We start from the raw sequence: 57,671 nt of genomic DNA, 5'->3' as shown, positions 1-57,671 counted from the left end.
GTTTGTAATAAACCAATCAAAAACTGGTAAGCCGCACCTTGAAAATCGGGTCTTAAATAAGCTAAATCTGAAATGGTTTCATCAACCAGTTGGCTGGGTTGAATTTTACTAAGGTGACCATCGAAATGAACAACCGGTATCCATTTTTCGTCTAATAAAGATAAAGTAGACAAATTTTTTACTCCTTAATTTCATATAAAATCGATGTTATGATCTGACACCGATTATCTATTTATTAATAAACCATTAATTCATCACAAGTTTGATTCATTAATATAAATTGATTATGTATATTTGCTATCAATCTATTTAACAATTTTAAATCTTATTTAACCAAAAGATTACATTTTTTACGATAAATTAATGATAAAAATGTGATCCACTACAAATTTTTTAAAAATTTACATATAACAGCTTGTATTATTGCTTATTTTAATTTTTTCACATAGCTTTCTAATAATTAAAATCATGCACATTATGTGCAACCTTAGAACGGTAAAATCTTTAACATTACTTATATTAAACTAGCGACATCAAGCCGGTTTGCCACTATAATTGCTTGTTAAAAGCTATTATGAAACTGATATAAAATGTAAAAGCTGGTAGATAAATCAAATGTTGAGAGAGTTATGAATCCTAAAAATAACACTAAATTTCCAATAAATAATCATCAAAATCCCCTAGACAATCCTCATCAGCTTGACAATGGGCAGGTAAAAACCAAGATATCCTTGATTTTTTCGATCATTAGCAAAATAACGCCGTTTTCAATGTTATGGATCAGTTTTGTTTTAACTTATGGGGTAGTTTGTATGTACACGAATGCGATTGGACAAGATGAGTTTTACCACTTTATCTTCTTTTTACAAAAACCCGTTGTGGTTGCACTTAATTGTGTAGCACTCTTGTCGGCACTGTTACATAGCATAATTTGGTTTATAAAAGTCCCTAAAGCATTATCATTAACGACTGATAATAAGCAAACTCAAGCTTGGTTACTCATCGCCTGTTTATGGATAATCACAATTGCCGTATCAGTGTTATTAATTAAATTGATATTAAGATGAGTGGTGTTTAAATCATGAAAATTCAAGAATCAGAAACTAAACGTTCGAATAATACTGTTATCAAAGGATTATATGCCTTAGGCGGTACGTGGGCAGCTGTTTTTGTTCCGGTTGTGATGATTATCATTGGATTGATTATTCCTTTTGGCGATGCTCAAACTCGTTCCTATATTTTAAAATTAGTTAGTAGCGAACCAGGTAAAATCTTTTTGCTGTTGATGATATGCTTACCCATTTGGTGCGCATTACAACAAATTTTAACGATTTTGCACCAGTTTAATATTCATCCTAAACGTGAAAAACTGTTAACTTTTGGTTTGGCGCTGGCATGGACGATTCACGCTCTTTTTATTTTGTTTGTCAGAACATAATAATTGAAATTGCAATTAGCGTTATTAGATGATAACGCTAATGGTTTCAAGATTAATAATAAGTGATTTGTCTAACGATGTTCACTTGCTTATCTGGTTGAAGTTTATTTACTCTATTTGCCGAAAGCCAATCTTTTTTATCATTGACGGTGAGTAATTGAGTTAAATAGTTAGCTGACTCCTTACCGTCTGTAAAATTAGTAGATTGAATTGACGTTAAGCGATTATTTTCATATTGATAAGAAAAATCACTTTCATTGCTTAAACCATTACTAAATTGAGTCACTACTTTTGCGAGTTTTTGATCTTGATATTCATACGTAAATAATGAAACACCATTCAAATCATTACCGGTATAGTTACCCTGCTCATCCGTTTCTTTAAGTTGCCAGTGCACATTTTTATTAACCAAACAATGATTGGTATCATATTGATAACTATCATTTTGAATAAAAATAAAATCAACCGCTTTTTTCACTTGATGAGACTGAATAATTTTACCGTCTTTATCAGTCGTAAACTGAGTTATACTGTTAGTTTTATCTTCAAAATCTTCGATAATATTTTCCCAACCAGTATTTATTTTTTGGAGATGTTCAGAATATAATCGTTTGTTTTGAGCAGAATACAGCTCATAATGACTTAACGTAATTAGTCCGTTTGGATCATATTCTAATGAATGATTGGCATTCGTTTCATTCTCCTGCATACCTATTTTTTGGGTCGTTGTCGTTCTGATTTCTTGCTTTATTCCCGTTGCTGGTGTATCAAGATAATCATAAAGTTGGAAGATATAATTATTGGCTTCAACTTGATTTTGAGTAATATCATCACGACAATTCAGTGCTATGACATTAGTTGAAAACAATATGGATAATGGTGCGATAAAAAAAGGTAGTCTTCGTTTTTGCATAATTTATTGATAAAGTTAATTTAAGATAATTTTTAAAAATGCGTGTTAATGCGTTAATTTTTATTATTACTCTTTTCGCATCAACAACGCGTCTGCCCAATTGACTTGATTTTTTAGTTTTTTATTTTCTTTTTCTTCTTGCTCATTGATTTTATCTGAATAAATCAGTGTTTTATTTTTTACTTTTAGCTTCATTGGTTTATCGAAAAAAGATAACAAGGTTTTTGTATATTCATTTTCAGGTTCAGAAAAGACTTTTTCACACAATCCTTGTTCGACAATTTTTCCTTCTTTCATAACAACAACATGATGACACATAGTATAAATTACGCTTAAATCATGGCTGATAAAAAGATAACTCAGTTGATACTTTTGTTGCAATGATTTAAGTAAATAAATAATTTGTTGCTGAATTGTATGATCTAAAGATGAGGTTGGCTCATCTAAGATGAGTAATTCTGGTCGCAAAATCAATGCTCTGGCAATAGCAATGCGCTGACGTTGCCCTCCTGAAAACTCTGTTGGATAGCGAAAACGCATTTTTGGGTCAAGACCAACTTCAAGCATGATATCAATCACAGCCTGTTCTCGTTCAGATTTACTTAGTTTTTTATGGGTTAACAATCCTTCACTAATAATCTGCTCAACATTAAAACGAGGATTTAGCGATGAAAAAGGATCTTGAAACACCACTTGAATACGACTACGGAACGGGAGTAATTTTTTAGCGGTTAAATGATCAATATGGTGACCATCAAATAAAATATCGCCGTCAGATTTTATTAACCGAAGTATCGCCATTGCCGTTGTGCTTTTACCTGAGCCTGATTCACCAACCAGCCCCACGGTTTCCCCTTGATGAATGACAAAACCGACATTATCAACAATTTTTTTCTTTTTACTGCTAAATAAGCGTTTTTGCGTTGTCACCTCAACATTTAGATGATTAACACTAAGCAGTATCCCCGGTGTTTCAGGTAAAACGATAGGTTCACCACTTGGTTCAGAGTTTAATAATGTTTGAGTATATGGATGTTGCGGACGTAAAAAGATACGTTGTTTATTATTATATTCAACGATTTGACCTTGTTGCATTACTGCCACTTTATCCGCTAATTTTTTTACAATACTTAGATTATGCGAAATAAATAGCATACTCATATTCAGTTCGGTTTTTAATTCTTTTAGTAACTGAATAATTTGCGCCTGTACAGAAACGTCTAAAGCCGTCGTTGGTTCATCAGCAATTAATAGTTTAGGATGTGTTAATATTGCCATAGCAATCATAACTCGTTGCCTTTCTCCTCCTGATAATTGATGAGGATAAGCTGACAATTTATTTTTAGGCTCTTTGATTCCAACCCGATCAAGATATTGCAATATTTCGCTTCTGGCTTCGTTACGTCGCATGCCTCGATGCAATGATAAAACTTCATAAAGCTGCTTTTCAACAGTATGTAATGGATTAAGTGATACCATTGGTTCTTGAAAGATCATACTGATTTGATTACCTCGTACTTTACGAAGTGATTTTTCGCTGGCATGCAGTAATGAATTTCCTTCAAACAAAATATTCCCAGTTGGGTAAATCACTTGTTCGTTACGCAATAAGCGTAGAATTGACAGTGCTGTCACACTTTTACCCGATCCTGATTCCCCAACTAATGCAAGTGTCTCTTGTTCATGAATATCAAAACTGATATGACTGACCACTTGCGAAGTGAGATGAGCTTGTCTTTTGAATGCAATACTTAAATCTTGTACAGATAATAAAGGTAAACTCATTGATACACTCCTTTGTTTGGATCGAATGCATCCCTTACGGCTTCACCAATAAAAATCAGAAGGGAAAGCAACGTTGCAATAATTAGAAAAGCGCTAATGCCAAGCCATGGTGCTTGCAAATTATTTTTGCCTTGTAGTAATAAACGGCCTAACGATGGTGAATCAATCGGTAAACCAAAGCCTAAAAAATCAAGCGATGTTAATGTGGTAATTGAGCCACAAAGAATAAACGGTAAATAGGTTAAAGTTGCCACCATGGCATTAGGTAAAATATGACGAAACATAATTTTATAATTTCTAACGCCCATTGCTTTTGCTGCACGGATATAATCAAAATTACGTGTACGTAAAAATTCTGTTCTTACTATGCCAGCTAATGCCATCCAACCGAACAAAACAGTAATACCTAGTAACCACCAAAAATTAAGCGGTAAAATGCTTGCGAGAAGAATAATGACAAATAGGACAGGTAATCCGCTCCAAATTTCGATGAAACGTTGCCCAATCATATCGACTTTACCACCATAATACCCCTGTATAGCCCCAATGATGATGCCGATAATCGAGGTAAAAAGTGTTAAAAGAATGGCAAAAAACATCGATATGCGAAAACCATATAAAATATTAGCTAAAACATCAAAACCTGCATCTGTTGTCCCTAGCCAATGCAATGCAGAAGGTGGCGTCGGAAAGGTACTATTAGTATCGTAAATTAATGTATTATAGGTATAACGAAAAGGTGGCCATAACATCCAACCGTTTTGTTCTATTTTTTCTTGTATTTGAGGATCTAAAAAGTTAGTTTGCGTTTCAAACTGTCCACCAAATTCAGTTTCCGGATAAAAATGAAAAATAGGTGAATAATAGTTATTCTGGTATTTGATAAAAATTGGTCTGTCATTAACGATAAAATCTGAAAATAAACTAATAACAAAAAAAATCAAAAATAGCCAAAGCGAATAATAACCACGACGATTATGTTTAAATCGTTGCCAACGTTGTTGATTAATAGAGTAGTGAGTGGTCATTAATTACGAGCCTCAAAGTCAATACGTGGATCAATCACCATGTAAGATAGATCACATAACAATTTAGTGATGAGTCCAATTAAGGTAAATATATAAAGTGAACCAAAAATTACCGGATAATCACGTTGTATAATCGCTTCGTAGCCTAATAATCCTAGACCATTAAGCGAAAAGATAATCTCTATTAACAACGAACCGGTAAATAAAATGCCAACAAATGCAGCAGGAAAGCCTGAAACAATCAATAATGTCGCATTACGAAAAACATGCTTATATAAAATTTGTCTTTCGCTTAAGCCTTTAGCACGCGCAGTAATAACATACTGTTTTCGAATTTCATCTAAAAATAGATTTTTTGTTAACATCGTCAACGAAGCAAAACCGCTAATCACCATAGCAATGGTTGGTAAGCAGATATGCCAAGCATAATCCTTTACTTTTCCCCAAAAATCGAGTTGGTCAAAATTATTTGAAATCAATCCTCGAAGCGGAAAAATATCCCAATAACTGCCACCGGCGAACAATACAATTAATAAAACAGCTAGTAAAAAAACGGGTATTGCATAACCAATGATAATTAACATACTTGACCAAAAATCGAATGCAGAACCATCTTTAACCGCTTTACGAATACCTAAAGGGATAGAAATCATATAAACGATTAACGTACTCCAAAGCCCTAAAGAAATCGAAACAGGCAAGCTTTTAGCAATCAATCCTAAAACCGATTCACTTTTAAAAAAACTATTTCCAAAGTCAAAGGAAAGATAATTTTTGAGCGTATCAATGTAACGTTCAAAAAGGGGTTTATCAAAGCCAAATTGTTTTTCTATCATCGCCACAACTTGGGGATCAAGTCCTCGAGCACCACGATAATTTGACTCATTTTTTTGATGCAGCGAAGATGATGCAGTGCTTTCACCACCCGGTAACAAACTTTGTCCACCATTGGCATCATTTTCTATCATAGCTAAGGCTTGATCAACTGGGCCACCTGGAGCTACTTGTACAATAAAAAAATTGATCGTTAAAATAACAAACAGTGTTGGAATAATGAATATCAATCGACGAATTAGATAATTGAGCATATCAATGTTCCTTATTCTTAGATAAATTAGCTGCTTTATCAGCATCATACCACCAACTATCCACGCCTATTGCATAAGTGGGTTGGATGTCTGGTTGCCCAAATTTATTCCAGTAAGCATAAAATGTTTGGCTATTATACCACATGGGGATCATGGGGTATTCTTGAGTAAGAATACGATCAAGCGCTCGTCCTAGTGGGATTAATGCTTCTTGATTATCGACATTCTTGGTGATTTCGGCGATGATACCGTCAATGGCTTGATTATGTAAACCTGAACCATTCCATGACGAATTAAGATATTCACTCCCCCAAAGAATCATCAGATCTGACGTTGGATAATTCACTGCCCCATAATTACGAGCCATCATATCATAATCACGTTCACGCATACGGCGTAAGTGTTGAGCCGAATCTAACAACGTAATTTTCATATTAATACCTAATTTTGATAAGCTTTGCTGAAATGGAATAGCATATTTAATATCTTCACCAAGGTAAGCAATAAGTTCAAATTCAAAAGGTTGCTTAGTTTTTGCATTGACAAGCACGCCATTTTCAATTTTCCAGCCAGCTTGATTGAGTAATTGGGCGGCTTTTAATAAATTTTCACGATTAAAACCCTGACCATCACTTTTAGGCAATGAATAAGCATCACCAAAAGCACGTTCAGGGATAATATCTTTATAGATATTCAGCCATTTTAGCTCCTGTTCGGTAGGGGTTCCTTTTGCAGCATAAATTGTATTTTCAAAAAAACTGGTCGGTCTTTTATAACTGTTATAGTAATAAGCACGATTTAACCATTCAAAATCGAATGCTAACGTAATCGCTTCACGAACTTTAATATCTTTAAACAGATCTTTTTGTAAATTAAAGGCTAACCATCTGGTGTCGGTTGCAGTTTTTATCGGCTTTTCCTGCTTGATGATATCGTTTGTGTCAAAATAATGACCTTGATATTGCGTAAACCAATTTTTAGGTTGGGACTCACCCCGAAAATCATATTCACCGGCCTTAAAGGCTTCTAATGCAATACTGCTATCCATATAATATTCTATGCGTTTTTCATCAAAATTATCTAAACCTCGATTAACGGGTAAATCTTTCGCCCAATAATGAGGATTACGGCGATAAATCACGTATTGCCCCATTTTATAATCACTAATAAAATAAGGCCCACTACCAACCGGTGGGGTCGTTAAGGGTTCTGAAAAATTATGATGTTGCCAAAAATGTTTTGGAATAACGCGCATATTGCCGACAAACGAAAGTAATTTTTCACGATCGGATTTTGGCAATTCAATACGAACTCGATAAGTATCTAAAGCCTTAACCGTCACGCCTTGATTATAGACTTTATATTGAGGCACACCTTCAGTCATAAATTTATTAAAGGTAAATTCCACATCTTCAGCGGTTATTGGCTGATCATCTTGAAAACGCGCATTAGGATTAATTAAAACTTCAGCCCAGCGGTAACTATCAGAATAAGTAATCGACGTTGCTATTAATGGATAAAAGCTGGTGATATCGTCTGCGGTATTCGTAAAAAGGGTATCATATAATGCACCTGAATTTTTTTCGGGCGCACCACGACTGGCATAGCGATTGAAATTATCAAACGAACCAATCTCAGCTAGTTTAATAATTCCACCTTTCGGCGCATTTGGATTCACATACTCTAAATGTTCAAAATTGTCAGGATATTTAGGTTCGCCTAATAACGAAAAAATAGTTTTATGATAAATCTGTTCGTTCGTTTGAACTATGTCACGCATTGCCATTTGCTGACGACTATCCGAAGACTGCTCTACAGCTTGTGACGTTTGTTGCGTTGTTTTGTCTTCTGTTTGATTGGCATTAACAGATTGAGGAATAATGACAAATCCACTCATACAACAAGCAATGAGTACTGATTTTATTTTGGGTTTGATTTGACGAATCATCCTAATTTAATTCCTGTTTTAATCAATTTTAAATTTATTTGTTAGCGCAAAATTTTATTGTCATCGATAATGACTAAAATTATTTACCCTCAACAGTTAAAATATTCTATTTTGCCAAACTTCAATTAAGTGAGCAAAATCTAAATATTAGCACTAAATTCACCCAGTACAACCACCATTATAATCTGACTAATTAATTAATCATCAAAAAAGTTTAACATTTACTTTATGTTTCAGTATAAAAGATTTTGTTTCATTTTTATACTAAACAGTATTATATTAACAAACTAAATTTTTCGAAATTTAATGAAAATTATTAAGTTAAATAAGCATAAATAATAAAACGGACAAAACAGTAGCAAAACAATCAAGGAATACATTTAGTGACTCAGCCATTTTATCAATATTGGGGCAAATGCCATCAAAGTTCTGACAACAGTAGTTATCACTTACTTGCTTATCATAATTTAGATGTCGCTGCATGTGGTTATCAAATAGTTAAACAAAATTTATTTAACTCTTCGCAATTATTTGAACAAATTGGTTTTTCTGCAAAAGATGTCGATCAAGCAGCGCTTTGGTTTGCTTATTTTTTGGCTTGGCATGATATTGGTAAATTTGCGAATGGATTCCAAGCATTATTTAAACACAATCATCCGCAGCTTGTCAGCGTCGATCCATCTAAAAGCTATAATTCTAGACATGATTCGCTTGGTTTTTGGTTATGGAATAACTCACTTAAACACCAACCAAACGTTAAGCTTGAACAACATAGTGAAGATATTGATGAATTATATGACACATGGCTACTTATTATGACGGGACATCATGGCAAACCACCAGAACGAGAAGCTTATGGTAATTTATCATTTAATGAACAAGATAAACAATCGGCTTTAGACTATATTATCGCACTGAATCAATTGTTTATAGTCGATAACAATCTAGCACACCATGCTTGCCATTTTTTTGATAAAAATTATTATAAAAAATTAAAACAAATAAGTTGGTTAATTGCGGGTTTAACCGTAATCAGTGATTGGCTTGGTTCAAATGAACAATTTTTTCCGTTTTGTTCACAGCCCATGCCACTTGATGAATATTGGCATAATCATGCGATGTTGAAAGCAGAAAAAGCCATTGCCACTTTACCAACAGCATCGCCAATCACTCCTTTTAGTGATATTAAAAATTTGTTTCCTTTCATTGAAAAACCAACACCACTACAGCAACAAGCGTTAACCTGTCAACTTTCTGATAATGGTGCAGAACTTTTTATTATGGAGGATGTGACGGGTGCAGGAAAAACGGAAGCGTCAATGATTTTAGCACATCGGCTTATGACAGCTAAAAAAGCACAGGGTATCTATATCGGCTTACCAACACAAGCAACAGCTAATGCTATTTATCAGCGTACCGCTCAAGTATACGAACAATTATATCAAGCTGATAGCCATCCTTCGCTGGTACTGGCTCATGGCTCTAGCTATATGAATCCGCATTTTACTCAAACAATTTTAAATCACGATGAAATTAGCCAGCAAAAATACCCCAAGGGTGAACAATCAGTGAGTGGAGAATGTAATGAATGGTTTGTTGATACTCGAAAAAAATCGTTATTAGCTGAAGTAGGAGTTGGCACGTTAGATCAAGCGTTAATGGCAATTATGCCTTTCAAACATCAATCGTTACGTTTATTAGGATTACGCCATAAATTACTGATATTAGACGAAGTTCATGCTTATGACAGTTACATGGTAAAACTACTCGAAAACTTATTACATTACCATGCGTTACAAGGTGGCAGTGTTATTATTTTGACAGCAACATTACCTTTTTTTCTGCGTCAAAAACTGCTCACAGCCTTTTATAAAGGCTTAAATGGCAACAAACAAGCTTTAAAATTAGAACAGTCATTACCTTTTCCACTCATGACACAGCTTAATCATAACGGCTTAGTTGAACAAGCGATTGAAACCCGACAAGAAGTTAAACGCCAAGTAAATATCGAATGGATTAACAATATTGAAGCAGGAATAGACAAAATCAGCAAAGCAATACAACAAGGTAAAATTATTTGCTGGATCAAAAACAGTGTACAAGATGCAATTAGTCTATATCAACAAGTTCAACTCAATTTACAACTGGATCATACACAAATCCTACTTTTTCATAGCCGTTTTGCGTATTGTGACCGTTTGGAAATTGAAGAAAAAACATTACAATGGGCTGGAAAAACATCGAATCATCAAATTCGTGCAGGAAAAGTCATTATAGCAACACAAGTGATTGAACAATCCTTGGATCTTGATTTTGATGAAATGATCAGCGATATTGCCCCGATAGATTTATTGATACAACGAGCTGGCCGTTTACAACGGCATGTTCGCGATAAACAGGGCAATATCAAGCCATATGATGAAAAAAATCAATCGTTTGATGAACGCCATCCCCCTACCCTAACCGTGCTTGCCCCAGATTGGCAAGCTGAACCTAACGCGAATTGGCTTGACGAACCAGCCTTTCGAAATACCAGTTATGTTTACGCTAATCCGGCTCATTTATGGTATACCCAAAAGATACTATCCGAGCAAGGTTGCATTAAAATGCCGGATGATGCAAGGCAATTAATTGAATCCGTTTATGAACAAGATCTTGAACCACCAGCAGGATTACAAAAAGGTTATCATGGTGCTCAAGGGGCTAATTTAAGTAAATCGTCTATCGCCAATCAAAACGTATTAAATTTGAATGAAGGTTATAAGCGTGATTCAAAAATGGGATGGGATAACGAAGTCGAAGTGGCGACTCGTTTATCAGAAGATAGTGTTGATATCTATTTAGCTTATCAACAAAATGAAAAAATTATTCCTTACTCTAGTCATAGTGAATATGCCTGGGAGCAAAGTCGAATTTCGCTAAGACGTGCAAAATGGGAAAAAATCAAAAATCAGATCCCTCAACTTGATCAAACGAGTTTAGAAAAACTCAGACAACAAATACATAGACCAACAGCGATAATTGTCTTACTCAATGAAAAATCAGACTTTTATTCTAGAAAATTGGGGTTTATCTAGGATAAATTTTTATTCGATAACGGTACTTATTCATTATTTACGTATTTTTTGATAATTATCTGTTTACTGCTCAAAATAGGTAAAAAGGAAGAATGTATTAATTGTTTAATTTTTTTAGCGATAGGATTCGTAGGATATTTTAGGATTATGGTTTTAAAATTTATTTTATGTAAACCTTTTCATAATAGCTTTTAAACTACCCATTGCTGGTCATGAGTGTTTTTATGTATATAAGAAGCGACTAAAATCAGTTACGATATTGTTTGATGCAATAGATGATATTTTGTGTGTAAAAAAGATTGTGAGTTGAATATTTGATACAATTAATCATAAATTTCACTGTTATTTTAACCAACAAAGTTAATCCTTAGTGTTAAGGATTAACTTTTTAGTTTTCGTTAACAGTCATTATCAATTTTTGATTGTTTAAATTGATAGTTTGCTGTTTATATTTTCATGTCAGAAATCATTTAAAATTTAGCTTAATTTTCATCTTTCCAACATTTTTTGGTAATTGGGTAATGTTTAAAATAACCATAACCAAAATTTATTTTTTCCATATGCCCTTTATTTCCTTGACTCTTCCATGCATCATATTCTTTTTTCGGATTTTTTCCTCTAATTATTATCGCACTGTAACCTCGTCGCCAATCTTTGTTTGAATAATAGGTTCCATCACAATGATAGGTAGGTAGTTTGATATCAGAATAGGCATGGTTGGCTAATGCTTCACAGTAATCTGGTAATTTTGCAATGGTTCTTATACTATCCCCTTTTTTATCTTGCAAGTTGTTTAATTCGTCAGCTGTACAATCTGTTTTTTGGTTTGGAATAATATCGTTGACTAGGTTATTTAAATTTTGGTCATCATTATCAACCGGACACATTGCTAAAAAAGATTTTCTTGCTGTTAACGTTTTTGTCCAATTGAAAATCCCTCTGGTAATTACTTTTATTGAGAAGAATTTTTTAAGATAAGATGTACATTCACTCGGCCTTGTTACTGAAGATAAACATAAAATAACACCACAAGCTATTGCTTGATCATTAGAAAGATCTTTTTGGTTTATATTAAATCGATTTTTTTTGTCATTAGTAAAATGAGTCAGGTTATCTGATATTCCCACGTTTTCGCGATAGTCTATATCGTTTGTGTTAGCAGGACTTGAGCTTGTAACTATTTTTGATTCTTTAGTTTCGGCAAGCCTATCGATTATACTTCTGTCATCTTCTTTTAAAGATGGGTTGTTTTTTTCAATGAGTTGTATTTTCTCTTTTAGATCGCTAGCTTTGAGCTGATCTGTTGGCGATATATGTTCTTTTGACATAATTGTTTTATATTCAAACCGGTATCTATCTAAGTCTTCTTTTTCATCAGCAAAACTGTTTAATGAAAAAAAAGCAGTCAATATGATAATTGTCTTGAAATAGTTTATTTTTTTCATAATATTACCTGCTTTTATAGTAATTGAATGTTATCAATTTTGTTTTTTGATATACATTTGTGTTTCATTGTTTTGTTCATTGAATAACATCTTTTAATACGCTTATTATTCGTTATTTTTAGATGTTATCGCTGGTTTTATTTAGTTTTATTATTTTATTGTTTTCCTATTCCCATGTTATTTTTTAATAACATATGTTTTACATTTTATTTTGATTTTACAATCTTATCCCCCTGTTTTCCTGAAAATATAAATGTGACAAATTCATTTTTATCAACCATTTCTTCTGTTACAAATTGGCATTTAATCCCTATTTTTCTGAAATAATTTTCATAGAGATAAATATTTTTTTTGTTGCCAATTATTTTTATTGAATCGGCATGAGTTGCTAAAAAAATGACAGTTATTTTGTCTGACTCTTTAATTGGCGCGCCTACTACAGTATAAATCACTGATTTATCTTTAAAGTCTTTGATAATTTGTTCATTAGGTGATAGTCGACTTGTCGGATATCGAAATAGTTGATCTTGATATACAGATTTATAGTTGTCACTATTCAATTTAGGTGGTTTAGGTGGAGTTGAACAACCTGTTAGGTATCCTATTAATATAATTAATAACCCTTTAATTAAATAACTTTTCATAATCGACATCCTTAAAATAGACTTCTGTAATTTTTCTTGAACCAGAAAAAGCTGACATTTGAATGACTACATCAATTGATAACCCTATCATTTTAGCAACAGTTTTATCACTTAATCCTACGGCTTTAGGATTTTCCATTACATTAGTCACCATTTTTTGAAAAGTCATTTCAACTGTAGGTGAATGATAAGAACATAGTGTTCCATTGTGGCCACTACCAATTACTTTGATGAGATCTAAGGCGACTTGATCTCGTATTTCAGCCAGTAGAATTCTGGTTGGTTTTAATCGTAAACATGCTTTTAATAATTTTGATGGCGTTACCGGATCTTCTTCTTTGTATTGGCTATCATAGAAAAGTTGGGCATAGTTACCATGATTAAAAAAGGCTAACTCTTCTGTATCTTCGATAGATATTAACCGTGCATTTAATGGTATAAACTCCATTAAGCTTTTCATAAAGGTCGTTTTTCCCGATCCTGTTTCACCACAAAAAATGATGTTTTTACCTACAGCTACGGCTTTTTTTATAAAATCGACGAAATTTCTGCTAAGATAAAGTTCTTTTAACTCTTCATCATCTCTACTTTTATCACCAAATGCTTTGATATCATTAAATAAACCTTGTTCAACATACTTTTGATACGGTACATTGGTTTTATGATTTTTTCGGATATCTACAATTAAGTTTTTAGATGCGGGTGCATAAACTAATTGTATTCTTTCACCACTGATTAATGTCCCACTTAAAAAGGGGTTAGTTTCACCTAATTTTGTATTATTGTAATTTGCCGCGGTCGTCGCAAAAGATTGTAAAAGTGAACCTGGTTTTTTTATATCGTTTTCAATCGATTCTTTTTTTATCCATTCATCGTCGGTTGTTTCAACCCACAATGCACCATCAGGATTGACACAAATTTCTTTTATTTTCGGATCTGATAGGTATTTTCCAAATAAAACTTCTGTATTTTCCCAAAAAATAGTATTCATCATTTTCTGTACTCTAATTTATAAACATCACTAAAATCAATATCTTGGTTAGTGTAAATACCAACACTATCACCATGATTACGATATATTGTTGGTGGAATATCAACATTTTTCTCAATTATCGATTTAGCAACATCCGTTCCACCTTGAGTGGTATTATTTAAATCAGTAAAAGTGTGTTCTTTTTGTAATCGTGATGCAGCAGCACTTGACAGATCACTCATCAAAGAAACTAACACAGCATTACCAAAACGAGTCCAAAAATGATTATCAACCCAACCACTAATACCTTGGCCACCTAATACATCACTCGCCCCTGAATCAATTCTTATTATTAAATTATTGGGTGTTCGGATCTCTTCCCATAAAACAAACACTCTATCGTCACCTTGATTAACACTGGCTCGTCTGAAGGCTCCATTAACTATTGAACCTTTTTCTATGAGTAAGGTCGTGCCATTTGCCGAATAAACATCATCACTGATAATGCATCCAACATCACCACTAATTTGGCTAATCAATGCTGTCCTTAATGAGCATTTAATAAATGTTCCCCTGTAAATTGATAAATTAGGGTTAAGTTTTAATACTTCCGCCTTAACAATCTTGGTACCTTGTTTGTTTTTTTCGTTATCGACAGAACTTTGTTGTTGAGGTATTGGTTGAACTATTGGTTGAGTTTCTTGTTGTTTTACATCTTTATCATCACCTTTAGCTAATCCAAAACGCCCTTTTATAATTACGGGTTTTGACTCTACTTCAACTTCATTTGGGATTGGATTTTCTGGATCAACACCATTTTCTGGATCATTCGGGGGTAAAAGATTATCAGGATTTCTAGTATTTCTTGTAATATTAAATGATCTATTATCAACAGTAACAACTTCGGGTTCTCCTTCATGTCTATCTGCTGTTAATGATGTTTTGAGCGATAAGATTCCCTTTGCTAACATAAATAACACAATAGCGATAACAATCATCAACATGAAAATTGTTTTAAATGATATTCCTTTTGATTTTTTCTCATTTTTCAATTCATCAGCGATATTCGATTTCAAATTTTCTTCATTTGACTCCATATTATTTTGATTGACACTCATTTTCTATCCTTACTGGTTGATCACTCTGATTACATTATCGCTTATTGTTGTTTTATATTCTGGTTTATAGGTTCCGTAAGACTGATTAAAAATCCCAACAACCTTGTTACCATTTCTTAAAATTAATTTTTCTGCCACTTTATGAACCACTAACGTTCGGTAATTATTTAATACATCGGCTCGCATATTGTAGGTGAGCATTTCTTCTGATTTATTTTTATTCACCAAAAATACACTTGGGATCTCTTTTTCATTGGAAAACCCTAAAAAGGTTAGTATGCCATCATCATAAACAAAATCCGGTACAATACTTTCACTTCCTTTATTAACAGATTTGTAATAATTCCAGTTCACAGGTGTACTTAACTTTCCTAATGATTTTGTTATAAGTTGTTTATTTTTCTCTTCTTGATATATTTTTGCTTTTCTTATATTTTCATTTTTTATGGCTAAGGCTCTATCTTTCGGATAATTAAAGCGTACAATGAATGAATTATTATCTTGTTTTTCATCTATCATTAATTGGAATGAGTATTCCCTTTTATCGGTAATCACAATTAAATTGGTATTCCAATCTGGTGATGATGGTTTATAAAATGTCCCTTCCCCATTGTCGATAGGTTTGGGCATTATGATTAAATAATTATTTTGTATTTTATGTTGCCAACCCTCTTCAAAACCGGTGGTTACATATTGTATGTATTCATTATCTGAAAATTTTATGGTTGTGGTGTAACCATCTACCGCAATGATTTTAGTTACATCATCATTATTATAGTCAAGCTCTCGAACACGATAATCAAAATTAGATTTTGGGGGATCGGTTTCGGAATATGCATTAAACGTGATTAATACTATTAAAAATGTAATCAGCTTTTTCATTAAAATTACCTATTTTCTGTATCGACGGTGTAAGATAATATTTGAAATCCTAACGGATTGGACGTTCTATGATTTAACGCTAGTGATAAATTTGGTTTATAGTCATATGCTATGGTAGCAAAAATTCTTTTGCTCACTCTTTCATTGTTAGCAAGGTTTACCCTTGTCAATTCTGCCCGTGCAATTGCAGTCTTCGTGTTAGTCTCTCCTTCACTTACCCCTAAATTTATAGACAAAATTTTTACTTCGATAGCATAACCATCCCCATACAATTTGTAGGGTGCATTATCTGCGTTAAATAAGCCGATGTACTGCCGATTAACATTTGCTGATCCATATAATTGCACTCTTTCATAATCTTGTTGAAGAGTTTCATAAACATATTTTTCACGTAATTCAATATAATGAGCTATCCAAAATCGATCGAGTGCTTCATCCGGCGTAAAGGATTGATCCGTTAAGGATGGAATAATATCAGTATAGCCTGTATTGCTATCGACTCGAATAACATAGGGTTGAGTCTCTTTCAATGGTAATAAAAATGCAAATGACCCCGTTAACACTAGCGAATATAAGATAAAAATACTTGCTACTATCCATGCTAATTTTTTGGATTTTTCCTGATTCTGGATAATATTTTTTTCGAAAGTTAGACTTTCTTTTGTAAGTTCATCTATAACATGTATACTTTTTTTGTCTGACATTTACTTCGCCTTTATATTTTCTATTAGTTGATAAGTAATAATGTCACTATTTACTGCTTGTAATTGGTTATTTTCAAGAGGAACAGTATTTTTTCTTTTAACACAGCCTACTACTAACGTTAACAACAATAGAGAAATTATAATTATTTTCATTTTTTTACCATGTTTAATTAATTTTTGAATCATAATGCGGCTACCTTGGCTGCAGTGTTAGCTGTGTTAACAACTCCATTCCATGCATTCAGAATTGAACCACATGTAAACCCAGTTAATGCTTGAGCTAACTTTTTTACTTCTGACATAACATAATAAAAGAAAATGGCAAAGAATAAACATGCAGCACAAATTACTCGGTATGATAGGGGATACTTACCTATGGAATCGCAAAGTGTTTTTAAAAATCCTGACATTAATGACATCATCAATCCAGATAATACCATTGTAATTATAGCCCCGACTACTGCAGTCAGCCATCCTTCAAACACTTTTTTGGTATTTTCAAATGATAACGACAAAATTGCCAGTGGAGTAAAGAGCAAAGCAAACGCCAAAATAATTTCAGATGTTAATAATGCAAAAAGACAACTTCCAGACATAATAAAGAAACATGCCCATAAAGATAATGCAACAAAGGGACGATCAAATATAAATGCTTTTTTAATGATCGGTTCAATGGTTTTGTTAAACTTATCTGTTTGACTATCTAGTTGTGCAATTGCTCCTCCCTTTTCAACTAATGCACCTTTAACTTCTTTTACTATATCTATAACTGTTTTTATCCACCCATCAGCATCAAAAGCAATACTCGTTACAATAGAGATTATTAATATTTTATGAATGTGTTCTCCAAGCCTAAAAGGCCTACTCCCCAGCGCAATTTCAATACTTTTATAGGTTACCCATAACAACATGATACTTCCGAATATTTCACTGATTGCACTCACAAAATCCGTAATTTTGGGGGCGGTAACTGCTGCGAGCGACTTATCAACAAACTTCTGAAGTGTAGTAAATACTCCTGCCATTTTAAATTTTCTCCAACCCTATAAGACTATTTTATAATGTAATATTAGCCTATTAGGCATTCCCCAAAAATCTTAAAATATTATCAATATATGTATTGTTAACAATGCAAATAAGCTAAATAATTGAAGAAGACCTAATTATTTTTTTAAACCTTTTTAAAAACCATCAAAACTAACAGTATTACGATTGTTTCTATCTAACTCATCCTGAAAGAACTGAAATGTTGGTGTTGTCGGTCGTAATTCTATTTCATCGATAATTTGCTCTCTTTGCTTATTTATCAATTCTTGATTAGATTCATATTGTTTTTGTGTAAGTGATAGTTTTCGTTCCAATAATGCTAATTGATTGTTAAATACTGTGATTTCATTATTGATATCTGTACTGTTTTTAATATCATCAGATTTTGCGACTTCATCGGCTAGTTTTCCTATTTTTTCTGAAATGACATTTATTTGTTCATTGACTTTTTCCATCGCAATATAGTTAGCCGCTAAGTTCAGATTTTCCGATTTACAAAGATTAATCAGCTCTTTAATATTATTTACACATCGACCATTAATATCTAATTTTGCTGCTAATGCATTAGATTCTTGTGAAAAGTTTCCGCTAATTATTGCATTATAGTCAGGCATAATTTTATCAATGGCATTAATATCCTTAAGTAAGCTTTTAACATTAAAATTTCGAACTTGATCTCTAATACCTCTTAAAGTACCCAGTTGTTCCTGACCTAAAGTAAGATTACTATTATGAAAGCTGTTTGTTGATTGCCATTGTTGTAGTTTTTCTTGCCACTCATTGAGTGCTCTTATACTGGCTGCGCCATCAAATACAGGAACACCTGCAGATAATGCGTTATAAGATATAAAGCATAAACTTAACATTAATAATTTTGTTTTTTTCATTGTTTTCTCTCCCTTTATTGATTTATATTTTCAGCTTGTAATAAATGACCTAATTTTTTAATCCAGATTTGAGGGTCATCTGTTTCTGCTATTAGTTTATCGGCGACTGCTCGTTCTGATGAACCAATGCTCAATATACGTAAATTCTCACCTAGGCAACCTAAATTTAATCGACAAACGATACTTTCAGGTTTTCCGGTATCGACACTGGTTTTTTTTACTAAAAATTCTCTATCTGCTTTTTTCAAAGTCTTTAGTAATTGAAACTCTTTTTCAGTAAATTTTAGACGTTCAATAAAATAATCTTCCCGATATACTTTTTCTGGCATAACTATTTTAGTTTCTGTCTGTGTTAGTAGTACTTTGTATGTTTTGGTATGTTCAATCGAAGTCAAATCTTGCGTTGCACCGCCAATAAATCCTTGTAATTTACGGATAACCCTAAACAGATCGTCGATCATGTTGTCAACCGTAGGACATTCTGCATATTTTTGTATTTCGTCGATAAAAACACCAATCCGTTGACCATTCAATAACAATTTTATTTTGTGGAGAATGTAAAACATTAACGGATCTAAAATTTCCTTATCATCTAAAAACTCTGTGCCATCAATGCCAAAAGTATTGTATTTTTCGATATCAAGATCATCTATTTCATTATCAAATACCCAACCTAAAAAACCATTTCGGCTCCATTTTTGCAGTCTTTCATGAATCGATTTTTCTCGTTTATCCTCAGCCTGTTCTATGTCCAATGTTTGAAGTAATAATGAAATACCAAAACTTCTTTTGCTTCTTTCTCGGGACATGACTTGATTAACGGCTCTATATATCTCTTTATCTTGTAATACAGATACAGGACCACCGTCTAATGAGCAAAGTAGTTTAATAAATGAAACTAAAAAATTAATGTTTTCTTGCGTGCTTTCAAGCGCAAAAGGATTTAGATTGGTATTGAATCCTTTTCTGAGACTAATGTATTTTCCACCTAAGGCTAACATATGCATCTGAACAGCCCTATCTTTATCAAAATAGATAAATCTAAATTTTTTGGTTTGTTCTAATACATTGGTTTTAAACGATGTTGGACTATTAAATTTTAAACTTTGTTCCAATATCCAGGATGCAAGAACCGTTTTACCGGCGCCTGTTCCACCAATGATCATGAAATTCCCGACTAGATCTTTACCTAAATCATTAGTAAATGCGTTTTCTTCATGAATATTGAAATAATAGGGTTGCCCGCCTCTAGTTTGTAATACCGTTAACGCATCTCCCCAACAATTGCCGATTCGTTTGCCAGCTAAAAAATTGTGTAATCCCGTTGTTCCTGCAAAATTTTTACTGGTAATTTCAACGACGCGTGTTCGATATTTAAAATTTGAAGGCAACTGCGCAAAGAAATTAGGTTTTAATGATATTGTGCTATCTTGTGCAATAAACCCTTTATTATTTAGCGATTGTATAATTTCTTTTGATTGGTTTTGGACTTGCTCAAACGTATTGGCACGAATAAATACGTTAAAATGGTATTCTCCAATCGAAATATTGCCACTTGCTAAATCATCAATAAATAAATTAAGAGTCATAACTTGAGACACACCATCATCGTTTGATGATTCAAATTGATTTTTCTTCCTTTTTATTAAATCCACTCCTTTTTTGGCTGATAAAATAGAAAAGGATTGCGTTATACAAATATCTATCGGTAAAGCGAGAAGAAAATCAAAGATACCTTGATTGGTTTCGTTGGAATAAGTTTTTATTTCAACGCATTTTATGTATTTAGTTTGATTATTTGACTTTGCGATAACTGTCTGTTCACCAAAATAATAATCAGACGTGGCTAATAGGTTGGATAACCTTGTCGGTTCGATTATTATCGGTCGATCAATACCACTTAATATTAAGTTATATAATTCAATCAATTCTGAATAAACATAGTCATTTTTGTTATATAACCCTAGTCGCCTTGAGCCAAATTCAGATAATCCTTTATCAAATCTGAAACAAAGATCTTTCATTTGTAATAAGTTATTATCAATGAAATCTTGTTTTTCTTTGATATTAATCGATTTTTTGCCTATCAATTTTGTAATTATACTGGTAATGAAGCTATCTGCTTTATCTTGTAAATCCGCGCCTTTCATCACCAAAGAAACATAAATAAATGTCTCTTTATTCTGCTGACTTTTTAGGTAATCGAGATATCGATTATTATTTTGTTCAGCAAACCAAAACCCCGTAAAATCACCGCCTATTTTGATATCTGTATTTTTTTTGATGACATTTACATATATTGCTATGTTTTCATTTGAAAATGAGCGAATAAAATTATCAAGTTCATTTTTTCTGATATCAAGTTCATCATCACCTTTTGTTTCAAAGGAAATACCTTTTACTTCCCATGTCGCCACTAAATCACCATTTTTGTTAATAATAATGTGATTATCGATATGACTTGAGTAAGGTATGTTTTTTTCGATAGTTGAAAAATGTTTTAAATTAATATTATTATCCACTTTTATTGCCCGATAAGACGATGATGTTACATAATCTATATTATTGCCATATAGCTTTTTACTTTGTGACAAACTGGTCGTTCCGCTTGAAACCAATAATTTCTTTCCCAATATAGAAAAAAACATTTCATCCTTTTTATTTAAAGCAACACAGGTAATAAAAAGGAAAATACCTAAACCGACAAAAAAGTATGAAATAAACATACATAGCATTACAGTTATCCAAGCGATAAATATGATTAACTGTAACGGTAATCCCAACACTAGTGCGGGTCTGGTTAATGCCTTGTATAAAATATCTTTTTCCATTTATTTGACACTTTTATTTTTAAAAGAAAATACCAATTAATTCTGCCGCTCCTCCTGCAAATGCAACCCCAATAACCCATTTAGAGCACTCTTCCCATGTTTTTGTGCCCCGCCAAACTATAACACCAACAAGTAGACCAGTTATAAGAAATACGACCCCAACAATGGCATGTATCGAAGTTTGCAAATCTTTCATACCACCGGTGGTTTTGGATAGTCCTGCTGCAAAACTTGGGTTAGTAATCAAAATCCCGATTGACAACCAAAATAAATTTTTAATTAATTTCATTTTTTATCTCCATTAGTTCATATTGATCGTTTTTTTCAAAAACGATTCTTTTTTCTTGTGATTAGAAAAATTTTTTACTTGATTAGTATTTTTAACATGTGATGATCTGGCAACTTGTGTTGATGGTTGATTTTGATGATAATTTTCAACTTGATTTTTGAGTTGATAAAATTGGTCATAATCAAAATTGATAACAACATTTTCTTGCTTGTTAGCATAAGATGTTAAAAATCGTTCAACATAACTATTATTAAAATCACGTTTGAAACCGGTTTTATCATTGCCACTGTAATAACAGCTCAATGCTTTCCCTATATCTTGATAATTTGAGTAACAATCTTTTAATATGACACTTGATAATTTGATGTTGTTACAAGGCTCTACTGCGTCAAGAACAGGAATATTAAATCGATGAAGATTTTTGATGTTGATTTGAGCAAGACCTACCGAATAATTTTTGTTTCTTTTTTCTAAATCATTAATAGTGTGCCAAAAATCATTTAAAGAAGTAGGTTGAGGAACAGAAGCGCCCACAACACCTATAGCATAAGGGTTATAACCGCTTTCTAATTGAATTAATGGTTCTAATAAATCAGAACTTACATTTAAAGCACAAGCTGTTAAAAGCGTAACTAACTCCACTTCCTCATTTCCTTCTATTCCTAATATAATGATATACGATTACAAATTATTGTAATTTTTTATTATTTTATTTTTTGTTTATAGTTATTTGATTTTTATTAATTTATTTTCAAAATCGCACAAATCGCTAATTGAAACGAATTTGTAAAGATGGGTCGTACTATAATAGCTATTTTCGATATTTTCAGTTCTAATTTAGTAAATTTTGTAATTATAATTGTTGTTTGTTAATTATTATCTTTACGAAATATAACGATTTTTTTTGGAAAAAGATAACCAAAAACTAGACAGAATAAGCTTTTCTCTATAGTTATTGAAACGTAAAAATTTTTTAGTACGTACGTTACCCTTATGTTTTTTTTGAAATCGTTATCACAAATTGTTAATCTTTAATCACTTCATGATTTATAATCGTTGGTTGAGCGGTAGGATTACTTTCGATGTCAATCATTATTTCATCAGACAGGTTTTTATCTTTTTTAAGTTTGGATGCTAAAAAATCTTCTAATCCTGTAGTTTGATTAAGTAATTCTTTATCCACAGTGGTCTCATTTTTTTTCTGTTTTTTGACTGGTTGTTTTTCAACCTTGTTTTTTGGTGTTGTTTTTTTGTAGGTAAGTTCCAATCTAGGTGCTATCTGTAATACTTTATCTAATTTAGATACGATTATTGGGCTACTGTAAGCTAACTTAGGCAAGCCTTCTAATCCGATAATTAAGCCGCAGCGTTTCGGCAAATTCTGTATAACACTCGTTTCAATATAATTGGCTTTTTGTTTAAAGATGGTTGTTTCTTTGCTTGCCATTTCTACGTTTGCATCATTTAAGCTTAAAGTTCTTCTTTCTACATCTTTTAGCGTTTCTGAAGTTAAATTACTTGCCCATTCCGCACTATCTTTTATATCAAGTTTATATATCCATCTTAGTCCAACATTGTCGAGCATGATATTTTTGGTCGATGCAGGATCAAGATCTTGGCTTGCCCCAACTAAATCACCTAACGATTGGTGAGTATAGATAATATTTGCTTTTTTATCTCGTATTGTTCCCATCATTTCTAACGTGTTTTTAGATAAAATATATCGAACTTCATCAAGCATGATATTAATGTGTGTTAAATCTTGTTTTCTGTCCCTTTTTTCGATGATCTGCGTTATTCTTAACAGCAACATTTTTTGTAACATAACAACATTTTCATCTCTTAACGATCCTGTTATATATAACATGCCGGGTTTATTGCCAGATATAATGTCTTTTAAGTTAATTCCTTTATCAGTTTGAATACACTTTAATTCAGATAATTCTTCAAGCTGACCGAAAAAACTTGAACCTTGCTGTTTTAGTTCATTAGGTAGTTTATTCCATTTTTCCATAATCGTGTTGATGTTGATATTATCTGGTTCATCCTCAAACTGATTAGCCAATTCACGACATACTTTTCTATCACCAATTTTATAAAAGTCAGCATTTGTTCCTGTTCTGCCAAGTCCAAAACCGGCTACAAATAATTCATTAAGTTCTGTGACGGTAATATCTTGGAATATATTAAATTGAGGCTCTGCATCTCGATTAAGATCTATATAAAAGAACTGATCTTTCTTTGATTTATTCTTGAAAACACTATAAGCCCATTCGTCGTTTTTAGGGTCGAACCATACGTTGAAATCATTATAGTTTTCATAACATTGGATAAATACAGATGTTGCTAATACACCTTTACCACTTCCCATTTTTCCGATTATTTGTACGTTAGTTTCATTCCATATACTTTTTTTATAAAATATGGGTGTCGATTCATCATCAATACCAAGAAATAACGAATCTTTTTGTTTCGCTTCTTGATAATAATCTGATGGATCATAAATATCGACTTCATTAAATTTTAAATCTTTAACATCCAATAAACTACCGCTTCTTAAATCAGATTTCTTAATATTTGAAATCATTGATTCATTAACTTTCTTATCTAATTCTGAAAAAAACTGTTTTGTATATTTATGATAGATAATCAGATAACAAGTTACCGATACAACAAATGCAACAAATATCCATGCAATGCCATAAATATTATATTCACTAAAAAGATAGTATTTATAGTACTTTAAATTAATCATTTTACCTAAACCCAAAAAATAAAAAACAATATTTATTAATAAGTTAGATAGAATGATAAAACAAAAAACAATTGATAAATAGTTTAAAATAACGCCAAATAGCCTGATAAAAAAGATATTGCTGACAGGGTTATCATAATTGATATATTTGAACGCAAACTTTTTTCTTTTTTTTCCATCGACTGAAAGTTCAAACTTCCCTTCATCTCTTGTCGTAGAAATCATGCCTAATTGATATATATTTTGAGTGATTTTTAATGAAAAAAATATGAATGAAAATAGGAAGAACCAGATTAAAAATAGCATTTCTGCACTATGATAAAAGAAATTCGTTGAAAAAAAGTTCAGAAAATTGGCTAGTTTTATACTGTAAAAAGATTTCATACTTTTACCCATTAAAGATTTAAAACAACTTCAATACTGCTGTTTAATGATTTTGTTAGAACGGTTATAAACAATTGTTCATTTCACTTTCAATTTATTATTTTTTTTATAAATTATTACCAAATTGGTTAGCTAATCTATTGACGTAAGTCGGTTATTTTTTCGAAAAATAGGATAGGCATCAAGCTGTTTTTGGATAAGATTTGTGATGAAGTGAGTGATAAAGTAAATTTTAATGCAGTGAAATTTACTTATATTAACCTTTTGTTTTTCATACAATAGACTTAATTTCTTATTGTCATTGATAAAATTACGATATGATTATTTTGCTAGATTATTAACGTATTTCAATGCTTCCTCAATAAAATGTTGTACAAGATTAGCGTTTAAATGTTTGATGATTTCATCATTCAATCCGAATTCATTAGCTTGTTGTTCTCGTTTTTCAAGCATACACTCAAAACCTCCACTTGCGTAAATATCAGAAGTCTTCTTTTTAAATTACTGGCTTGTTTGACCTGTTCAAATCGATATGCCAAGAATTTAATGATAGTGTTATCAATATTGTTGATTTCTTTTATAAAATCATGAATTTTTTAATAATTATTAAATTAATGATAAAGGGAACATTCAATTGTCATGAATAAGATTCTAAGGTTTATATTACTTTCATCGTACAAAAACCAATAACTTTGCTGTTGTAATTAAAAAAATGATTTGTTCAACTGATCGCTCATTAAATTTCAATTAGGGGGAATATTTGGTTACGACATATATAAAAAAAGCTTATCCAATAAGGATAAGCTTATAAAGTTAGTTTGTTAGGATTTTATTGTTATTAAAAGTTGTATCGGTAACCCAAGTTGATCTGCTTTTTGTTAAACTTATTCCCTTTAGCAAAATCGACTTCACTGTAGATATGATGATTATTTTGTATGGTTGCGTTTATACCAAGTGCATTTTCAAACCAATGTCCACGATATTGATTAGATTCCTTGATATGATTTAATCGGTAAGAAGTATCACCATCAAACTCTTTAACATACCCTGTTTTTAAGTAAATATTGGTTTGATTTTTGATATTCGGTATCGCATATCCCATTATGACACTTGTACGTCCTATCAATGAGTTATAGCGATCATATTTAACTTTGAGTGCATTGCTCGCTTTTGTTGAATCAGCGCCATTACGAGTATAAACAACTTGTAGCTGAGGTTCTGCATATAACCCTTGTTTTTCATCAGAAAGGTAAAAACGTTTCCCTGCTTCTAACGATAGACTTAGCGCATGGGTATTCCCTTTACCCGAAATATTTTTACCTTGGCTATCTCTAACATCAAATTGATTTTTTAATTTGGATAATTTGAAAATGCCGTCTAAGTAAAAATCGTTATTGGTGATATAAGTAGAATAGAGACCAACATTATAGTTTTTTCCTGAACCACTTCCTTGTTTAAAATCTTGATCTACATCATAGTAGCCAATCATACCACCTAAATAGAAACGACCATTTTCAGATTCATAAACCAGTTTATCAATACCACTTTGTAGCCCCCGATAATTCATTTTATAATCATTATAATCAACTGATGCAAATGAGTTTAATTGACCAACGACGCCTCTAATCCAAAAATCGCCTTGATGATCCGATATATTCCGTAAATCACCTATTCGTTGTAATAAAGTTTGGATATCAATATAAACAAGCAGATAGTTAGTATTTGCAAAGCTTAGCGTTGCTTGAGCCGTTGAAGTTTTTGATGGTTTTGAAGGTTTCTGTTTTGAACCTGTACTATATAACTCCCAACCACCAAGATCGTCTGAATCAGGATCAGTAATTTGTCTGAGATCATATTCATAACCACCTAATTCAACTTTATTGATTAATTTGAAATCGGCATGATTTCCATTAGTTTCAATGATGTCAATTTTTTCTGTTCCTGTCGTACTTTGCGATCCATCATTTTTTACAATGACATAATGTTGCCCATTCGTCCCATCTTTATCGGTTATTATTAATTTATCTGTTTTTTGGTTAACAATATCAGTTTGGAAATAAAAGCGACTATTATTACCCGTTAGTTTATTTGTCTCTAAGACGGTATAATTTGAAGGTTGGTTAGCATTTTCAAGTAATTTACCTTGCTCATCTTTCCAATTGTCATAGCGATTGAGATAAATTTCACTATCTTGGACATTTAAATTAGTCACATTTGAATCACGTTGAATGTACCATGTAGATTGATTATTCAAGCTTATGTTGGATTGACTTGTCTGATTGTCTTTGTCTAAGGTTTTATCCGTAAAGATACTCCCTTTTAAGATCGATGCATTAGACGTCAAATTAAAACTACTTGAAACCTTATCAGTCACTTTAGCCGTTCCACCACCATAAGTAACATTTAATAGATCGGTATTTTCAGCAGCTGTTGCCGAACTATTTTTTAATAACAGCACACCATTTTTTACTGAATCAGCCACAGTCATAGCTAAATTATTATCGTTGATATGCGATAACATACCGACATCAAGGCTGTGATCCCCGACCTGAATTAAATTACCGCTAGCATAGGTATTATTTCCATTTTTGTCACAACCACCAAGTTTACAGATAAAACTGTTATTATCACTGGTATTAATCAATTCGAACTTGCCTGATTTTCCATCACTGGTAATGTCTACATTTTCGAGCATCATATTTTGGGCAAGATCTTTTGCCGAAGAACCATCTTCATTCAGACTGTAACCATTGCCAAAATTAAAACGTATTGCTGTGGTCGCTGAATGAATCGTACTACGACCTTGTCCATCCAACGCATGCATTTTTATGCTTGCTCCATCACCAATAAGTCGAAGACCATAAGAATTTTCTGAATCTGTTTTTATATGAGTTTCACCATAAGTTTCAATGCTTGAAGACGCGAGTTCCGATCCTATTTCACCGCCATGCTTAAAGATTTTTCCATCCTTATGCATTGTCCCTAATCGACCAGCGTTAATACCATCAGAAATGCTTCCTGTAGTATGAATTTGCGTGACAAAATTACTGTGTTTGTCGTTATTTAAAATGACAGATGAACCACCCGTTGCTCGAATACCCCGTGAATCCGTTCCATTAGTCTGTATAATTAAAGATCCTTTATCATAACCTTTGGCAATAACCTGTGACTGTTCCAATGTTCGAATTGCTGAACCGGCCCGACTAGCAAGGCTACCAATTTCACCTCCAGCAAATGTGACGGTTGACCCTTTATTTTTGGTATAAACTCCCATGACATAATCTTGAGAAGAATCAGTATTAATTTTAACAAGATCAAGATCTATCGTTCCTTTGCCTTCTGCCCATATGCCGGCACTTGATCCACCAGTGTTAGAAATTGTCGCAATTGACAATCCATTATTACCTTGGATTTTTATACTACCGTTGTTGACACCAATTGTTCCATAAGGTGTTGTGGCATTTTCAACTGATAAATCTAATTTATCAGCAAAAATAGTTAATTGACCGCCAGAGCCTGCCCATAATGCATTGTTTGCATTCCAATCGTTGGTATATTTATCCTTTGATTTGATTGTCACGTTATTTGCTTTAACGGTTGCTGTGGCACCTTTTTCAACAGAAATACCTCGACCTCTTTGATTTTTATTGTCGCCGATATCGATTGTTATATCTTTTGTTGTATCGGAAGCGTTTAATAAATAATTCGCATTACTACCAGTTACATTAATTCCGTTACTATTTGACTCAATCCCAGGATTATTGATAATTAAGCTACTAGCGGTATCATGGTTAACTGTCGCCCCTGCGTTAACATTAATATTGGTAAGATTATTCTCATTCGTCTCGCAAGAGTTAGTGGCATTAATTTGACCATTTGCGATACTACATGGTAAAGCATTAACATAAGTCGCGCTGGAAAGCGTTATTAATGCTATAGTTTGATATACAACAGAAAACTTATGATTTTTCATATAAATTAATAGCCTATAAAATATTTAACCTAAAATTAAATCAAAAAAAACATGATGTAATTTTCATTACATCATGTCGTTCTATTTTTTATTTTTCATAAAAACAGAATGTCAGTTTTAAAACATATTGATCTATTCATCGTTTAAAATAGATGTTTTGTCAGGGAGATTCACAAAATCAACCTTACATAATTATTATAAATTAAATATTATTTACTTACTATATACATTTCTTTACCATTCTTTAACTTTATATGATTTTCTTGCGAATTTTGGCATAGTAACGGTATATATAATCTTTTAGGATTATTAATAAAGCCTTATGCAATCAAGATAGTTAAATTTTCGTTTTAGCTTTTGCCTATTTTAATTATAGATGTATTCAGATATTTACTTGTAGGTATATGCCTTTAGGAGAATGAGTAACGCGATAACAGGAATGATAATGAAGTAGGATTTAATATCTTTAGTGTCATCGTTTGTGTTTGATTAACATTGACACATGAATTTAAAAAGTGGTGGAGCCAAGGGGGATCGAACCCCTGACCTCAACGCTGCCAGCGTTGCGCTCTCCCAGCTGAGCTATGGCCCCAAGTAGAAAGGGATAAAACTGTGGCTAATAATATTCAACTCGATAATAGGTGTCAATCTATTTAATATCATTTGTTTAAATAACAATCTGATATAACTCTGCTGGGCATCCAGCAGAGTGTAAAAGTTAGCGCATAATTGAAGGTTGATCAGCACCCTCAGCTTCACTTTTTTGCGGCATAAAGTGTTCTCGTTTAACGCCTAATTTTAGTGACATGTAAGCTGCTACATAAATTGACGAAATAGTGCCTAAAACAATACCAACGCCCAATGTTTCTGAAAAACCTTTTAGCATTGAACCACCGAAAATATAGAGAATAATGACTACTGCCAAGGTTGTACCTGATGTCATTAAAGTTCGGTGTAAGGTTTGAGTCAATGAGATATTAATCACATCATAAGGCGATGCTCGACGAATTTTCCTGAAGTTTTCACGAATTCTGTCAAATACTACAATGGTATCATTAAGTGAATAACCGATAATTGAAAGCATGGCAGCAATTATGGTGAGATCCAACTCCCGATCAAACAGTGATAAATAGCCTGCAGTGATGATGACATCATGCGCAAGCGCAACAACCGCACCTGTTCCAAATCGCCATTCAAAACGAAATGCAATGTAAATTAATATGCAAACCAATGCAGCGCAGATAGCTAATATCCCATCTTGAGCAAGCTCAGAACCAACGGTTGGTCCAACAAATTCAATTCGTTTTATTTCTGCATTTGCATCAATATCTTTATGAATTAAATTTGAAATGTTGACTCCTAACGCATTATCAATAACTGAAGATACGCTACCGTCATCCTTTTTTTCTGAAGCAAGTCGAATGATAATATCTTTACTGCTTCCATAATATTGAACAACGGGCTCATGATAGCCAGCATTGCGTAAACTGTCACGGATGTCGTCAAGATTTACTGGTTTGGTCACCGTAATTTCGACTGTTGTACCACCTGTAAAATCTTGTCCCAAATTAAATCCTTTGGTCAAAATTACATAAATTGATCCAACAACAAGTAACATTGATATTGCAAAAGCAATAAAACCAAACTTTAAGAAGTCGAGGACTCTGCGACCATGATTTAGTTCTTTAACATCATGATTTTTTATATCATTACTAGTAACAATCACAATAAACCTCTAAATTGATAACTTGTTGACGCGACGACCGCCATAAATAAGATTTGCTAATGCTCGAGTACCGACGATAGATGTAAACATTGATGTTACTATACCGATACCTAATGTAATCGCAAAACCTTTGATTGAACCGGTACCGACTGCATAAAGGATAACCGCAGTAATTAATGTAGTGATATTTGCATCAAAAATACTGCTCCAAGCACCTGCATATCCTTCATTAATCGCATGTTGAACATTACGACCGTTACTCAGTTCTTCTTTTATTCGTTCATTGATCAGTACGTTTGCATCAACAGCCATACCGACAGTTAATACAATACCAGCTATACCCGGCATACTTAACGTCGCACCAGGCAATAATGACATCGCACCAACAATTAATATTAAGTTAGCAACTAACGCTAAACTCGCAAATACTCCAAATAGTCGATAAACCACTAACATAAAGATAACTGAGATTAATAATCCCCATACACAAGATTCTAGCCCTTGAGTAATATTTTCTTGCCCCATTGATGGACCAACAGTACGCTCCTCAATGATTTGAATTGGCGCTATTAATGCGCCGGCACGTAGTAAAAGTGACAAATTTTTAGCTTCATTAATGTTACTAATGCCTGTAACCTGAAAACGATCACTGAAGATGCCTTGAATTGTTGCAACATTGATAACCCGTTCAAGTCGTTCAAAAATTGGTTTATCATTTTCATCACGTTTACCAGTATCTTTATATTCGACAAATAAAGTAGCCATTGATTTATGCAGATTTTTTTGAGTAAAATCGAGCATAGTTTTTCCCCCTGAACTATCAAGGGTAATAGAAACCTCTGGTTGGGAATATTCATTCAATCGGTAAGAAGAATCCGTTATATGGTCACCAGTCAGGGCAATGCGTTTATACAACAGTACCGGACGCCCGTTTTCCATATATTTTATTTCTGAACCATAAGGAACACGCATTTGACCGTTAATGATAGCAGCCAAATCCGCTGAATTGTTTTCATTTACTTGTCTAAACTCAAGTGTAGCGGTTGCACCAATAATGCGTTTAGCCAATGCGGTATCTTGAATTCCCGGTAATTCAACAACAATTCGATCCGAACCTTGACGTTGTACAATCGGTTCAGCAACACCTAGTTGATTAACTCGGTTACGTAAAATCGTTGTGTTTTGCTGAACAGCATCGTTTTTAGCTTGTTGTAAGCGTTGTTCACTTATATTGATTATGATGCTGTTGTCGTTTTGAGAGTCAATCTTGTAATCTTGTAAATTATTGATTTTAGCAATGGCTTTGTTTCGATCTTGTGTATTAACAAACTCCATGACGATTTGTTGCTCACTATTGCGACTCAAGGATTTAAAGTTTAGTTTGCTATTATTAAAATCAGACTTTAGGTTTTCAATTGATTGCTCTACGAGTTTGTCTAATGCCGTTGTCATATCCACTTCCATCAAGAAGTGAACTCCCCCACGCAAATCTAGTCCTAATTTCATAGGTGAAGCACCAAACATGGAAAGCCACTTTGGCGTTGCGGGCGCTAGATTTAAAGCAACAATATAATTTTCACCTAAATCTTTTGAAATAAGTTCTTTGGCTTTAAGTTGCGTATCGTTATCAGCAAATCGAATTAAAATGGTTCCATTTTCGTAAACAATTGACTTGATATCGATGTGATTATCAGCTAGCAATTTTATTACATTGCTTTGCGTAGCCGTTTCAATTTTGGCACTATCCGAGCCAGAAATCTGTATAGCTGGATCTTCACCATAAATATTAGGAAGCGCATAAAGTAGGCCGACACAAATTATGACGACCAACATAATGTACTTCCACAAAGGATAGCGATTTAACACGACATATTCTCTTGTGGGGTTAGACTATTAACACAATGAATTATTATAATAATATTGTTATTATAATGATTTCATTGTACCTTTTGGTAATACAGATGTAATAAAATCACGTTTGATTATTACTTCAGTTGAATCATTTAATTCTAATGCAATATAACCATTTTCGTTCACTTTAGAAACACGACCGATCAATCCACCATTGGTTAACACTTCATCACCTTTTGAAATGGATGACATTAATTCACGGTGTGCTTTAGCACGTTTTTGTTGTGGACGCATGATCATAAAATAGAAAAATAATCCAAAAACAACAAGCATGATCGGTAAAAAATAAGGATTGCTTTCAACGGCTTGTCCGTCAGCTGCGTACGCTTGATTAATAAAAAAGTCCATATTGATCCTCTGAATTCAAATTTATTTTATAAAGGTCGAAATTGTATCATAAAAAAAAGGTTAAATATGTACTATTTGTTGCCCCTATGCCTAAGAAAGCATAAAGATTAAAATATATTTAAATTATTCACTACTAAATATTTTAAATAGAATAAATAAGTTAATAAGGTAATTTATACCTAAAACAAAGTAATATTTGTCGATTTTTTAATTAAATATTATCAGAAAGTACTTGAATTCTTTATCCGATCAATAGAAACTAAACAGAAAGTTAACCCACCTTTTGTATGTTAGTAACCGTATTATGTACGTTTAAAAGTTATGTGATTTGATAACTAAATTTTTGAATTATAATATAATAGTATGATTTAATTGATTAATAATAAATTAATTTTGCTCAGAACTTAATTTTTTTATATAGAATCTATCGATTATATCTATCAAAAAACATATAAACTATTTATTTTTATCTTGTTAATATATACTTAATAACACTTTTATTATGAATAAAAACTATGAAGACATTTCAATTATTATTGGTATTAATGTTATCTTTTTCATTTAGTGTCAAAGCTAATGAAAATGGTGCATCAAAAGCTCCAGAACTAATAATGACTGATCCTAGCTCATTGATTCCTTCTTTAAAGCTTTCGGCAGAAAAAGGGGATGCACAAGCACAATACACTTTAGGTAATATTTATAAACAAGGTTTAGGCGGTATTGAAGTTAATCATGTTCGCGCGCTGTTTTGGTTTAAAAAAGCAGCTGACCAAGGATTAGCTAAAGCCCAAAATAATTTAGCATATATGTATCAAAATGGTTTAGGAACTAAGCGTAATTTATCGAAGGCATTTAAATATTTTAAATTGGCAGCGGATCAAAATTACAGTTTTGCACTTTATAATTTAGCTTTAATGTACAAAAATGGGGAAGGTGTCGCCAAAAATAACGATAGTGCTATTAACTATTTTATTTTAGCTGGTGATCAAGGCGTGTTTGATGCTTACCTAAACCTAGGCATTATGTACTTTTTTGGTGATGGTGTAGAAGAAGATCGTATGCAAGCAGCCGATTGGTTTAGTAAAGCAGCGAAATATAATGTGCCTGAAGCCTTATATTATTTAGGATTAATGTCGGAACACGGCGATGGTCTGACTCAAGATTATGTTGCTGCAACCTATTTTTATACGCAAGCGGCAGAATATGGTAATGTACTTGCAATGTATAATTTAGGCATTATTTATGCCACAGGTACAGGCACTAGACCTAATAACCAATTAGCAGCCCATTGGTTCTCTAAAGCAGCAGAAGCGGGTAATGCAGATGCACAATATAATATTGGCGTAATGTATGATGTCGGCGGTGGTGTTCCAAAAGATATTAAAAAAGCGATTGAATGGTATATTAAAGCCGCTGAACAAGGCAGTGCTGATGCTCAATACAATTTAGCCATTAAATATCTTGAAGGTGAAGGTATCAAGAAAAATAAAGATACGGCAATTTACTGGTTTACTAAAGCGAGTGAGCAAGGTGATCGAGATGCTAAAACGTATTTAGATGAACTTTTAGCAGATAAATAAAAAAGGGCGATTGCCCTTTTTTATTTTTATTAAGTTATCCAGAATTTCTCATTCCAGCAGCAATACCTGATATTGTGATCATTAATCCTTGTTCAACTATTGTATTTTCTTCATCATTACGTTGACGAGAACGATTTAATAGTTCTGCTTGTAATAAATTCAACGGTTCAATATAAATATTTCGTAAAGCAACGGATTGCGCAATCCAAGGTAGATCGGCCATTAAGCTATCATCGTCAGTAATGGTTAAAACAGTATTAATATCATCTGTTAATAAATTACGTAACTCTTCTCCTAATGGCCACATGCTAGCATCAACTAAACGTTGTTCATAATACTCATGAATTTTTGGTGCAGCTTTAGCGTATACCATTTCTAACATACCTAATCGTGCATTAAAGAAAGGCCAGTTGTGATACATGTCTTTGAGCAAATCTTTTTTCCCCTCTTCAATCACTTTTTTTAAGGCACAGCCAGCACCAAGCCATGAAGGAACCATTAAGCGATTTTGTGTCCAAGCAAAGATCCATGGAATAGCTCTAAGACTTTCTATTCCGCCACCTGTTCGCCGTTTTTGAGGCCTTGAACCAAGAGGTAATCTTCCTAATTCTGCTTCGGGGGTGACCGTTCTAAAATAATCGACAAATTCTGCTTTTTCACGAACATAACGTCGATAGCACTGACATGAAATATCTGACATTTCATCCATGATATTGCGCCATGCTTGTTTCGGCTGTGGAGGAGGTAATAAATTTGCTTGAAGTATAGCTGAAGCATATAACATTAAGCTACTGAGCGCGACTTCCGGTAAACCAAGTTTAAACCGAATCATTTCACCTTGTTCAGTGACACGAAGCCCTCCTTTTAATGAACCAGGTGGCTGAGAAAGGAGTGCCGCATGTGCTGGCGCCCCACCACGCCCAATTGAACCGCCTCGCCCATGGAATAAAACAAGATTGATATTATATTTTTCAAATAAGGCGACTAATTCTTCTTGCGAACGATATTGTGCCCATGATGCCGCAAGGGTTCCTGCATCTTTAGCTGAATCCGAGTAACCTATCATGACCATCTGTTTACCTTGGATTTTTTGTCGATACCAAGGAATATCCAATAATTTTTGCATGACAGTCTTCGCATTATTCAAATCTTCTAATGTTTCAAATAGCGGTGCCACCGGGATATTTTTTTCACAATCGACTATTTTTAAGAGCAAATATACCGCTAAAATATCCGAAGGTGCTTTTGCCATTGAGATAACATAAGAAGCAATCGACTCTTCACCAGCTTTTTTAATTACACGACAAGTGTCAAATACTTCTTTAACGATTTGACTAGGTTGCCAATGATAGGGTAATAATGGACGATTAGATTGAAGTTCGGTTAATAAAAATGCTTGTTTCTCTTCTTCAGACCATTGTGCATAACTTCCTAGATTAAGTTCTTTCGTTAATTCATCAAGTGCTTCAGTATGAACAGAACTATCTTGACGTATATCTAATTTGACTAACTGTAATCCAAAGCTTTTTATTCGACGTAATGTATCAAGTAAAGGTCCGTGAGCAATAGTTGACATCCCATTATCAATTAATGATTGGTAACAAATATAAAGTGGATCCCAAAGTTGGTTATTTTTAATTAAAATATCAGCTGGAGCTAGGACTTGTTCATTATTGAGTACTGATACTATGTAACTGTGCGTTTTAACTAAACGGGCTCGTAGCTGCTTCATCACCGCTCGATAAGGTTCTGATGCTGTTTTATTTGGCTCATCTAACAGATCAATAACAGATTGGTTACACTCTGTCATCGATAACTCTCGCACTAATATTTGAATATCTGCTAAAAATAATTCAATTGCTTTTAATTTAGCTTGTAACATGACTTTTTCTGTCACATCAGCTGTGACATTAGGATTACCATCACGGTCTCCCCCCATCCATGAGGTAAATTTTATTGGAACATGTTCAACAGATAGTTGTTGATTAAACGCATCAACGATTTGATCATTAAATTCCCGTAAAAAGAGAGGAACACCTTGCCATAAACTGTCTTCTATAACAGAAAACCCCCATTTAGCTTCATCGAGAGGTGTAGGCCGTTTTTTACGTATTTCATCCGTATACCAGGCCTGACAAACTAGCTGTTTTAATCGGCGCATAATACGTTCAATTTCGTAATCAGCAAGATCATTATGATCTAATTGCGATAAGCAATTATTTATTGCGGTATAGGTATTAATCATTGTACGACGATTAATTTCGGTTGGGTGAGCAGTCAATACTAATTCAATCGATAAATCGTTAATGGCTTGTGTGATAGTTTGCTCAGAAAAGTTTAAATTTTTTAGGGTAGTAAATAAGTCTGTCATTTTTTTTGGACTGCTCGCCGCTTCCCCGTGCGGCGAAATGCCATAATATTCTGCCGCAATATTTACTAAGTTTAGAAACTGGTTAAATGCTCGAGCAACATGTAATAAATCTTCATCATTGAGATGTTCTATTAATTTGAGTAACTCTTGATGAGATTGCTTATTTCCTTGTTGAGCCGATTTTGATAGCTTCCTTATTTTTTCGACTAAATCAAAAGTTTCGTTACCGGTCGCTCGTTTTATTGCATCGCCAAGGAGGGTACCTAACATATTAACATTACTTCGCATAGAGGAGTATTCACTGTTCATTTTGATCTCATTTTATGTATTTAAAAATTAGGGTTAAGCAACTTTAAGCTGTAAGGGCATGTTCACAATTTAAAGAAATAAGTATAAATAATGGCTAATTTGCTCAAGTTATATACTTTATATCAATGCTTAATTGAATTTAAATAATAAAATTTTATGGTTTTTATTTTTTTTTATGTTTTAATTATATTGAAAATATAATGCACTTATTCTTTAAATTCTTAGCTAATATTAAAAAATAACGTTCTATTTTTTATTAAATCACTGTTTTTCAATGAATAGCTCGCCTGTAATCTGTATCTTGCTTTAATTTGGGTATATACTAATAAGATTGAGAATATATATTGGATTATTTAATGATCGCTGTTTTTTATATTGCGTCGATTATAGCTATTTTTGCTAGCATGAAAGTGATTAGTTGCTTACAAATAGATAAAGCTATTTTGTACCTTATTGTTTCGCTTTTTGCTTCAGCGTTGATATTGATTCTACTTAATACTTATTTATCAGCTGTGCTTTATATCGTGTTCTTTATTGGCGGAACAGTAACGCTTTTTTTATCCATTGCAAGTATACTTAAAATTCGTAAAGACAATGTAGAAAATGATAAACATGGTATTAGCCCTAAAATATGGTTAGTCCCGCTAATGTTAGCTTTTGTTTTACTGGTCATCCTTATTTATGGAGTAGTAAGCACTGACTATTCACAGCTAAAAGAGCCACATGAATTAACCCATGAAATTTCAATATATGCCTATATTTTAATGGCAGAATTGGGAATATTTTTATTATTAGGTGCAGCGGTCATTGCTTATCATTTTATGCATCGTTTGTCGTCGGAGAGCTAATATGATTCCATTAATGCATAGCCTTATTTTAGCTTCTATCTTATTTGTCCTTGGTTTACTAGGCGTGATGATTCGGCGCAATCTCTATTTTTTGCTCCTTAGCCTAATCATAATGAATAATGGTGCCATTATTGCTTTAATTGCTGCAAGTAGCCACTGGCAACATACAGATGGGCAAGTACTGGCTATTTTAGCGATTGTAGCGGTACTTGCCGAAGTGTGCGTTGGACTTGCCCTTTTTAGAAAGCTAGTTTACCGAAAGAAAATTTTTAACATTGACTCATTAAGTGAAATGAAAGGATGAATTTACTCTATTTAACTATCATTGTTCCTTTGCTTTCTTTTTTAGCCCTTGTTAGCTTAGGAAGACAAATACGATCAATTAATATCATCATTATCGGCATTAGTACTATGCTGATTGTGGTATTAATTACCATATTTTCTTGTATTGATTTTGTTACTAACTCAGTCCCTGATATGTCATTAATTTATAGCAGACCATTATGGAATTGGTTTTCTATAGGGGATTTTGTTGTTCCCATTACTTTAACCTTAGATGGTTTGTCATTAACTTTTCTTGTGTTAATTGCTTTTTTGGGCATGCTTATCTATTTTTTTGCTGCGTATTATTTAACATCTCAAAAAGATATTTATACTTTTTATGCTTATAGCAATTTGTTAATAGCCAGTATGTTAACAATTATTTTAGTCGATAATCTGTTGGTCATGCTAATTGGTTGGGAAGGTGTTACATTAAGTATTTACTTACTTATTGGTATTTACTATAAACAAATCCGTAATGGTTTTGCAGCTGTTAAAGCGTTTGTGATCATGCATTTGACCGATGTTTTTTTACTCATTGGTGTGTTTTTAATTTACCAAACGCTTCATACGTTAGATATTCGGAATATATTGACTCTCGCACATGCTAATTTAGCTATCGATTCAGATATCATCTATTGGATAACATTAATGCTATTGCTTGGTGCAATGAGTAAATCAGCGCTGTTTCCAATGCAATCATGGTTTACTGAAAGCACCTTAGCACCCATGCCTGCAATGGCGTTAATGCAAAGTTCAACGGTAATCTTAGCGGGTGTTTATTTAATTTTAAGACTCAGCAATTTGTTTATGATGTCAAGCGATGTACTTTCTATCATGACAATAATTTCATCGCTAACAGTTTTATTTGCGAGTTCTATTGCTCTTGTACAATACGATATTAAACGTATAGTCACTTTCATAAACCTGACACAAATTAGTTATCTGTTTTATGCATTTTCAACTCAACATTGGAGTTTATCACTTAATTGTTTAATCAATTATACAATGACAAGTACGTTACTCATATTAGCCTCGGCAATACTTATCAAAAAATGCCAAGGTGAGCGTGATATAAGTAAAATTGGCGGTTTATATAAAAAATTCCCCGTTTTATTTATCATTTTTTTAGTCATTCTGTTATCGCTTAGTGCAATGCCTTGGATTTCAGCTGCCTTTTACATTAAAGGTGACATTATTTGGGGATTAATGGCTCAAGATAATTTAATGAATGGAACCATTGGGTTATTAGGTATTTTGCTCTCGAGTGTTAGTATATTACGTTTAATATTTATGGTTTTTTATCATAAACCTAAAATTAAACAATTTGCCAAAACGAATTGGATGAGTTATTGCCCTATTTTCTTATTGTTAATATTTACCTCATCATTAGTTATCTATTTTCCGTTACCCATAAAAGGAATAATTCCAATTGCTGCATTAGATACTAATGTAAAATTGTCATTCCAGCTTCTTTTTGCTGCGGTAACGTTACTTAGCATTATCATCGCTTATACACTATTTGCTCATCCTAATAGTGAAGTGAAAGAAGTGTTAAACACGCCCATAGTGAAATTTTTTACACGACTGTGTAAAGCAGAATGGCGATTTGATTATTTACTCAATATTGTTTTTGTTAAGCCTTTCATCTTTTTAACCAGTAAATTGAAAAAGGATCCATTAGCAACTTGGGACAATTGGGTTATGCTGGGTATAAAAAAAATCAATTCATATATTGTCGGCTTCGAAAATGGACATCTCAGATGGTATATGGTTTCAATTGTAATGGGTAGTATTATTATATTAATGTTACTTGTGTTTATTTAATAAAGGTGCAATCTTTCATGTTGTTATGGCTTATTTTCTTACCTGTGACAGGTGGATTTATCGGTTGGTTATGTCATCTTTTTTTACAACGAATGGTAGCATCTGTTGATGCGCAATCACGTTGGAATAAACTGCCAATTTGTATCGCATTCATGACGATTATCATCTCGCTAATATTGGTGATTAATTTTTGGCTGGATGCGCAAGCTATTATGGATCAAGGAAATAGTTGGGTAGAAGAAGTCAATTTTGAATGGATTCCGTTATTAGGTATTCGTTTTCACTTAATTTTAGATGGGCTATCTATCATTGTTATTACTTCAACACTCATTATTGTTTTATTCACTATCGCCTATTCAAGCAAAGAAAGCATTAATAATACTGGATTATATTATCTGTGTATTTTAGCAATGACATCAGCTGTCATGATGTTATTTACAGTTACGGATCTCTTTTTGTTATTCTTTTATTGGGAAGCTGTTGCGATTCCTATCTATTTTTTAATTTCTTTATGGGGAAGACGAGATTCCAATTCTCAGCTACGCTTTAATGGTGCAAGTAAATTTCTTATTTATACGCAAATCAGTAGTTTGTTAATGTTAATCTCGATTGTTTCATTAGCTCTCATTAATTGGAATTTAACGGGTCATTGGACTTTTGATTATCAAATCCTAACCAAAACGCCTATATCAAGTAAAACAGAATATTTATTAATGCTAGGATTCATGGCTGCCTTTATTGTGCGTATTCCTTTTGTTCCATTTCACAATTGGTTTATTGAAGCACATATCGAATCGTCAACAACCGGTTCAATGATGATTAGTGGTTTATTACTTAGTACTGCCACTTTTGGGTTATTGCGTTTTGTCATACCACTATTTCCTAATGCTTCTGCAACAATTGTACCTTTAATTTTAATACTTGCATTAATCACCGTTTTTTATTCTGCACTACTTGCATTTAATCAAACGGATATTAAAAAACTAATTGCTTATGTTCATATTGCATTGATGGGCTTTGTGACCGCTATCATATATAGTGGTTCATTAATCGCCTACCAAGGAGTGGTCATACAAATTATTGCGATTAACTTAGCGATTGTCGGTATGTTCATGATTAGTGGTTTATTAGTTGAATGTTATTCAACACGTAACATCAGTCAATTTACTGGATTGAAAGAGCGAGTCAAATATTTATCATCATTTACGTTATTTTTCATATTGGCCGTATTGGGTATACCTGGCACAGCTAACTTTATAGGAAATTACCTGATGTTACTTGGAAGTTTCACAACATTTTCTTATTCTACAATTTTATTAGCATTAGGATTACTTATGCTATCTATTTCATTCATTATTCGTATGCAACCTATTTTTCATGGCGGTCACGATAATAATGAAACCATGAAAAAGTGTTTTCTTAATATCAAAGAGCTTTTATTGTTAAGTAGTTTATTGGCTGTTCTTATTTTTATCGGATTATATCCTAAAGTCATTTTAGATATGTCATATTCTGTCATGAATCAAACTCAACACTATATAACAACAGAGCGCATGGGAGAGTAATAAGATATGATAGCTTTATCACCTATTTATATATTAAGTCTTACTATTATTGCGCTAATGTTTGCATTATTTCGTTTCAAAGTAAGTACAAAATGCTGCGCTATTTTATCTTTATGTGGTTTGATATTCGCATTAATTTGCGCTTCTGTCATGGGATATAAAATTTCAGCCAATGATCAGAAAATTTCAGATATCAGCAGCGATAATATGCAAATATTTATCTCTTCTTTGCCACTGACTTCTCCTGATTTTCAGAATGCAAAATTGTTAGCAGTGGATGCCGCACCAACTCAACCAGATCCACAAACTAATCAGACAGAAGCACTGAGTGACAATAATAATGATGCAAGCGTAGAATCAGCAACTCAAGTCCGCCAACCTCAGTTAGACGAATCCAATTCGGAACAGACTATAACATCTGAAACACCGAAAAATGAAGACATTGCGGATAACCAAGAAAAAAATCAATCCCATTCAGATATTCAACAACCGAATAATGTAAATATTTGGAACTCCCAAGAAATTACAGTACTTTTCACCTGTGATGGCTATGGTTTACTTTATACCAGTTTGATTTTATTAATTTCAATTATCGTCAGTTGCTTAGCATATCGTTGGTTTAAGCAAGAACAAAAGTCTCATGGATTATTTTATATAATATTACTTTTCATGGCATTAGGTGGAGTGACCTTAGTCTACGCCAGCCATTTAATCGCTTTCTTTATTGGTATTGAGTTGCTTTCCATTCCTTTTGTGGGTTTAATAGGATATCAATATATTCAAACCCACTCCCTTGAAGCAGCAATTAAATATATGATTTTATCCGCCGTTGCAAGTGCTTTTTTGCTAATGGGTATTGTTTTTTATTATGCATCCACTGGTGAATTAACGTTCAGTGGTTTAAGTTATCAGTTATCCACTATGACCTACCCAAGCACACTGTTATTAATGGGGGTCTGTTTAATGCTTGTAGGTGTCGGTTTTAAATTATCACTTGTTCCTTTCCAACTTTGGTTACCCGATGTTTATCAAGGTGCACCAACGGTTGTCGCACTTCTTTTATCCACAGTGGGTAAAGTTGCGATATTTTGCGCTATCGCAAGACTATTTTTATTAGCTCCTATTGTAAACAATGAAACCATCCGAATTATTTTAGTTGTGATGGCATTTTGTTCTATTTTATGGGGTAATTTATTTGCTTTTATGCAAAGTAATTTAAAACGTCTTCTTGCATATTCCTCAATCGCACATTTTGGTTATTTATTAATTGCATTAATTGCTGTGCAATATCAAGTTTTGGCCTTAGAAACAATCGGCATTTATTTGATAGGTTATATTCTTGCAAATATTACTGTTCTGGGCGTAATTAGTTTAGAATCTCACTCAAATGAGCTTCAAGATCATGAAAATGAGCTAGATTTGTCGGGATTATTTTGGCGACGCCCTATCCTTGCATTATCTATGGGAATAGGCTTGCTTTCATTAGCTGGCGCACCTTTAACTCTCGGTTTTATTAGTCGATTTTTATTAGTCCTATTAGGTGTCACCGCTGAACTATGGTGGTTAATGGCAGCAGTTGTAGTCGGTAGTGCGCTAGGCCTATATTTTTATGCTCGTTTAGTGATCAACCTTTATATCAAACCAACTTGTCGAGAAGATCAATTTATCAATAATTCAGTAGTAAGTTTTAAATGGCATAAAATTGGAATGAGTGAGTTACTCATCACCCTTTCTGCTTTACTTATTATGATTTGCGGAGTCTATCCTAAATGGGTATTTAACTTAGTGAGTATGGCACAATACTTAACGGCTTAAACTAATTTGAAAAGATGTTCAAACTAATTTATTTATAAAAAAACCACTCGTTTGAGTGGTTTTTTATCTGTCTTAAATAAGCATTATTTTGCGGTTGCGGTAACTTTGAGTTTATAACCTTGAGCACCTGCTTTGTAGGTCGTACTGTACATTGAATCGTTGTTAAGTTGACCTAATGTTATATTTTGATTTTGTGCTAACGAATCTGTTGTCGCTCCAACACCGGCATAAGTACCGTCTAACTCCCAAGTAAAGTTGTAATTTGCAGATAAGTCAGCTTCACCACTATCTAAAGCACCATTGCCATTAGAATCTAACCATACCACAGCTCGATATTTTCCGCCTTGTTTAGGTACGAAAGTACTACCCGCTATACTATAGTTATCATTTGAATCAGCAGCTAAAATGTAGACCCTCATGTCATCAGATTCAATTGGTCCACTTGTAATTTTATTCGGATCTTTTTGTTCACCTGGACCATCATTAGGGTTACTACCTATTTCGTCTTTATTCGGGCCATTAGTATCATCAGTAGGGGCTTTACTTGGATCCGTCGGATCTAATGTATCCACTTGTCCTGGTGCTTGCGTACTCCAAATATCAGCAACTTTTAACCATTTATTTGTATAAGGTAAACCAAACTCAGTTTTTTCTAATACTTTGAAACCAATTCGTGTTGCACCAGCAAACTCATTTGTAATTTTAAACGTGATTTTACCATTACTGAACTTAATATCTGAGTCAGCTAAACTGGCTTCTTTCCATTCACCAGACGCACTTTTATAAAATGCTTTAAACGTTTCTTTTACTACTTTACCTGAAGGATCGCTGTCACCATCTTCATCATGTAAAGTATACTCGATAACGACATAATCATTAACTTTTGCAGCTCGACCACCCACGGTATTGTTACCATCAGCATCAGAGGATACTGACACTGTTAAACTGTGATCTTGACCGCCAAGACTTTTAATTACAGGTGCATTACCCACTATATATTTAGCACTCACACCGCTAAGTGCATATGCGTTACTTGCTGCACATCCAGCGATTAACAGACCTAAAGCAATATTTTTTATCATTAAACTTTTCATGTTTAACTTCCTATTTTTCATTTATTAATTATTGTATATCAAAAATAATATACACCGTTTTGTATTTAACTTTTAGATAACCCTTATAAATTGGTTATCTAAAACACTTTTTTAATTAACCATTCTATTTAACAAATACTTGTAATCTAAACCCTTGATCACCTGCACATGCTGAAGGCGTTGCGTTTATTGGATCAAGATTTAACTCTTGTGGAGCATCAGCATTAGCGATAATGCTCGAACCAGAAGTTGCATAACTACCTGTTTTTATACTTCTAATTTTATAATGTGCGTTATATCCCATTGCGACATTAAACCAAGGCCCATTTGGTTTGTTGCTTGCATCAGGTAATGCTGCTGTTGCCACTCCATTAGGACATGCAACCGCATTAGACCCCACAAGAGACCAAATCACATATGGACTATTCATTTCAGTGACACCATCTGCTGCATATGCTTTGACATAATATTCATTATCAACTTTCCACTCTTTTGAACCATTAGGATCAAACTCTAATAAGTTTCCAGCTTGAGTCGCAACCAATACCCCATCACTTCGATAAACTTTAATTAATCCAGCTTGACCACCAGCAAAATCTATGGATACTTTATTGAACGATGCACCAAATTGATCTATCGAAGTGGAAAATTCAACCACCCCTTCAATATTAGAAGCGACATCTAATGCATAACTATCACCAATTGCATCCATGCCTCCAGCAGTAGCTGCCTTAGCAGAAATTTTTTGACCCATTTTGATTTTTTCAAAGGATTTCACAATGACACAAGGTTCTTGTTTAGGACAAGACGTTACTTGACCCGAAGTACCATCAATTAAGGTGATTTTTTTGCCATTACTTGTTGCTGTCCAGCCTTTAAGTACAGAATCAAATGAGTCTGGAATTCGGTTCATGAGTTGTTCATCACTAAAACCAACTGCATCCTCTATTGTCGAAATTGTTCCATTTGGTACCTTCGGCTTTACAAGGCTGGCAATCAATGTTATAGCACTGAGACCATCGGCTGAATTAGAAGCCATTGTGGTTTTATTGCCGTTACGATCAACAGCCCAAAGACCAATCTTACGCATGACAGGATCGGGGATAACTTCAAATGACACTTGATTTGATGTTGCTGAACGACCTTTTTTATCGGTAACGGAAACAGATAAGGTATATTTACCATTAGATTGAATTGGATGACGTTTACCATTTTCATCAACATAACTTGGTGCAACAATTTTCCAATTTTGAGTATCTGCTTTTGGTGTAGCCCATGATGAAGATGTACAAATACCTGTTGTATAACAAAGGAATCCACCATTTGCATCAATTTCAAACATATCACCATTCCATTTTACACCGCTTAATCCTTTCGCATTATAAACAGCGATACTGACATCGTAACTTTGTCCTTCAACGAGTTGTAAAGATTCAAGTCCTAAATCAACACTTAATTTTTTCTCTTTATATTCAAGAACGATATAGTTGTTACGATCAACTAAGTCATAACGACTACCAGCTAATGAACGTGCTGCTTGAACCATATCGGGATCTAACTGATCTTTTAAAGGAACCCCCATACGATAATTCATCGTCAATGAAGCAGAAGTGGCTTTTTGATTATTTTGTCCTCGCTTATGTTCCGCTTTGAGGGTAAAAAGTGGCACAGGTGTGTAATCAATGCTTGCTGTCACTGCTCTAGGATTTTTTTGTAGGTTATCTTTACCAAATAATGCCACTTTATCACCAAAGTATTGTTCATACATTAATGAACCACCTAAATGAGGGTACTGTGGTAAATAACCTTGAAAACGAACATCAAAACCTTTTGCAGCACGTTCTAAATAATCATCAAAATCACGAGATTGTTTCCAATTTGATAATGGATGATAATAGTTAGCTGCAAGTTTCATGTAGTCACTCCAAGCCTCAACACCTAAACCTAAACGATTGTGTGAACGTTGAAAGTCATGATCCAAAAATACGTTATAGCCTAATAACCATTTTTTATCTGCAAAGTCCCAACGTTGACCAATACCAATATTTCCAATACGTCGTTTATGTTCATATTCTTGAAATGATATTTGACTAAATATCAAGGTATTTTCTGTATCATACCAAGGACTAAATAGTTTAACGTTGACGTTACTAAATTGTCCTTTATCACTAACGTCAAAAGATAATTGAGCCGTACCAAAACGCCCTAAGAAGTCTTGGGCAGCGGTACGAAGTGGATCAACAACATGATTTTTCACACTACTGCGTAAATAATCCTCTGCGTAATCCTTACCTCGATTGGCCAATTGACTTGATAAGCCACCATTTTCAGATGATAATAGTTGTTTCCAATCTTGTGTTGCTAATGTCTGTAAAGCATAAGCAACATGAGTTGCAAGCTTATCTTTATCTGCCTGTACATCATAATTTTCATCTGATCCTAAATCCGGTAAATTTGTATATTTGTTTTGTTTAGTATCTTCAGCTTTACTTGTACTGATGGCAGGTAGTAGTGGGGAGTTTTCAGGAAGCACGAGAAGCTCACCTTCTTCAATCACATCCTTTTTATCAAAGCGCCCATTGTTCATTTTGCGTAGTTGGTCAACATTTATACCACTTATTAATGCTATTTGGTAAAGGCTAGCCTTTTTATTGTTAACCATTTCTCGAACTTTAATACCATTTTCAAGTTCAATAACTTTACTGTTGTCTACAGCAACAGTAGAAGTGCCTTGTTTCGAATCCAATGCCATAGCTGTCTGGCAATTTAATGCCAGAACAACTAAGGTTGAAACAATTTTTAAATTAAGATTTGTTTTCATCTTAATCATTCCTCATATTTCACTTTATTGATAATATATGTATCAAAAACACGTTTTATTCAGCTTTTTGATAAAAAAGCTTCTTTGTTTAGAATAAAAAAGCGATAACATTTTTATTGTCTTTAAAATTCTTTACAAAAAATTACTTTTTTTAAGATTATATTACAAAGAAGTCATTGTTCAATAACTTTTTTAAAATATTTGTAAAGATTTGATGAAAATATATTCAGAATATGAGGAGAGATAGATTAAAATAAAACGTGGGATTTATTTATCAATTTGATAATATTAATAATACATTAGTTCTCTTTATCTAATACTAAATAAAGCAGATAAAAAAGATAGAAATATTAGAATATTAGTATCTTTTTTTATAAAAATGTCATTTTCAGCAAGAATACTAATTATTGTTCTTCATTATATATTTCAAGATTTTCTGATTCCTTACTATTAAAAGCTTTTTGATTTTGAATTCTTGTTTGTTCTAATTGAAGCAAATAGCTTTCATCAATACCGTCTGTAATATATTGCCCATCAAACACTGAACACTCGAAATGATGAATCTTAGGGTTCTCTTCACGGATTGAGTCGATTAAGTCAGATAGATCCTGAAAAATAAGTCTATCTGCACCAATATCTTTAGCAATTTGCTCGACTGTGCGATTATAAGCGATAAGCTCACTGGCTGTTGGCATGTCAATTCCATATACATTAGGATGCCTAATCTCTGGCGCAGCCGAAGCTAAATAAACTTTTTTAGCGCCAACAGAGCGAACCATTTCCAAAATTTTTTCCGAAGTTGTACCTCGAACAATAGAGTCATCGACAAGAAGGACATTCTTTCCTTCAAATTCAATGCGATTAGCATTAAGTTTACGTCTTACAGAAAGTTTGCGTGTAGCTTGACCTGGCATAATAAATGTTCGTCCAACATAACGATTTTTGACAAAGCCCTGCCGATAGGGTTTATTTAAAATTCTAGCAATCTCAAGCGCAGCATCGCAAGATGTTTCAGGAATTGGAATCACAACATCAATATCAACATCTTTCCATTCTCGTGCTATTTTTTTACCTAATTTTTGTCCCATCAATATACGTGATTGATAAACCGATACCCCATTCATGAACGAATCGGGTCGTGCAAAATAAACGTATTCAAAGATACATGGATAATATTGGGGATTGTCTGAACATTGTTGTGAATAAAATTGCCCATCTTGTGTAATGTAAATCGCTTCGCCGGGTTCGACATCACGTATAAATTCGAAATCAAGTATATCTAAAGCAACACTTTCAGAAGCAACCATATACTCCACTTTTTGATTATTTAAAATGCGTTTACCAATAACTAAAGGACGAATGCCATAGGGATCACGAAATGCAACCAATCCATGCCCAATAATCATTGCGACACAAGCGTAAGCGCCTTTAATAATATTATGTACATGACGTATAGCGGTAAAAATATTATCTGCAGAAAGGGGATAAGTTGGAAATTTGTCTAATTCACTGGCGAAAATATTAAGTAGCACTTCTGAATCAGAATTAGTGTTAATATGGCGTCTTGCTAATTCAAATACTTTATTTCGTAATTCGTTAGCATTGGTTAAGTTACCATTATGTGCAAGTGCTATGCCATAAGGCGAATTAACGTAGAAGGGTTGAGCTTCTGAAGGACTTGAACTTCCTGCTGTAGGATACCGTACATGTCCAATTCCTAATGTACCTTGCAAACGTTGCATATGATGTTCTTGAAAAACATCTTTAACTAAACCATTTGCTTTACGTAAACGAAAGCAGTTTTGTTCATCAATGGTTACAATACCCGCTGCATCTTGACCTCGATGCTGCAATACAGTCAATGCATCATAGATAGATTGGTTAACTGTGCTACATCCTAAAATACCAACAACACCACACATACAATGATTACCTCAAAATTACTGCACTAAAAATGAAGACGAATGTTGTATAAAATCAAAAAACCAACGAATAATAACATGAAAATGAGGAATAAGTTGTGATTCTTTCCAGTATTGCGATTGCGAGAAGGGAGTGAAAGTATCAATAAAAAAGAGAACAGCTGCAACCACTAATATTCCACGTAATGCACCAAAGCAGATGCCTAATACTCGATCTGTCCCGGATAAACCTGTTTTTTGGACTAATAAGCCAATAACATAAGAAATAAATGAGCAAACGAGTAATGTCGCTAAGAAAAGGATAGCTATTGCGACAGAAGTACGGATCAATTCGCTATCAAAATAGGTTAAATACTGAGTAATATAAGCATAAAATCGGCTCGCAATGAAAAATGCCAGCACCCAACTAATCAGAGATAATGCTTCTCGAACAAAGCCCCGTATTATACTGACCATGGCGGAAAAAATTATTACGCCAATAATAGTAAAATCAATCCAATTCATCATAGTAACTCACAATTAATTATTTATAGGAGATATTATTTATTACTTTTATTTTTGAACAAATTTTTTTTTAATTAGTAATAATAATGCTTTTTTGTTTTGTTAAATTATTAAGATTATCGATTACTTGTTCTGCTTGCTCCCTTTTAGCATAAGGCCCAACTTGTAATTTTATTAATTGGTTAGGTTCTGGCTTTTTAGGAATAACTTTAACGTTATAGTTGTTTAATCGTAATAACGCAACAAGTTCTTCAATCTTTTGCTTGTTTCTTAATGCCGCTATCTGAATCATATATAATTTTGAATCTTGCGTAGTTGTGACCGTTTGATCTGTCGTTATCGGTTCATTGACATCTTCTGCATTGATTTCAGGTGAGATTAATGAACTTGGATTTTGGTCTGTGTCTAGTGCATAAGGAAAATTGGCAACCTCACTTGAGTTATTTTGCGTAAAGCTGTCATCAGGAGTATGTTCGACTGATTGAAACTGCTGATTCACTATGTTCGGTTGTAAAATAGGCGTAGTCGATGTTGTTGTATTCGATTTATCGGTGATGATCCATGGTGCTATCAAAGCTAAAATAAGTAATAAAGTGGCAAAACCAACAAGTCGATTTCTCATTCTATTCTGATTATTTGAAGCGTTATTTTTGTCTTTCGTCATGATTAATTTCACTTAATTCATATTGCTCTAAAACTTCAGCTACCGTATGAAATGAACCACATACGACGATAATATCATTATCTTTGGCATCTTGCATTGCTTTTTGATAAGCATCCGCCACATGATCAAATGTTAAAACACTGGTTTCTTCTTTATCAAGCAAGTATTGCTTTAATACTTCAGCTTTGCAACCTCGCTCACCATAGAGTGTCGCGCAATACCATACATCGCCTTGTAAAATGGATAATGTACTTTTTATATCTTTATCTTTCAACATGCCAATAACAAATCTTATTTTACCTGTTTTGGATTGTTTAGCTTTTAATTGAGCTAATTGTTTAATTAAATAAGTTGCAGCATGTGGGTTATGAGCAACATCAATAATAACCAATGGTGAATGTTGTAGCGTCTGAAATCTGCCAACTAAGCTTGCTTGTTTTAATCCTTTAACGATATCGTCTTGGGTAATATTTAAAGAAGAATAACTTAATGCTGCAATTGCTGTCGCAGCATTAGCTAACGGAACATTGGCTATCGGTAAATGATGATAATTTGCCAAGGGGGATTCAAAAGACCATTGATTATCATTAATTTGTTGATAAGACCAATCGCTATTTACCGTATAGATAGGACAGTTAACTGATTCTGCCACCAATGGAATGGTGACAGGAACATTTTGCTCACCAACAACAGCAATGCTTTTCGATTTAAAAATACCGGCTTTTTCACGCCCAATACTTTCTCGAGTATTTCCAAGATAATCTACATGATCAATGTCTATTGTTGTGATAACAGCAATATCTGCATCAACAATGTTGGTTGCATCCAGTCGTCCACCTAACCCAACTTCCAACACAACTACATCTAATTTTGCTTTTTTAAACTGATAAAGTGCTGCAAGTGTTGCATATTCAAAATAAGTTAAAGAAATATCACCACGAACTTTTTCAATTTCTACAAATGCGTTAACCGTTTCTTGGGCTGTTGACTCTTGATTATTAATTCTTACCCGCTCTGTGAAACGTAATAAATGAGGAGAGCTATATACGCCAACTTTTCGTTTTGAAGCGAGTAAAATCATTTCCAATGTTCGGCAAGTTGTACCTTTGCCATTAGTTCCTGCAACCGTAATAACATAGGGAGCGGGTTGCAAAATATCTAAACGCTGAGCAATGATTTTTACTCGCTCTAATCCCATATCAATAGTAGTAGGATGCAGTTGCTCTAAATAACAAAGCCATGTCTTTAAGTCAGACATGGCATTAGGTTTTTCATTTTGCATGATCAATTAAACTGTCTCATCAATTGTCATTTCATCGTTATTCACATCATTAAATGGATCGGGAAGTTTCATTAATTTTGCAATTAGGCTGGCAATTTTAGGTCTCATTTCTTTACGATGAATGATCATATCAATTGCGCCTTTTTCCAGTAAAAACTCACTTCGTTGGAATCCTTCTGGTAGAGTTTCCCGTACAGTTTGTTGAATAACGCGTGGGCCTGCAAAACCAATTAATGCTTTGGGTTCGGCAATGTTAATATCACCTAGCATCGCTAAACTAGCTGAAACCCCACCCATAGTCGGATCGGTCATGACAGAAATATAAGGTAAACCTTCATCTTGCATTTTAGCAAGTATTGCACTGGTTTTAGCCATTTGCATCAATGAATAAAGTGCTTCTTGCATTCTTGCACCGCCACTTGTTGAAAAACAAATTAACGGGCATTTATCGGCTATCGCTTGTTCAGCAGCACGGGTAAACAAAGCCCCAACAACTGATGACATCGATCCACCAATGAAAGCGAATTCAAAACAGGCAACCACAACAGGAATACCAAGTAATGTTCCTTTCATGACAACCATAGCTTCTTTTTCGCGTGTCTCTTTTTGAGCCGCAGATAAACGGTCTTTGTATTTTTTAGTATCTTTGAATTTTAAAATATCTTTTGGCGCAAGATCAGTTCCAATTTCTACATCTGAATCCTCATCTAAAAAATGGTATAACCTGACGCGCGCAGGGATATGCATATGGTGATCACACTTAGGACAAACCTCTAAATTACGATCTAATTCAGCTTGGTAAATGACTTGTTCACAGTTACTGCATTTTGTCCAAACGCCACCGGGTATATTCGCTTTTTTATGATCTGATGATATATTATTTTTACTTAAAATCTTTTCAATCCAGCTCATTATGATTCTCTCATTGTGCTATACTCTAGAAAATATCGGGCTATTGTATAATACTTTGTGCTAATTCTTAATAGTTGTTTTAAATTTATCTTATTTGTTAACCATGTTTGTAAAAAATATTCTTTTACCAAACAATCGTATTTTTTCATTTTAACGCTGATTTTAATATCCAACCAACTGAATATTTTAGATTAAATTATTGCATTTAAGTTATAAAGACAGCCTCTACTTCAATTAAGCGGTATGCTTACAATAATTCGGTTTATTCATAAAATTTTGAAAAAATCATTTAATCAATTCGTTTAATGAAATGCCTGATTTTAAACCCCATTGCAATCAATGATGCAAAATAGATAACGATACCTACCGTGACCAATAACAATAAACGACTTATTCGCATTAACATTGAACCCGTTGACCAATCTGGTAATAATTTCGATCCAAACCATAATACTAATGACATTAACAGTACCGCTATCACAATTTTAATTAAAAATTTACCCCAACCTGGCTGTGGTTGATAAAGTTCCTTTTTACGTAATTGCCAAAATAATAATCCAGCATTAAAACATGCTGCCAGCCCAATTGATAACGAAAGACCAGCATGTTGTAGTGGACCAATAAAAACCATATTCATTAGTTGCGTTAAAATTAATGTGACAATCGCAATTTTGACAGGTGTCTTAATATCTTGTCTGGAATAGAAAGCGGGTGCCAAAACTTTGATTAGAATAAGTCCAAGTAAACCGATAGAATAAGCTATTAAAGCACGTTGTGTCATTAATGTGTCATTTATTGTAAATTGTCCATATTCAAAGAGTGTTGAGATAAGTGGACGAGAAATTACACCTAATGCGACTGTGCTTGGCAAAGCCAATAAAAAACAGAGACGTAATCCCCAATCTAATAATTCCGAATATTGTTTATGATCACCATTTGAAAAGCTTTTAGCTAATGACGGCAATAAAATGGTACCCAATGCAACACCCAGTACGCCAGCTGGGAACTCCATTAATCGGTCAGCATAATACATCCATGAAACCGATCCCGAAATTAAGAAAGAAGCAAAAATCGTATTAATGATTAGAGATATTTGCCCAACGGATACCCCTAAAATTGCAGGCCCCATTTGTTTCAACACTCGCCATACACCACTATCTTTTAAATTGATACGAGGTAGCACTAGCATACCTATCTTTTTTAAAGTCGGAAGTTGATAAAGCAATTGTAAAATGCCGCCGACTACGACAGATACCGCTAATGCCAGCACCGGTGGATTAAAATAAGGCGTTAAAAATAGCGTAAATACAATCATGCTAATATTAAGCAATGTCGGCACGAAAGCAGGAACCGAAAAGCGATTCCACGTATTAAGTACGGCACCAACTAATGAAGCAAGTGAAATAAAAAAGATATAGGGGAAAGTGATGCGAAGCATGATGGTTGCAAGTTCAAATTTGTCGATAGATTCTTGCATAAAACCTGGCGCTGTCAGCATAATGATAAAAGGTGCAGTCATTACCCCAATTAACGTAACAATAGCCAATACTAATGTTAATAGACCGGCAACATACGCAATAAAAGTCCGTGTTGCCTCGATCCCTTGTTGATTTTTGTATTCAGCCAAAATGGGGACAAATGCTTGTGAAAAAGCCCCTTCAGCAAATATTCGTCTCAATAAATTAGGAAGTTTAAAAGCCACAAAAAACGCATCGGTAGCCATTCCTGCACCAAAAAAACGTGCAATTATTGCATCTCGAACAAAGCCTAAAACTCGAGATACCATTGTCATTGAACTTACAGTGGCTAAAGATTTTAATAAATTCATAGATAAGATAGGAGCCAAAAAACAAATGATAGGCATAGTCTACAAATTATTCATTTATTTCACCATGCTTTTTTATAAATAATAATGTTTATGAATTGAAATATTGTTAATATTCAAATAATAAGCGGATTGATATACTAATCAGACAAATATTATCATCAATTATTCAATATAGGATTTTTATTTCATTCCGCTTTTATTTCTTCATTGGTTATAATTTATAACTTGCAGTTAACAATACAGCTCTAGGCGTGCCAGGCATACTACTTGAACGCCAATATTCTTTTCCTAATAAATTTGTTACTGCAAAAGTCATTTCAAAAGAAGAAGATTGATACCCTATTGCAGCATTCCATACAACATACCCAGGACGTTTTAATTGATTTTTATCATCATTAAACATTGATCCCTTATAATTAACCTCAACTTCAGTAAACCAATTGTTATAAGGCAAATAACGTATATTTAAGTAACCGCTATGCTTAGATGTATTGGGCAAATATTTTCCTTGATTAACTGGCATTTTTTTATCTTTATGAACTTTAGCTTGCTGATAACCAATACCGCTGTTAATGTACCATTTTGGTGTTAATTGTCCGATGATACTTAGCTCGATACCTTGACTACGGTCACTGCCTTTTACCTGCCAATTATAAGGATCGTTCACCGCATCGGGTTGATAACGAACGTTGTATAATTCAAGATTATAAAGTGCAATTTGAGAAGATAATTTATCATTTAACCAATCACTTTTTACGCCTATTTCATATTGCCTTGAATATTGTGGTTTATTATCGTAAACCGTTTTCGAGTCTGTTGAAATGGTAATCAGTCCTCGTCCACCATAAGGTGCAAAATTTTTACTATAGGAAGCATAAAAACTTTGCGATTCGATAGGTTGCCAAATTAAACCGATTCGAGGGCTTAACGAGTGACCATTATATGAACGGCTTTGATGTTTAATTTTATCATCTGATGCAAATTCGTAATTGTCATAGCGTAAGCCCATCAATAATTTCCACTGTGATGTAAAACTCATTAAATCTTGCCAATAAATCCCTTTTGAAGTCGCTTTATGATTCGTTTTAGTATTTAGCTTATTGTAATGTGGTTTTTTAGAATTCCAGTGTGGATGGTAAGGATCAACGACTTCAGGGTAAACACTCGTTAATGCTAATCTAGGTTGACGTTTTTCAATATTATATTCAATGCCGACTAACATATCATGACCGATACTTGCTGTAGTAAATTTGCCTATTACATCGAGTGTATTACTATAGATTTTATTATCTGTTTCTTGCCAAGCTCGTCGAAATTGTAGTTTTCCTGCATAGTTACACGTTTTTCCACTATTTGTTTTGCCATTTAAATGACAATAATCACCACCATAAATATGGTCAAAATTTTGACTCGCTTGACGATAAAGGTTAGTTAATTTTAGTGACCAATCATCATTAAATTCAAAACCTATCACCGAACGTAATGATTTAAAATTATCTTTTACGTAATCATCAGGATGCGCATAGGTTGTTTTAATTGAAACCCCTTTTGGTAAATTATAGTAAGCTGGTCCTCGGTCTGGTTTACGCCATAAGTGATCATGAGTATATTGTACTAACCAATTAAACCCGTCTAAATTATCATAGAGTATACTTGGCGATACCATGGTGTCTCTTTGTTTAATTCCTTTGCGAAAACTTTTTTCTGATTGGTGATCAACTGTCATTCGGATCGCTAGTTTCTCATCGACAACATGATTAATATCGACCATACCGCCATATTTATCCCATGAACCACTACGTAAGCTTAAAACAGTAGGTGAATCAAAATTAGCTTGTTTACTAATCATGTTTATCATTCCCCCACCAGAACCACGACCATAGAGTACCGAAGCGGGACCTTTTAATATTTCCACGCGTTCAATATTGGCTGTACTTTGCCTAACTTGCCCACTTGCACGGACACCATCCCGATAAATATCGCCAGAACTTGCGGAAAAACCGCGTATTTTTATGCCTTCATCCCGCATATCATAAGTAGTATCAACACCGGGTAATTTATTGACGATTACACTTAAATCATTTTGTCCAAAAATTTTTTCTTGATCAATGTTAACGGAATTAATGGATTGGGGTATATCTTTAATATCAAATGGCATTTTTGTCGCGGTTGATGATTTTTTTATTCGCTGGTCATTGATATCGGTAATGTTGGCAACAACCTTCATTGTTTCGATGTTTGCAACATCGTCTATTTTATCTTGAGCGCTAACAAAGGGTGCTGTACTTATTAGCCCCAAAATAGCGAATTGATGACTTAATTTCATTGTTTTTCCTATCTTTTATCGTTTTATTATAATTTGTTTCAGTTGGCTAAAGTTAAAGCAACAATAAATATGATAATGATTATTATTTACATTTACAACTTATTTTCTGTTTTATAAAAATATTGCGACAAAGAATATTAAAATCTAACTGAAATTAAGCGTTATTCAATGGTTGTTTAAATGGATTGCGGTTTGAGTATATTTAATTAAAAGGAGGTCTCTGTATTTACCCTATCCTATAGATAGGCTGTAAAATAGATTGCTTTAAAATCGAGAAAATTTAACAAATGAACATAATTTTTTAACCCTTTTGTTGTGTTAACCCATCTTTTAAGCTTAACAGAATAATGGTTTAATATTATTTCCGATAAATATGATCACTAAGATTTGTTAAATTCAATTGATTGCTAATTTGATTTTGAAAGAGAGAAAGTGGTGGGTCGTGAGCGATTCGAACGCTCGACAAACGGATTAAAAGTCCGCTGCTC

At 33.4% G+C, this 57,671-nt stretch carries 43 protein-coding genes and 1 tRNA gene (1 of these 44 running past the window's edge); 9 read left to right on the top strand and 35 right to left on the bottom strand.

Going from position 1 to position 57,671, the window contains the following annotated elements; translation table 11 throughout:
* Window positions 1–173, bottom strand: the beginning of a protein-coding gene (gene casA, locus J3U35_RS08980; RefSeq protein WP_267360859.1) for a type I-E CRISPR-associated protein Cse1/CasA. The gene continues 1,435 nt to the left of window position 1, outside the view; 173 of the gene's 1,608 nt are visible here — the first part of the coding sequence; its start codon is at window positions 171–173; its stop codon lies off the left edge, out of view.
* Window positions 174–629: 456 nt separating this feature from the next.
* Here casA and J3U35_RS08975 point away from each other — a divergent pair, with 456 nt between their 5' ends.
* Together J3U35_RS08975 and frdD are read left to right on the top strand one after the other, a co-directional pair.
* The gene (locus J3U35_RS08975; protein ID WP_267360858.1) at window positions 630–1,067 is read left to right on the top strand and encodes a hypothetical protein; all 438 of its coding nucleotides are present in this window, start codon (window positions 630–632) and stop codon (window positions 1,065–1,067) included.
* A 14-nt stretch (window positions 1,068–1,081) separates the two neighbouring features.
* Window positions 1,082–1,438, top strand: a complete 357-nt coding sequence (frdD, locus tag J3U35_RS08970) for a fumarate reductase subunit FrdD (RefSeq protein WP_267351524.1) — start codon at window positions 1,082–1,084, stop codon at window positions 1,436–1,438.
* Between the two features lie 52 nt (window positions 1,439–1,490).
* Here frdD and J3U35_RS08965 read toward each other — a convergent pair whose 3' ends face one another.
* The 5 genes from J3U35_RS08965 to J3U35_RS08945 form a co-directional block, all read right to left on the bottom strand.
* The gene (locus J3U35_RS08965; RefSeq protein WP_267360856.1) at window positions 1,491–2,351 is read right to left on the bottom strand and encodes a hypothetical protein; all 861 of its coding nucleotides are present in this window, start codon (window positions 2,349–2,351) and stop codon (window positions 1,491–1,493) included.
* A gap of 66 nt (window positions 2,352–2,417) precedes the next feature.
* The gene (yejF, locus tag J3U35_RS08960) at window positions 2,418–4,136 is read right to left on the bottom strand and encodes a microcin C ABC transporter ATP-binding protein YejF (protein ID WP_267360854.1); all 1,719 of its coding nucleotides are present in this window, start codon (window positions 4,134–4,136) and stop codon (window positions 2,418–2,420) included.
* Window positions 4,133–5,164, bottom strand: a complete 1,032-nt coding sequence (locus J3U35_RS08955; RefSeq protein WP_267360852.1) for an ABC transporter permease — start codon at window positions 5,162–5,164, stop codon at window positions 4,133–4,135. Before J3U35_RS08955 ends, yejF begins: the two co-directional genes overlap by 4 nt.
* Entirely contained in the window at window positions 5,164–6,252 is a 1,089-nt protein-coding gene (locus tag J3U35_RS08950) for a microcin C ABC transporter permease YejB (protein ID WP_267360850.1), read from the bottom strand. Before J3U35_RS08950 ends, J3U35_RS08955 begins: the two co-directional genes overlap by 1 nt.
* A gap of 1 nt (window position 6,253) precedes the next feature.
* On the bottom strand, window positions 6,254–8,038 hold the full coding sequence (locus J3U35_RS08945; RefSeq protein WP_416380693.1) for an extracellular solute-binding protein: 1,785 nt from the start codon (window positions 8,036–8,038) through the stop codon (window positions 6,254–6,256).
* Window positions 8,039–8,583: 545 nt separating this feature from the next.
* Here J3U35_RS08945 and cas3 point away from each other — a divergent pair.
* Window positions 8,584–11,277: a CRISPR-associated helicase Cas3' gene (cas3, locus tag J3U35_RS08940; RefSeq protein WP_267360847.1), complete on the top strand. Its 2,694-nt coding sequence runs from the start codon at window positions 8,584–8,586 to the stop codon at window positions 11,275–11,277.
* A 482-nt stretch (window positions 11,278–11,759) separates the two neighbouring features.
* Here cas3 and J3U35_RS08935 read toward each other — a convergent pair whose 3' ends face one another.
* The 19 genes from J3U35_RS08935 to yajC all read right to left on the bottom strand — a co-directional run bounded on the left by J3U35_RS08935 (window position 11,760) and on the right by yajC (window position 33,194).
* Window positions 11,760–12,722, bottom strand: a complete 963-nt coding sequence (locus J3U35_RS08935; RefSeq protein WP_267360845.1) for a TrbM/KikA/MpfK family conjugal transfer protein — start codon at window positions 12,720–12,722, stop codon at window positions 11,760–11,762.
* A gap of 206 nt (window positions 12,723–12,928) precedes the next feature.
* Window positions 12,929–13,366, bottom strand: coding sequence for a hypothetical protein (locus J3U35_RS08930; RefSeq protein WP_267360843.1), 438 nt, complete (start codon window positions 13,364–13,366; stop codon window positions 12,929–12,931).
* A complete protein-coding gene (gene virB11, locus J3U35_RS08925; RefSeq protein WP_081299148.1) occupies window positions 13,347–14,360 on the bottom strand; it encodes a P-type DNA transfer ATPase VirB11 in 1,014 nt (337 codons plus the stop codon). The genes J3U35_RS08930 and virB11 overlap by 20 nt, the downstream gene beginning before the upstream one ends.
* The gene (locus J3U35_RS08920) at window positions 14,357–15,457 is read right to left on the bottom strand and encodes a TrbI/VirB10 family protein (protein WP_267360842.1); all 1,101 of its coding nucleotides are present in this window, start codon (window positions 15,455–15,457) and stop codon (window positions 14,357–14,359) included. The genes virB11 and J3U35_RS08920 overlap by 4 nt, the downstream gene beginning before the upstream one ends.
* 9 nt (window positions 15,458–15,466) lie before the next feature.
* The gene (virB9, locus tag J3U35_RS08915) at window positions 15,467–16,339 is read right to left on the bottom strand and encodes a P-type conjugative transfer protein VirB9 (protein WP_267351510.1); all 873 of its coding nucleotides are present in this window, start codon (window positions 16,337–16,339) and stop codon (window positions 15,467–15,469) included.
* A 5-nt stretch (window positions 16,340–16,344) separates the two neighbouring features.
* Entirely contained in the window at window positions 16,345–17,043 is a 699-nt protein-coding gene (locus tag J3U35_RS08910) for a virB8 family protein (RefSeq protein WP_267351508.1), read from the bottom strand.
* The gene (locus J3U35_RS08905) at window positions 17,044–17,229 is read right to left on the bottom strand and encodes a hypothetical protein (RefSeq protein ID WP_267360840.1); all 186 of its coding nucleotides are present in this window, start codon (window positions 17,227–17,229) and stop codon (window positions 17,044–17,046) included. It lies immediately after the preceding gene.
* A complete protein-coding gene (locus J3U35_RS08900; protein WP_267360838.1) occupies window positions 17,226–18,068 on the bottom strand; it encodes a type IV secretion system protein in 843 nt (280 codons plus the stop codon). The genes J3U35_RS08905 and J3U35_RS08900 overlap by 4 nt, the downstream gene beginning before the upstream one ends.
* A 156-nt stretch (window positions 18,069–18,224) precedes the next feature.
* On the bottom strand, window positions 18,225–18,977 hold the full coding sequence (locus tag J3U35_RS08895) for a type IV secretion system protein (RefSeq protein WP_267360837.1): 753 nt from the start codon (window positions 18,975–18,977) through the stop codon (window positions 18,225–18,227).
* A 14-nt stretch (window positions 18,978–18,991) separates the two neighbouring features.
* A complete protein-coding gene (locus J3U35_RS08890) occupies window positions 18,992–21,808 on the bottom strand; it encodes a VirB3 family type IV secretion system protein (RefSeq protein ID WP_267360836.1) in 2,817 nt (938 codons plus the stop codon).
* Between the two features lie 19 nt (window positions 21,809–21,827).
* Complete coding sequence (locus tag J3U35_RS08885) at window positions 21,828–22,097, bottom strand: TrbC/VirB2 family protein (protein WP_267360834.1); 270 nt, start codon at window positions 22,095–22,097, stop codon at window positions 21,828–21,830.
* Window positions 22,098–22,109: 12 nt separating this feature from the next.
* On the bottom strand, window positions 22,110–22,739 hold the full coding sequence (locus J3U35_RS08880; RefSeq protein WP_267360832.1) for a lytic transglycosylase domain-containing protein: 630 nt from the start codon (window positions 22,737–22,739) through the stop codon (window positions 22,110–22,112).
* A 382-nt stretch (window positions 22,740–23,121) separates the two neighbouring features.
* Window positions 23,122–24,852 carry a hypothetical protein gene (locus tag J3U35_RS08875; protein WP_267360830.1) on the bottom strand — a complete coding sequence of 577 codons (1,731 nt, stop codon included), beginning with the start codon at window positions 24,850–24,852 and terminating at the stop codon, window positions 23,122–23,124.
* 705 nt (window positions 24,853–25,557) lie between these two features.
* Entirely contained in the window at window positions 25,558–25,689 is a 132-nt protein-coding gene (locus tag J3U35_RS08870; protein ID WP_267351494.1) for a hypothetical protein, read from the bottom strand.
* 385 nt (window positions 25,690–26,074) lie between these two features.
* Window positions 26,075–29,209 carry an autotransporter outer membrane beta-barrel domain-containing protein gene (locus J3U35_RS08865; protein ID WP_267360828.1) on the bottom strand — a complete coding sequence of 1,045 codons (3,135 nt, stop codon included), beginning with the start codon at window positions 29,207–29,209 and terminating at the stop codon, window positions 26,075–26,077.
* Window positions 29,210–29,725: 516 nt separating this feature from the next.
* Window positions 29,726–29,801, bottom strand: a tRNA-Ala gene (locus J3U35_RS08860).
* Between the two features lie 126 nt (window positions 29,802–29,927).
* Window positions 29,928–30,914 (bottom strand): protein translocase subunit SecF, encoded by a 987-nt coding sequence (gene secF / locus J3U35_RS08855; RefSeq protein WP_411590612.1) that lies wholly within the window; start codon window positions 30,912–30,914, stop codon window positions 29,928–29,930.
* A gap of 30 nt (window positions 30,915–30,944) precedes the next feature.
* Window positions 30,945–32,801 carry a protein translocase subunit SecD gene (gene secD, locus J3U35_RS08850; protein WP_267360826.1) on the bottom strand — a complete coding sequence of 619 codons (1,857 nt, stop codon included), beginning with the start codon at window positions 32,799–32,801 and terminating at the stop codon, window positions 30,945–30,947.
* Window positions 32,802–32,861: 60 nt separating this feature from the next.
* Complete coding sequence (gene yajC / locus J3U35_RS08845) at window positions 32,862–33,194, bottom strand: preprotein translocase subunit YajC (RefSeq protein WP_065558440.1); 333 nt, start codon at window positions 33,192–33,194, stop codon at window positions 32,862–32,864.
* A 515-nt stretch (window positions 33,195–33,709) separates the two neighbouring features.
* Here yajC and J3U35_RS08840 point away from each other — a divergent pair.
* Complete coding sequence (locus tag J3U35_RS08840; RefSeq protein ID WP_267351487.1) at window positions 33,710–34,774, top strand: tetratricopeptide repeat protein; 1,065 nt, start codon at window positions 33,710–33,712, stop codon at window positions 34,772–34,774.
* A gap of 34 nt (window positions 34,775–34,808) precedes the next feature.
* Here J3U35_RS08840 and ppc read toward each other — a convergent pair whose 3' ends face one another.
* A complete protein-coding gene (ppc, locus tag J3U35_RS08835) occupies window positions 34,809–37,454 on the bottom strand; it encodes a phosphoenolpyruvate carboxylase (RefSeq protein WP_267360824.1) in 2,646 nt (881 codons plus the stop codon).
* A gap of 356 nt (window positions 37,455–37,810) precedes the next feature.
* On the opposite strand from ppc, the gene J3U35_RS08830 reads away from it, so the two are divergent.
* The 5 genes from J3U35_RS08830 to J3U35_RS08810 are packed head-to-tail and all read left to right on the top strand — an operon-like array spanning window position 37,811 to window position 43,830.
* Entirely contained in the window at window positions 37,811–38,302 is a 492-nt protein-coding gene (locus tag J3U35_RS08830) for an NADH-quinone oxidoreductase subunit J (RefSeq protein ID WP_267360822.1), read from the top strand.
* Between the two features lies 1 nt (window position 38,303).
* Window positions 38,304–38,606, top strand: a complete 303-nt coding sequence (gene nuoK, locus J3U35_RS08825) for an NADH-quinone oxidoreductase subunit NuoK (RefSeq protein ID WP_267351481.1) — start codon at window positions 38,304–38,306, stop codon at window positions 38,604–38,606.
* A complete protein-coding gene (locus J3U35_RS08820; protein ID WP_267351479.1) occupies window positions 38,603–40,450 on the top strand; it encodes an NADH-quinone oxidoreductase subunit L in 1,848 nt (615 codons plus the stop codon). Before nuoK ends, J3U35_RS08820 begins: the two co-directional genes overlap by 4 nt.
* Before the next feature lie 17 nt (window positions 40,451–40,467).
* Window positions 40,468–42,015, top strand: coding sequence for a complex I subunit 4 family protein (locus tag J3U35_RS08815; RefSeq protein ID WP_267351477.1), 1,548 nt, complete (start codon window positions 40,468–40,470; stop codon window positions 42,013–42,015).
* A gap of 6 nt (window positions 42,016–42,021) precedes the next feature.
* Window positions 42,022–43,830 (top strand): NADH-quinone oxidoreductase subunit N, encoded by a 1,809-nt coding sequence (locus J3U35_RS08810; RefSeq protein ID WP_267360820.1) that lies wholly within the window; start codon window positions 42,022–42,024, stop codon window positions 43,828–43,830.
* An 83-nt stretch (window positions 43,831–43,913) separates the two neighbouring features.
* Here J3U35_RS08810 and J3U35_RS08805 read toward each other — a convergent pair whose 3' ends face one another.
* From J3U35_RS08805 to J3U35_RS08765, 9 genes are all read right to left on the bottom strand, one after another.
* Window positions 43,914–44,924, bottom strand: a complete 1,011-nt coding sequence (locus J3U35_RS08805; protein ID WP_267351473.1) for a hypothetical protein — start codon at window positions 44,922–44,924, stop codon at window positions 43,914–43,916.
* A 124-nt stretch (window positions 44,925–45,048) separates the two neighbouring features.
* A complete protein-coding gene (locus J3U35_RS08800) occupies window positions 45,049–47,745 on the bottom strand; it encodes an inverse autotransporter beta domain-containing protein (protein ID WP_267351471.1) in 2,697 nt (898 codons plus the stop codon).
* Window positions 47,746–48,149: 404 nt separating this feature from the next.
* Window positions 48,150–49,667, bottom strand: coding sequence for an amidophosphoribosyltransferase (purF, locus tag J3U35_RS08795; protein WP_267351469.1), 1,518 nt, complete (start codon window positions 49,665–49,667; stop codon window positions 48,150–48,152).
* 18 nt (window positions 49,668–49,685) lie between these two features.
* Complete coding sequence (locus J3U35_RS08790) at window positions 49,686–50,171, bottom strand: CvpA family protein (RefSeq protein WP_411597324.1); 486 nt, start codon at window positions 50,169–50,171, stop codon at window positions 49,686–49,688.
* A 70-nt stretch (window positions 50,172–50,241) separates the two neighbouring features.
* Window positions 50,242–50,835, bottom strand: a complete 594-nt coding sequence (locus J3U35_RS08785; protein ID WP_267351465.1) for an SPOR domain-containing protein — start codon at window positions 50,833–50,835, stop codon at window positions 50,242–50,244.
* Window positions 50,816–52,120: a bifunctional tetrahydrofolate synthase/dihydrofolate synthase gene (gene folC, locus J3U35_RS08780; protein WP_411623371.1), complete on the bottom strand. Its 1,305-nt coding sequence runs from the start codon at window positions 52,118–52,120 to the stop codon at window positions 50,816–50,818. Before folC ends, J3U35_RS08785 begins: the two co-directional genes overlap by 20 nt.
* Window positions 52,121–52,123: 3 nt before the next feature.
* The gene (gene accD, locus J3U35_RS08775; RefSeq protein ID WP_267360817.1) at window positions 52,124–53,029 is read right to left on the bottom strand and encodes an acetyl-CoA carboxylase, carboxyltransferase subunit beta; all 906 of its coding nucleotides are present in this window, start codon (window positions 53,027–53,029) and stop codon (window positions 52,124–52,126) included.
* 289 nt (window positions 53,030–53,318) lie between these two features.
* Entirely contained in the window at window positions 53,319–54,857 is a 1,539-nt protein-coding gene (murJ, locus tag J3U35_RS08770; RefSeq protein WP_267360815.1) for a murein biosynthesis integral membrane protein MurJ, read from the bottom strand.
* A 211-nt stretch (window positions 54,858–55,068) separates the two neighbouring features.
* The gene (locus J3U35_RS08765) at window positions 55,069–57,183 is read right to left on the bottom strand and encodes a TonB-dependent receptor (RefSeq protein WP_267360813.1); all 2,115 of its coding nucleotides are present in this window, start codon (window positions 57,181–57,183) and stop codon (window positions 55,069–55,071) included.
* Window positions 57,184–57,671 lie beyond the last annotated feature (488 nt).

Origin of the sequence: Gilliamella sp. B2717 (assembly GCF_026536675.1) — a bacterium.
Classification (GTDB): domain Bacteria; phylum Pseudomonadota; class Gammaproteobacteria; order Enterobacterales; family Orbaceae; genus Gilliamella; species Gilliamella apicola_I.
Note: the sequence above shows the minus strand (reverse complement) of the source record. Positions and strands in the feature narration are given on the sequence as shown.

What these genes read in the sequence shown, in the direction of transcription:
- J3U35_RS08885 (WP_267360834.1), bottom strand. Translation starts at nt 22,097, where the DNA reads ATGAAATTAATTAAAAATTTATTTTGGTTGTCAATCGGGATTTTGATT.
- nuoK (WP_267351481.1), top strand. Translation starts at nt 38,304, where the DNA reads ATGATTCCATTAATGCATAGCCTTATTTTAGCTTCTATCTTATTTGTC.
- J3U35_RS08840 (WP_267351487.1), top strand. Translation starts at nt 33,710, where the DNA reads ATGAAGACATTTCAATTATTATTGGTATTAATGTTATCTTTTTCATTT.
- J3U35_RS08900 (WP_267360838.1), bottom strand. Translation starts at nt 18,068, where the DNA reads ATGGCAGGAGTATTTACTACACTTCAGAAGTTTGTTGATAAGTCGCTC.
- J3U35_RS08870 (WP_267351494.1), bottom strand. Translation starts at nt 25,689, where the DNA reads ATGCTTGAAAAACGAGAACAACAAGCTAATGAATTCGGATTGAATGAT.
- J3U35_RS08920 (WP_267360842.1), bottom strand. Translation starts at nt 15,457, where the DNA reads ATGAGTGTCAATCAAAATAATATGGAGTCAAATGAAGAAAATTTGAAA.
- yajC (WP_065558440.1), bottom strand. Translation starts at nt 33,194, where the DNA reads ATGGACTTTTTTATTAATCAAGCGTACGCAGCTGACGGACAAGCCGTT.
- virB9 (WP_267351510.1), bottom strand. Translation starts at nt 16,339, where the DNA reads ATGAAAAAGCTGATTACATTTTTAATAGTATTAATCACGTTTAATGCA.
- murJ (WP_267360815.1), bottom strand. Translation starts at nt 54,857, where the DNA reads ATGAATTTATTAAAATCTTTAGCCACTGTAAGTTCAATGACAATGGTA.
- J3U35_RS08785 (WP_267351465.1), bottom strand. Translation starts at nt 50,835, where the DNA reads ATGACGAAAGACAAAAATAACGCTTCAAATAATCAGAATAGAATGAGA.
- J3U35_RS08865 (WP_267360828.1), bottom strand. Translation starts at nt 29,209, where the DNA reads ATGAAAAATCATAAGTTTTCTGTTGTATATCAAACTATAGCATTAATA.
- J3U35_RS08965 (WP_267360856.1), bottom strand. Translation starts at nt 2,351, where the DNA reads ATGCAAAAACGAAGACTACCTTTTTTTATCGCACCATTATCCATATTG.
- accD (WP_267360817.1), bottom strand. Translation starts at nt 53,029, where the DNA reads ATGAGCTGGATTGAAAAGATTTTAAGTAAAAATAATATATCATCAGAT.
- J3U35_RS08975 (WP_267360858.1), top strand. Translation starts at nt 630, where the DNA reads ATGAATCCTAAAAATAACACTAAATTTCCAATAAATAATCATCAAAAT.
- J3U35_RS08905 (WP_267360840.1), bottom strand. Translation starts at nt 17,229, where the DNA reads ATGATTCAAAAATTAATTAAACATGGTAAAAAAATGAAAATAATTATA.
- J3U35_RS08890 (WP_267360836.1), bottom strand. Translation starts at nt 21,808, where the DNA reads ATGGAAAAAGATATTTTATACAAGGCATTAACCAGACCCGCACTAGTG.
- J3U35_RS08765 (WP_267360813.1), bottom strand. Translation starts at nt 57,183, where the DNA reads ATGAAATTAAGTCATCAATTCGCTATTTTGGGGCTAATAAGTACAGCA.
- J3U35_RS08935 (WP_267360845.1), bottom strand. Translation starts at nt 12,722, where the DNA reads ATGAAAAAAATAAACTATTTCAAGACAATTATCATATTGACTGCTTTT.
- J3U35_RS08930 (WP_267360843.1), bottom strand. Translation starts at nt 13,366, where the DNA reads ATGAAAAGTTATTTAATTAAAGGGTTATTAATTATATTAATAGGATAC.
- J3U35_RS08815 (WP_267351477.1), top strand. Translation starts at nt 40,468, where the DNA reads ATGTTGTTATGGCTTATTTTCTTACCTGTGACAGGTGGATTTATCGGT.
- J3U35_RS08950 (WP_267360850.1), bottom strand. Translation starts at nt 6,252, where the DNA reads ATGCTCAATTATCTAATTCGTCGATTGATATTCATTATTCCAACACTG.
- J3U35_RS08945 (WP_416380693.1), bottom strand. Translation starts at nt 8,038, where the DNA reads ATGGCAATGCGTGACATAGTTCAAACGAACGAACAGATTTATCATAAA.
- J3U35_RS08830 (WP_267360822.1), top strand. Translation starts at nt 37,811, where the DNA reads ATGATCGCTGTTTTTTATATTGCGTCGATTATAGCTATTTTTGCTAGC.
- J3U35_RS08790 (WP_411597324.1), bottom strand. Translation starts at nt 50,171, where the DNA reads ATGAATTGGATTGATTTTACTATTATTGGCGTAATAATTTTTTCCGCC.
- J3U35_RS08800 (WP_267351471.1), bottom strand. Translation starts at nt 47,745, where the DNA reads ATGAAAACAAATCTTAATTTAAAAATTGTTTCAACCTTAGTTGTTCTG.
- J3U35_RS08910 (WP_267351508.1), bottom strand. Translation starts at nt 17,043, where the DNA reads ATGTCAGACAAAAAAAGTATACATGTTATAGATGAACTTACAAAAGAA.
- J3U35_RS08810 (WP_267360820.1), top strand. Translation starts at nt 42,022, where the DNA reads ATGATAGCTTTATCACCTATTTATATATTAAGTCTTACTATTATTGCG.
- J3U35_RS08805 (WP_267351473.1), bottom strand. Translation starts at nt 44,924, where the DNA reads ATGAAAAGTTTAATGATAAAAAATATTGCTTTAGGTCTGTTAATCGCT.
- ppc (WP_267360824.1), bottom strand. Translation starts at nt 37,454, where the DNA reads ATGAACAGTGAATACTCCTCTATGCGAAGTAATGTTAATATGTTAGGT.
- J3U35_RS08955 (WP_267360852.1), bottom strand. Translation starts at nt 5,164, where the DNA reads ATGACCACTCACTACTCTATTAATCAACAACGTTGGCAACGATTTAAA.
- J3U35_RS08895 (WP_267360837.1), bottom strand. Translation starts at nt 18,977, where the DNA reads ATGAAAAAAACAAAATTATTAATGTTAAGTTTATGCTTTATATCTTAT.
- purF (WP_267351469.1), bottom strand. Translation starts at nt 49,667, where the DNA reads ATGTGTGGTGTTGTTGGTATTTTAGGATGTAGCACAGTTAACCAATCT.
- yejF (WP_267360854.1), bottom strand. Translation starts at nt 4,136, where the DNA reads ATGAGTTTACCTTTATTATCTGTACAAGATTTAAGTATTGCATTCAAA.
- J3U35_RS08875 (WP_267360830.1), bottom strand. Translation starts at nt 24,852, where the DNA reads ATGATTAATTTAAAGTACTATAAATACTATCTTTTTAGTGAATATAAT.
- J3U35_RS08820 (WP_267351479.1), top strand. Translation starts at nt 38,603, where the DNA reads ATGAATTTACTCTATTTAACTATCATTGTTCCTTTGCTTTCTTTTTTA.
- frdD (WP_267351524.1), top strand. Translation starts at nt 1,082, where the DNA reads ATGAAAATTCAAGAATCAGAAACTAAACGTTCGAATAATACTGTTATC.
- virB11 (WP_081299148.1), bottom strand. Translation starts at nt 14,360, where the DNA reads ATGATGAATACTATTTTTTGGGAAAATACAGAAGTTTTATTTGGAAAA.